52 protein-coding genes, 2 tRNA genes and 1 other RNA gene (2 of these 55 running past the window's edge) are annotated in these 57,671 nt (G+C 47.9%); 27 read left to right on the forward strand and 28 right to left on the reverse strand.

Annotated features, from left to right (window positions below):
- A protein-coding gene (gene pepT / locus K9N75_RS12795; RefSeq protein ID WP_008813710.1) for a peptidase T crosses the window boundary here: on the reverse strand, nt 1-1,058 show its 5' portion. 175 nt of this gene lie to the left of the window's left edge; the window shows 1,058 of its 1,233 coding nt (coding positions 1-1,058); the start codon lies at nt 1,056-1,058; its stop codon lies beyond the left edge, outside the window.
- Nucleotides 1,059-1,759: 701 nt separating this feature from the next.
- Here pepT and potA point away from each other — a divergent pair.
- From potA to potD, 5 genes are all read left to right on the forward strand, one after another.
- A complete protein-coding gene (gene potA, locus K9N75_RS12800; RefSeq protein WP_008813711.1) occupies nt 1,760-2,899 on the forward strand; it encodes a spermidine/putrescine ABC transporter ATP-binding protein PotA in 1,140 nt (379 codons plus the stop codon).
- Nucleotides 2,883-3,743, forward strand: coding sequence for a spermidine/putrescine ABC transporter permease PotB (gene potB, locus K9N75_RS12805; protein ID WP_004093110.1), 861 nt, complete (start codon nt 2,883-2,885; stop codon nt 3,741-3,743). Before potA ends, potB begins: the two co-directional genes overlap by 17 nt.
- On the forward strand, nt 3,740-4,525 hold the full coding sequence (potC, locus tag K9N75_RS12810; RefSeq protein ID WP_008813712.1) for a spermidine/putrescine ABC transporter permease PotC: 786 nt from the start codon (nt 3,740-3,742) through the stop codon (nt 4,523-4,525). Before potB ends, potC begins: the two co-directional genes overlap by 4 nt.
- Nucleotides 4,526-4,795: 270 nt before the next feature.
- Nucleotides 4,796-6,145, forward strand: a complete 1,350-nt coding sequence (gene cadB, locus K9N75_RS12815; RefSeq protein ID WP_224451708.1) for a cadaverine/lysine antiporter — start codon at nt 4,796-4,798, stop codon at nt 6,143-6,145.
- A 231-nt stretch (nt 6,146-6,376) separates the two neighbouring features.
- Nucleotides 6,377-7,441, forward strand: coding sequence for a spermidine/putrescine ABC transporter substrate-binding protein PotD (potD, locus tag K9N75_RS12820; protein ID WP_008813714.1), 1,065 nt, complete (start codon nt 6,377-6,379; stop codon nt 7,439-7,441).
- Between the two features lie 119 nt (nt 7,442-7,560).
- On the opposite strand, the gene fbaB is transcribed toward potD, so the two are convergent.
- The 13 genes from fbaB to K9N75_RS12885 form a co-directional block, all read right to left on the reverse strand.
- A complete protein-coding gene (gene fbaB / locus K9N75_RS12825) occupies nt 7,561-8,610 on the reverse strand; it encodes a class I fructose-bisphosphate aldolase (protein WP_064573648.1) in 1,050 nt (349 codons plus the stop codon).
- Between the two features lie 349 nt (nt 8,611-8,959).
- Nucleotides 8,960-9,502: an alpha/beta hydrolase YcfP gene (gene ycfP / locus K9N75_RS12830; protein WP_008813716.1), complete on the reverse strand. Its 543-nt coding sequence runs from the start codon at nt 9,500-9,502 to the stop codon at nt 8,960-8,962.
- Between the two features lie 70 nt (nt 9,503-9,572).
- Complete coding sequence (gene nagZ / locus K9N75_RS12835; RefSeq protein ID WP_008813717.1) at nt 9,573-10,592, reverse strand: beta-N-acetylhexosaminidase; 1,020 nt, start codon at nt 10,590-10,592, stop codon at nt 9,573-9,575.
- A 76-nt stretch (nt 10,593-10,668) separates the two neighbouring features.
- Nucleotides 10,669-11,547 carry a phosphotransferase gene (locus tag K9N75_RS12840; protein ID WP_114445399.1) on the reverse strand — a complete coding sequence of 293 codons (879 nt, stop codon included), beginning with the start codon at nt 11,545-11,547 and terminating at the stop codon, nt 10,669-10,671.
- 4 nt (nt 11,548-11,551) lie between these two features.
- Entirely contained in the window at nt 11,552-12,151 is a 600-nt protein-coding gene (gene lpoB, locus K9N75_RS12845) for a penicillin-binding protein activator LpoB (protein WP_020303716.1), read from the reverse strand.
- A gap of 30 nt (nt 12,152-12,181) precedes the next feature.
- Complete coding sequence (locus K9N75_RS12850) at nt 12,182-12,571, reverse strand: YcfL family putative periplasmic lipoprotein (protein WP_039186442.1); 390 nt, start codon at nt 12,569-12,571, stop codon at nt 12,182-12,184.
- Between the two features lie 55 nt (nt 12,572-12,626).
- Nucleotides 12,627-12,977, reverse strand: a complete 351-nt coding sequence (gene hinT, locus K9N75_RS12855) for a purine nucleoside phosphoramidase (protein ID WP_004093085.1) — start codon at nt 12,975-12,977, stop codon at nt 12,627-12,629.
- Nucleotides 12,978-13,184: 207 nt separating this feature from the next.
- Nucleotides 13,185-14,189, reverse strand: coding sequence for a murein tripeptide/oligopeptide ABC transporter ATP binding protein OppF (gene oppF / locus K9N75_RS12860; RefSeq protein ID WP_004093083.1), 1,005 nt, complete (start codon nt 14,187-14,189; stop codon nt 13,185-13,187).
- A complete protein-coding gene (locus K9N75_RS12865) occupies nt 14,186-15,175 on the reverse strand; it encodes an ABC transporter ATP-binding protein (RefSeq protein WP_004093081.1) in 990 nt (329 codons plus the stop codon). The genes oppF and K9N75_RS12865 overlap by 4 nt, the downstream gene beginning before the upstream one ends.
- A gap of 11 nt (nt 15,176-15,186) precedes the next feature.
- Nucleotides 15,187-16,095, reverse strand: coding sequence for an oligopeptide ABC transporter permease OppC (gene oppC, locus K9N75_RS12870; protein WP_008813721.1), 909 nt, complete (start codon nt 16,093-16,095; stop codon nt 15,187-15,189).
- Nucleotides 16,096-16,110: 15 nt separating this feature from the next.
- A complete protein-coding gene (oppB, locus tag K9N75_RS12875) occupies nt 16,111-17,031 on the reverse strand; it encodes an oligopeptide ABC transporter permease OppB (RefSeq protein ID WP_004093077.1) in 921 nt (306 codons plus the stop codon).
- Nucleotides 17,032-17,282: 251 nt separating this feature from the next.
- A complete protein-coding gene (gene oppA, locus K9N75_RS12880) occupies nt 17,283-18,920 on the reverse strand; it encodes an oligopeptide ABC transporter substrate-binding protein OppA (protein ID WP_008813722.1) in 1,638 nt (545 codons plus the stop codon).
- Nucleotides 18,921-19,746: 826 nt separating this feature from the next.
- Nucleotides 19,747-20,391, reverse strand: a complete 645-nt coding sequence (locus K9N75_RS12885) for a YchE family NAAT transporter (RefSeq protein ID WP_020303715.1) — start codon at nt 20,389-20,391, stop codon at nt 19,747-19,749.
- Between the two features lie 625 nt (nt 20,392-21,016).
- Here K9N75_RS12885 and adhE point away from each other — a divergent pair.
- Nucleotides 21,017-23,686 (forward strand): bifunctional acetaldehyde-CoA/alcohol dehydrogenase, encoded by a 2,670-nt coding sequence (adhE, locus tag K9N75_RS12890; protein WP_039186438.1) that lies wholly within the window; start codon nt 21,017-21,019, stop codon nt 23,684-23,686.
- Between the two features lie 371 nt (nt 23,687-24,057).
- Here the strand turns inward: adhE and K9N75_RS12895 are convergent, their stop codons facing one another.
- Entirely contained in the window at nt 24,058-24,633 is a 576-nt protein-coding gene (locus K9N75_RS12895) for a thymidine kinase (protein WP_008813725.1), read from the reverse strand.
- A 619-nt stretch (nt 24,634-25,252) separates the two neighbouring features.
- Between K9N75_RS12895 and hns the strand changes: the two genes are divergently transcribed.
- On the forward strand, nt 25,253-25,660 hold the full coding sequence (hns, locus tag K9N75_RS12900; RefSeq protein WP_004093062.1) for a histone-like nucleoid-structuring protein H-NS: 408 nt from the start codon (nt 25,253-25,255) through the stop codon (nt 25,658-25,660).
- A 782-nt stretch (nt 25,661-26,442) separates the two neighbouring features.
- On the opposite strand, the gene galU is transcribed toward hns, so the two are convergent.
- Together galU and rssB are read right to left on the reverse strand one after the other, a co-directional pair.
- Nucleotides 26,443-27,357 carry a UTP--glucose-1-phosphate uridylyltransferase GalU gene (galU, locus tag K9N75_RS12905; protein ID WP_008813726.1) on the reverse strand — a complete coding sequence of 305 codons (915 nt, stop codon included), beginning with the start codon at nt 27,355-27,357 and terminating at the stop codon, nt 26,443-26,445.
- Between the two features lie 218 nt (nt 27,358-27,575).
- Nucleotides 27,576-28,592 carry a two-component system response regulator RssB gene (gene rssB / locus K9N75_RS12910; protein ID WP_008813727.1) on the reverse strand — a complete coding sequence of 339 codons (1,017 nt, stop codon included), beginning with the start codon at nt 28,590-28,592 and terminating at the stop codon, nt 27,576-27,578.
- 243 nt (nt 28,593-28,835) lie between these two features.
- Here rssB and K9N75_RS12915 point away from each other — a divergent pair, with 243 nt between their 5' ends.
- The 8 genes from K9N75_RS12915 (at nt 28,836) to K9N75_RS12950 (ending at nt 32,925) form a co-directional block, all read left to right on the forward strand.
- On the forward strand, nt 28,836-29,333 hold the full coding sequence (locus K9N75_RS12915; RefSeq protein ID WP_008813728.1) for a YchJ family protein: 498 nt from the start codon (nt 28,836-28,838) through the stop codon (nt 29,331-29,333).
- A 49-nt stretch (nt 29,334-29,382) separates the two neighbouring features.
- On the forward strand, nt 29,383-30,231 hold the full coding sequence (purU, locus tag K9N75_RS12920; protein WP_039186435.1) for a formyltetrahydrofolate deformylase: 849 nt from the start codon (nt 29,383-29,385) through the stop codon (nt 30,229-30,231).
- A 154-nt stretch (nt 30,232-30,385) separates the two neighbouring features.
- Nucleotides 30,386-30,470 (forward strand) — tRNA-Tyr (locus K9N75_RS12925).
- Nucleotides 30,471-30,554: 84 nt separating this feature from the next.
- Nucleotides 30,555-30,639: transfer RNA gene (locus tag K9N75_RS12930), tRNA-Tyr, on the forward strand.
- Nucleotides 30,640-30,681: 42 nt separating this feature from the next.
- A non-coding RNA gene (locus K9N75_RS12935) (RtT sRNA) lies at nt 30,682-30,808 on the forward strand.
- 172 nt (nt 30,809-30,980) lie between these two features.
- Complete coding sequence (locus tag K9N75_RS12940) at nt 30,981-31,550, forward strand: LOG family protein (RefSeq protein WP_008813730.1); 570 nt, start codon at nt 30,981-30,983, stop codon at nt 31,548-31,550.
- Between the two features lie 137 nt (nt 31,551-31,687).
- Nucleotides 31,688-32,497: an exodeoxyribonuclease III gene (gene xthA / locus K9N75_RS12945; RefSeq protein ID WP_224451709.1), complete on the forward strand. Its 810-nt coding sequence runs from the start codon at nt 31,688-31,690 to the stop codon at nt 32,495-32,497.
- A gap of 5 nt (nt 32,498-32,502) precedes the next feature.
- Nucleotides 32,503-32,925: a pyrimidine (deoxy)nucleoside triphosphate diphosphatase gene (locus K9N75_RS12950; RefSeq protein ID WP_181870517.1), complete on the forward strand. Its 423-nt coding sequence runs from the start codon at nt 32,503-32,505 to the stop codon at nt 32,923-32,925.
- A 68-nt stretch (nt 32,926-32,993) separates the two neighbouring features.
- Here K9N75_RS12950 and K9N75_RS12955 read toward each other — a convergent pair whose 3' ends face one another.
- The 5 genes from K9N75_RS12955 to K9N75_RS12975 form a co-directional block, all read right to left on the reverse strand.
- Nucleotides 32,994-33,293: a DUF1496 domain-containing protein gene (locus tag K9N75_RS12955; protein WP_130961105.1), complete on the reverse strand. Its 300-nt coding sequence runs from the start codon at nt 33,291-33,293 to the stop codon at nt 32,994-32,996.
- Nucleotides 33,290-35,209, reverse strand: a complete 1,920-nt coding sequence (locus tag K9N75_RS12960; RefSeq protein WP_224451710.1) for a DNA topoisomerase III — start codon at nt 35,207-35,209, stop codon at nt 33,290-33,292. The genes K9N75_RS12955 and K9N75_RS12960 overlap by 4 nt, the downstream gene beginning before the upstream one ends.
- Nucleotides 35,209-36,342 carry a tRNA 2-selenouridine(34) synthase MnmH gene (gene mnmH / locus K9N75_RS12965; protein WP_039186431.1) on the reverse strand — a complete coding sequence of 378 codons (1,134 nt, stop codon included), beginning with the start codon at nt 36,340-36,342 and terminating at the stop codon, nt 35,209-35,211. Before mnmH ends, K9N75_RS12960 begins: the two co-directional genes overlap by 1 nt.
- Entirely contained in the window at nt 36,342-37,385 is a 1,044-nt protein-coding gene (gene selD, locus K9N75_RS12970; RefSeq protein ID WP_008813736.1) for a selenide, water dikinase SelD, read from the reverse strand. Before selD ends, mnmH begins: the two co-directional genes overlap by 1 nt.
- A 224-nt stretch (nt 37,386-37,609) precedes the next feature.
- Nucleotides 37,610-38,158, reverse strand: coding sequence for an NAD(P)H nitroreductase (locus K9N75_RS12975; protein WP_224451711.1), 549 nt, complete (start codon nt 38,156-38,158; stop codon nt 37,610-37,612).
- 427 nt (nt 38,159-38,585) lie between these two features.
- Between K9N75_RS12975 and sppA the strand changes: the two genes are divergently transcribed.
- From sppA to pncA, 3 genes are all read left to right on the forward strand, one after another.
- Nucleotides 38,586-40,436 carry a signal peptide peptidase SppA gene (gene sppA, locus K9N75_RS12980; RefSeq protein WP_020303712.1) on the forward strand — a complete coding sequence of 617 codons (1,851 nt, stop codon included), beginning with the start codon at nt 38,586-38,588 and terminating at the stop codon, nt 40,434-40,436.
- Nucleotides 40,437-40,610: 174 nt separating this feature from the next.
- On the forward strand, nt 40,611-41,627 hold the full coding sequence (gene ansA, locus K9N75_RS12985) for an asparaginase (RefSeq protein ID WP_008813740.1): 1,017 nt from the start codon (nt 40,611-40,613) through the stop codon (nt 41,625-41,627).
- Nucleotides 41,628-41,663: 36 nt separating this feature from the next.
- Nucleotides 41,664-42,299 carry a bifunctional nicotinamidase/pyrazinamidase gene (pncA, locus tag K9N75_RS12990; RefSeq protein ID WP_008813741.1) on the forward strand — a complete coding sequence of 212 codons (636 nt, stop codon included), beginning with the start codon at nt 41,664-41,666 and terminating at the stop codon, nt 42,297-42,299.
- Nucleotides 42,300-42,370: 71 nt separating this feature from the next.
- Here the strand turns inward: pncA and K9N75_RS12995 are convergent, their stop codons facing one another.
- Complete coding sequence (locus K9N75_RS12995; protein ID WP_004093042.1) at nt 42,371-42,646, reverse strand: YeaC family protein; 276 nt, start codon at nt 42,644-42,646, stop codon at nt 42,371-42,373.
- A gap of 74 nt (nt 42,647-42,720) precedes the next feature.
- Complete coding sequence (gene msrB, locus K9N75_RS13000; protein ID WP_224451712.1) at nt 42,721-43,134, reverse strand: peptide-methionine (R)-S-oxide reductase MsrB; 414 nt, start codon at nt 43,132-43,134, stop codon at nt 42,721-42,723.
- A 482-nt stretch (nt 43,135-43,616) separates the two neighbouring features.
- Here msrB and gapA point away from each other — a divergent pair, with 482 nt between their 5' ends.
- Both gapA and K9N75_RS13010 read left to right on the forward strand, forming a co-directional pair.
- Nucleotides 43,617-44,612 carry a glyceraldehyde-3-phosphate dehydrogenase gene (gapA, locus tag K9N75_RS13005; protein ID WP_008813744.1) on the forward strand — a complete coding sequence of 332 codons (996 nt, stop codon included), beginning with the start codon at nt 43,617-43,619 and terminating at the stop codon, nt 44,610-44,612.
- A 97-nt stretch (nt 44,613-44,709) separates the two neighbouring features.
- Nucleotides 44,710-45,582 carry a D-hexose-6-phosphate mutarotase gene (locus tag K9N75_RS13010; protein WP_224452611.1) on the forward strand — a complete coding sequence of 291 codons (873 nt, stop codon included), beginning with the start codon at nt 44,710-44,712 and terminating at the stop codon, nt 45,580-45,582.
- Nucleotides 45,583-45,663: 81 nt separating this feature from the next.
- Here K9N75_RS13010 and K9N75_RS13015 read toward each other — a convergent pair whose 3' ends face one another.
- Nucleotides 45,664-46,407 (reverse strand): MipA/OmpV family protein, encoded by a 744-nt coding sequence (locus K9N75_RS13015; protein ID WP_008813746.1) that lies wholly within the window; start codon nt 46,405-46,407, stop codon nt 45,664-45,666.
- Nucleotides 46,408-46,878: 471 nt separating this feature from the next.
- Between K9N75_RS13015 and K9N75_RS13020 the strand changes: the two genes are divergently transcribed.
- From K9N75_RS13020 to K9N75_RS13030, 3 genes are all read left to right on the forward strand, one after another.
- A complete protein-coding gene (locus K9N75_RS13020) occupies nt 46,879-48,813 on the forward strand; it encodes a PrkA family serine protein kinase (RefSeq protein ID WP_008813747.1) in 1,935 nt (644 codons plus the stop codon).
- 105 nt (nt 48,814-48,918) lie between these two features.
- The gene (locus K9N75_RS13025; protein WP_004093035.1) at nt 48,919-50,196 is read left to right on the forward strand and encodes a YeaH/YhbH family protein; all 1,278 of its coding nucleotides are present in this window, start codon (nt 48,919-48,921) and stop codon (nt 50,194-50,196) included.
- 159 nt (nt 50,197-50,355) lie between these two features.
- Entirely contained in the window at nt 50,356-52,131 is a 1,776-nt protein-coding gene (locus K9N75_RS13030) for an ABC transporter ATP-binding protein/permease (RefSeq protein ID WP_008813748.1), read from the forward strand.
- A gap of 59 nt (nt 52,132-52,190) precedes the next feature.
- On the opposite strand, the gene ompC is transcribed toward K9N75_RS13030, so the two are convergent.
- Complete coding sequence (ompC, locus tag K9N75_RS13035) at nt 52,191-53,294, reverse strand: porin OmpC (RefSeq protein ID WP_105375321.1); 1,104 nt, start codon at nt 53,292-53,294, stop codon at nt 52,191-52,193.
- 494 nt (nt 53,295-53,788) lie between these two features.
- On the opposite strand from ompC, the gene K9N75_RS13040 reads away from it, so the two are divergent.
- Nucleotides 53,789-54,043, forward strand: coding sequence for a hypothetical protein (locus K9N75_RS13040; protein ID WP_008813750.1), 255 nt, complete (start codon nt 53,789-53,791; stop codon nt 54,041-54,043).
- Nucleotides 54,044-54,055: 12 nt separating this feature from the next.
- On the opposite strand, the gene K9N75_RS13045 is transcribed toward K9N75_RS13040, so the two are convergent.
- The gene (locus K9N75_RS13045) at nt 54,056-54,295 is read right to left on the reverse strand and encodes a YceK/YidQ family lipoprotein (RefSeq protein WP_008813751.1); all 240 of its coding nucleotides are present in this window, start codon (nt 54,293-54,295) and stop codon (nt 54,056-54,058) included.
- 335 nt (nt 54,296-54,630) lie between these two features.
- Here K9N75_RS13045 and K9N75_RS13050 point away from each other — a divergent pair, with 335 nt between their 5' ends.
- From K9N75_RS13050 to K9N75_RS13060, 3 genes are all read left to right on the forward strand, one after another.
- Nucleotides 54,631-54,846: a YccJ family protein gene (locus tag K9N75_RS13050; RefSeq protein ID WP_004093025.1), complete on the forward strand. Its 216-nt coding sequence runs from the start codon at nt 54,631-54,633 to the stop codon at nt 54,844-54,846.
- Nucleotides 54,847-54,911: 65 nt separating this feature from the next.
- Complete coding sequence (locus K9N75_RS13055) at nt 54,912-55,481, forward strand: 3'-5' exonuclease (protein ID WP_224451713.1); 570 nt, start codon at nt 54,912-54,914, stop codon at nt 55,479-55,481.
- Between the two features lie 53 nt (nt 55,482-55,534).
- A complete protein-coding gene (locus K9N75_RS13060) occupies nt 55,535-56,734 on the forward strand; it encodes a multidrug effflux MFS transporter (RefSeq protein ID WP_224451714.1) in 1,200 nt (399 codons plus the stop codon).
- Between the two features lie 74 nt (nt 56,735-56,808).
- Here the strand turns inward: K9N75_RS13060 and dadX are convergent, their stop codons facing one another.
- Nucleotides 56,809-57,671: the 3' portion of a catabolic alanine racemase DadX gene (gene dadX / locus K9N75_RS13065; protein ID WP_224451715.1), read on the reverse strand. Its footprint extends 208 nt past the window's final position; only the last 863 of its 1,071 coding nucleotides appear in the window; its start codon lies beyond the right edge, outside the window; its stop codon occupies nt 56,809-56,811.

Here is a 57,671-nt window from a genome sequence, read left to right on the forward strand (position 1 = left end):
CGAATCGGGCACATAATTGGCTCAATGCCAACATCGTGCATCGCCTGCTGCGCTAGCTCAATGATATGTGGATGTTTTGCCACTTCATCACGCATGTTGTAGTAACTGTCATCCAACGTCACTTCAATATAACAGTCACGATGTAGGCCTTTGCCCACTTTTTTGGCAATATCCATAATGGTTTTCTTACGTGCTTCAAAACCCTCACGGCTGAAATCACGCACGATGTAATGCATTTCGGCTTTCTCTACCGTGCCTTTCATCGAAGCCAAATGATAAAAACCTTCATAGCCTTCGGTATTTTCAGGCGTTTGTTCAGGGGGTAATTCGTTATGGATACGTGCCGCCAGCGACAATGCATTCACCATCACGCCTTTTGCTGTTCCCGGATGTACGTTGTTACCCACGATCTTGATAGTCACCGACGCGGCATTGAAATTCTCACACTCCAATTCGCCCACTCCACCGCCATCCACAGTGTATGCCCACTCCGCGTCAAAGGCCTCTACATCGAAAAACTGTGCGCCCTTACCCACTTCTTCATCCGGCGTAAATGCGATACGGATATCGCCATGAGGTACGTTATTGTGTTTAAGACGTAGCATCGCCGTTACGATTTCTGCAATCCCCGCTTTATCATCAGCCCCCAGCAACGTTTTACCATCGGTGGTGATCAGCGTCTGGCCAAGCAATTGGTGCAATACAGGGAACATCACAGGCGACAGCACTTCGTCACCAATGCCCAACGCAATATCTCCGCCGCGATAGTTTTCAACGATTTGTGGATTAACATTTTTGCCACTGGCGTCGGGGGCAGTATCTAAATGGGAGATAAAACCGATCGTCGGCGCTTTCCAGCTAACGTTAGAGGGCAGTGTTGCCATCACACACCCGTGATCGCTTAAGGTAACCTGCTCAAAGCCTAATTCGACTAATTCTGCTTTCAGCGCCCGTGCTAGCTTCATCTGGCCATCGGTACTTGGAACCTGACGAACGCCGGATTTTGACTGTGTGTCGAAAGAAACATAATTAAAAAAACGATCGAGTAAGTTATTCATAAAAGTGTCTCGCAATAATTCATTATTCGTCACAGTCCGCATCATTCTTGCTGCAGGAGGGCAAAGAAGGAAGGACAAGTGCCGCGTAGGATAAATAATCGACTAGTGGGCGAGCCAAACGACGTCAAGCGTGGACTTTTGCAAGGCGATTGCACTGTAAACCCCTAAATAATTCGAGTTGCAGGAAGGCGGCAAGTGAGTGAACCCGATGAGCTTACTCTTGTAAGTAATCCGGGTGAACGAGCGCAGCCAACGCACATGCAGCTTGAAGTATGACGGGTATACATCTCATTATGGCGAAATACCCTTTGCCCTCATCATAGGTTTTACATTATGCGGAGGCGACAAAACTGAAATATTGCGTCAGGTCATTTTTAGCTGAAGTTAAACAAAGTAAAGAAAGTAATACTGAATAAAAATAGCCGTTTCACAGGATTTTTGCCCCATTCTCGGCAAATTAGTGCATCATGGTGGCTGTAAGGCGGGAAAATCAGGATTTATTAGCGGGCTGGCTTTTAATTGTAGTTCACACAGTCTATCATTCGCGCCTTAATTTTTGATTGGCGCCGCTGGTTTTGAGCTGTCTGACTCATTGATTTAGCTTGAGTCTATCTGCTCTTACCTTTCAGCGATGAAAGGGATAACAGTCTTTTCAGCGGCGGTTCTATCTGCAATACACACCGGGATAGAGTAGCAAATAAATGACTGAGATATCCTCTCTAGGTTCTAACGCAGCACCACAGCCTGTTGTTCGTTTGACAGGTATCCGCAAGTCTTTCGATGATAAAGATATCATCACTGACCTTGACCTCACGATTAATCATGGCGAGTTCTTGACCATTCTCGGCCCTTCTGGCTGCGGAAAAACCACCGTTTTGCGTCTTATTGCCGGTTTGGAAGACGTTGATGACGGCCGGGTGATTCTGGACGGTGAAGATATCACTCACCTTCCCGCTGAACAGCGACACGTCAACACCGTATTTCAAAGTTATGCATTGTTTCCGCATATGACCGTGCTCGACAACGTCGCCTTTGGCCTACGTATGCAAAAAAGACCCGAGGCAGAAATTAAGCCGCGCGCTTTGGAAGCGTTACGCATGGTTCAGTTGGAAGAGTTTGCCCAGCGTCGTCCTCATCAGCTCTCTGGCGGTCAGCAACAGCGCGTCGCCATTGCGCGCGCGGTGGTGAATAAGCCAAGGGTACTCCTGCTGGATGAGTCACTTTCCGCGTTGGATTACAAGCTACGTAAGCAGATGCAGAACGAGCTTAAAGCGTTACAGCGTAAGCTGGGGATTACTTTTATCTTTGTCACGCACGATCAGGAAGAAGCACTGACGATGTCCGACCGTATCGTGGTGATGCGCGACGGTAAAATCGAGCAGGATGGTACGCCACGTGAGATTTACGAAGAGCCGAAAAACCTGTTTGTCGCCAGCTTCATCGGTGAAATCAACATATTCGATGCGGAAGTGCTGCACCGCGTCGATGAGCATCGCGTGAGAGCAAATGTTGAAGGTCGCGAGTGCAATATTTATGTGGATGCGGCAATGGAAGTCAGCCCAGGCGATAAACTGAACGTGCTACTACGACCTGAAGACGTGCGCGTTGAAGAAATACATCACGGTCAGCACGTTGATGGCATCATCGGCTATGTCCGCGAGCGTAACTATAAAGGTATGACGCTGGAATCAACCGTCGAACTGGAAAACGGCAAGATGGTGCTGGTCAGCGAGTTCTTTAATGAAGACGATCCTGATGTGGATCATTCACTGAATCAAAAAATGGCCGTGACTTGGGTCGAAAGCTGGGAGGTGGTGCTGGCTGATGAAGAAGTCGCGTAAGTATTTCCAGAATGTGGTGATCACCGGCGTGGTCGCTTGGCTGGTGCTATTCGTCTTTATGCCGAATTTGATGATTATCGCCACCAGCTTCCTAACGCGTGATGACGCTCATCTGGTCAAGATGGTGTTCTCTCTCGATAACTACACGCGTTTATTTGATCCGCTGTATGCCGAAGTGTTGTTGCACTCGCTCAATATGGCCGTCATCGCCACGCTATGTTGTTTGGTGATCGGGTATCCTTTTGCCTTTATTCTTGCACGCCTACCTGAGAGAGTACGCCCTCTTCTGCTGTTTTTGCTGATTGTTCCATTCTGGACAAATTCACTCATACGTATTTATGGCCTGAAATTATTTCTCAGCACCCGTGGTTATCTGAACGAGTTTCTTTTGTGGACCGGAATTATCGATACGCCTTTACGGATAATGTATACACCAGAAGCGGTTATTCTGGGGCTGATTTATATCCTATTGCCGTTTATGGTGATGCCGCTCTATTCCAGTATTGAGAAACTCGATAAATCAGTGCTGGAGGCCGCGCGTGATTTGGGGGCTAATAAGCTACAAACCTTTATTCGTATTATTATCCCATTAACCATGCCGGGGATTGTTGCAGGCTCATTGCTGGTCATGCTGCCATCATTGGGACTGTTCTACGTCTCTGACCTGCTTGGCGGTGCAAAGAACCTCCTGATTGGCAATGTGATAAAAAGCCAGTTCCTAAATATCCGCGACTGGCCCTTCGGCGCGGCGACCAGCATATGTTTAACACTGGTGATGGGGATTCTGCTGTATATCTATTATCGCGTCGGGAAATTAATGAATAAAAAGGTGGAACTGGAATGATCGGACGCCTGCTACGCGGTGGATTTATGTCCATCGTCTATGCCTATTTATATATCCCTATTATTATTCTGATCGCTAACTCGTTTAATAGCTCTCGTTTTGGCATCAATTGGAAGGGATTCACCTTCGATTGGTACAGCACGTTGATGAACAATGACAGCTTGCTTCAGGCTGCAGGCCATTCGATCACGATGGCGGTGCTTTCTGCCACCTTTGCTACACTGATCGGTTCACTGACCGCCGTAGCGCTGTTCCGGTATCACTTCCGCGGCAAACCTTTTGTCAGCGGAATGCTATTTGTTGTCATGATGTCACCGGATATTGTGATGGCGATTTCGTTGCTGGTGCTGTTCATGTTACTGGGTGTCTCTTTAGGCTTCTGGTCACTGCTGTTCTCGCATATCACCTTCTGCCTGCCCTTTGTCGTCGTTACCGTATATTCACGCCTAAAGGGATTTGACGTGCGTATGTTGGAGGCAGCTAAAGATCTTGGCGCTAGCGAATTCATTATTCTGCGCAAAATTCTTTTGCCGCTCGCCATGCCTGCTGTAGCGGCTGGCTGGTTGCTGAGCTTCACACTATCGATGGATGATGTGGTTGTTTCCTCATTTGTGACCGGCCCAAGCTATGAAATTTTGCCCTTGAAAATCTACTCAATGGTGAAAGTGGGTGTCTCTCCTGAGGTCAACGCGCTGGCAACCATCCTGCTGGTATTATCGCTGGTTCTGGTACTGGGGAGTCAGTTCATATTGCGCGACAGAACGGCATCCAAGCCGCTTTAATTAAGAATGCTGATTCAACATGAAAGGCGCCCAGAGCGCCTTTTTTGCATTCCTGTGCTAGCTTTAGTGCAAGACAACTCGGTTTAGATTGTTCATTACAACATCGGTTGTGACTCAAAACTGTTTTAGCTCAATGCATTGTCGTTAACCTATTTGCAAATGTGATACATGTCTCAATTTGTCATATAATTCCCACCCAAGGATTTTCAATATCAAACGACAGCGTGCCGTGAGGGAACATAGCTAAATGCTGATGTTAACGGGGCTAAAATGGCGTCTTCTAAAAAAATCGGGCTGATAGCGTGTACCGGTATCGTCGCAGGTAACATGATGGGGAGCGGTATCGCCCTCCTACCTGCGAACCTCGCCAAAATTGGTTCTATCGCTCTCTTCGGATGGTTTATTACATTGATCGGTGCCATGTCATTGGCATATGTGTTTGCACGTTTAACCACGCGCGATCCACAGGTTGGCGGACCTATCGCCTATGCTGGCCGTTTAGGTCCCGCATTTGGCTTCCAAACCGCCGTGCTTTACTACCATGCAAACTGGATAGGTAACCTCGCCGACTGCCTTGCCGGCGTGGCCTATCTTTCTGTCTTCTTCCCCGCGCTTAATCAGCCGATTCCTGCTGGGATTGCCAGTATCGTCATTATCTGGATTATGGCGTTGGTGAACATGATGGGAGGCAGCTGGGTGAGTCGCTTAACCACACTGGGGCTGATCCTCGTCCTCGTTCCCGTCATTGGTACCGCCATCGCTGGCTGGCATTGGTTCGACCCTGCACTGTATCAGGCGAACTGGAATACCTCCGGCCAAGCGGACAGCAAAGCGATTATGCACAGCATCCTGATTTGCCTATGGGCGTTTGTTGGCGTGGAATCCGCGGCCGTCAGCTCGGGTCTGGTGAAAAACCCGCAGCGTACTGTTCCTATCGCAACCATGCTGGGCACCGCATTAGCTGGGATTGTGTATATTCTGGCAACACAGGTCATGAGCGGAATGTTCCCTGCTGATGTGATGTCAAAAACCGGTGCGCCTTTCGCCGCCAGTACCTCCATGATGATTGGCTCATGGGCTGCCCCAGTGGTATCGGCCTTTACCGCATTTGCCTGTTTGGCAGCGCTGGGCTCTTGGATGATGTTGGTCGGACAGGCGGGTGTCCGCGCCGCGCGTGATGGCAACTTCCCTAAAATATACGGCGAGGTGGATAGCCACGGCGTGCCACGTAAAGGCATCATCCTCTCTGCCATCAAAATGACGTTGCTGATGGCATTCATGACCTTCATGAGTGCAAAAGGCAGCAACTCTTCCGATATTTTTGGCGAGCTTATCGGCATCGCGGTTCTGCTGACCATGTTGCCGTATTTCTACTCCTGCGTAGCGTTAATTCGTATGGAAGGCGCGTCGCTGAAAAATATCGTCAGCGTTATGGCGGCAACATTAGGCTGTGTTTTCTGCTTCGTCGCATTGTCAGGAGCAGAAAATATTAAGCTGACGGCAACCTTTATTATCAGTTTAAGCATTTTGATGTTCTATGCCCGCAAACAAGGGGAACATGAGAAAGCGTATGCCATCCAACAAAAGCAAAACCCACCGCCTGACGATCGGCTAGGGTAACGTGGTATCTCTCTGCCACCAATGAGATGCATTGGTGGCAGAAACCCATTTATTTTCCGCGCCCTGCAAAACCTAAACCATCCCCTTGCTTTACCCCACGCGCCCCCGCTCCTATAATGGCCGCCCTGATGGTACAACTCCCGCGAAAACATGTGTTCTTGTCGAAGTGTTCCATGCAGGACCCATAGAGATTTTCTCTTTATTTCGACCTTCACTATAGGGATACGCTGAATGAAAAAGTGGTCACCTCTGGTAGCCGCAGGTTTGTTGGCTTTGGGAGTTAATGCCGCAATCGCTGCCGATGCGCCGAAAACGGAAAATGACAATAATACTGTCTATTTCTATAACTGGACTGAATATGTGCCGCCGGGACTGTTAGAGCAGTTCACCAAGGAAACCGGCATCAAGGTGATTTATTCCACCTACGAGTCCAATGAAACCATGTATGCCAAACTGAAGACGTATAAAAGTGGCGCATACGATCTGGTGGTTCCTTCCACTTATTTTGTTTCCAAAATGAGTAAAGAAGGCATGCTGCAAAAGATCGACAAAACTAAGCTAAGCAACTTCCATAATCTGGACCCGAATCTGCTGCACAAGCCTTTCGACCCAGAGAATGACTACTCCATTCCCTACATCTGGGGTGCAACCGCGATTGGCGTTAACTCGGATGCCATCGATCCTAAAAGCGTCACCCGTTGGGCTGACCTATGGAAGCCAGAATATAAAGGTAGCCTACTGCTCACCGACGATGCACGCGAAGTTTTTCAAATGGCGCTGCTGAAACTGGGATACTCAGGCAACACCACTGACCCGAAACAGATCGAAGCGGCTTATGAAGAGCTGAAAAAGCTGATGCCAAACGTATTGGCTTTCAACTCTGATAACCCTGCCAATCCTTACATGGAAGGCGAGGTCAATCTGGGGATGGTCTGGAATGGCTCGGCATACGTTGCACGCGAAGCCGGTACGCCGCTAGAGGTGGTTTGGCCGAAAGAAGGCGGGATTTTCTGGATGGACAGCCTATCTATTCCCGCTAACGCGAAGAATCCTGAAGGTGCCTTGAAGCTGATTAACTTCCTGCTTCGCCCTGATATTGCGGTACAGGTTGCCAAAACTATCGGCTATCCAACACCGAACTTAGCGGCTCAGAAAATGCTGCCAGCATCCATCTCTGGCGATAAATCACTCTACCCTGATGCTGAAACCATCGCTCATGGTGAGTGGCAAAACGACGTGGGTAGCGCCAGCGAAATTTATGAGAACTACTTCCAGAAGCTGAAGGCAGGCCGCTAAAGCGTCCTCATCACTTTTAGTCCCCTGTCCATCATAAAGCGGGCTCAGTCGTTCTGGCTGAGCCCGCTTTTTTTAGCCTATTTTTCTAAGCCAACTATTTTCAGCCATCTCGCTTTCAGTTAAGCGATAGTCACCTTCTTATCTAAATACACGTCCTGCACCGCATTGATTAACGCGACGCCATCCTTCATCGATTTTTTGAACGCTTTGCGTCCCAAAATCAACCCCATGCCACCGGCACGTTTATTGATCACCGCGGTTCGCACCGATTCTTGAATGTCATTTTCACCAGCAGCACCGCCGGAGTTAATTAAACCGGCACGCCCCATATAGCAATTCGCCAACTGATAGCGCACCAGATCGATTGGATGGTCGGAGGTGAGTTTGGTATACACTCGCTCATCGGTATAGCCAAATTTAACGGCTTTATAGCCACCGTTATTTTCGGCCATTTTTTGCTTCACAATATCGGCCCCAATCGTTGCGGCCAAATGGTTTGCCTGCCCAGTTAAATCGGCGCTAGAGTGGTAGTCTACGCCATCTTTAACAAATGCTGGATTTCTCAGGTAAGCCCATAGCACCGTAACCATGCCCAACTCATGCGCACGTTCAAAAGCCGCTGAGATCTCTTCAATTTGGCGGCGTGACTCTGCTGAACCAAAATAAATCGTTGCCCCTACGGCCTGAGCACCCAGATTGAATGCCTGTTCTACGCTGGCATATAGAGTCTGATCATACTGCGTTGGATAGCTTAACGTTTCGTTGTGGTTCAGTTTGACCAAGAAAGGAATTTTATGTGCATAGCGACGCGAAACCGCGGCTAATACACCATAGGTTGACGCCACGCAGTTACAGCCCGCCTGAATAGCCAACTCGACAATATTCTTTGGATCGAAATAGAGCGGGTTAGCTGCAAAGGAAGCCCCAGCAGAATGCTCTACGCCCTGATCGACAGGTAGGATAGAAAGATAGCCAGTCCCCGCTAGGCGCCCTGTGTTATACAGATTTTGCATGGCCGCGAGCACTCGCGGCGAACGGTTATTGTCGATCATCACACGATCAACAAAATCGGCACCGGGAAGATAGAGCTGGTCTGATGGGATAGTCGTACAGCGATGTTCGAGCAGGGAATTGGCTTCTTTACCTAATAATTTAGCGATATCAGTCATAACTAACTCCGTCTTGGCTCTGGGCATCAACTCAGAGCAATGAGTAAAATTATCTATCACTTACTTAACAACAAGACTCTCAAGATGCGCGTATCCGTCCAAGCGGGCTAAAACGCTCTGTCATAATCATAAGCCGCCAGCGTGTGAAGCGCCGACACAGACATCTCGTGATAGCCAAAAGAATTACAGCGTAGCCCTCTTGGCTTGAGATGATATTCACCATAGCAAATTAATCCAGCTCACTTTTAGGCCAACATGCTTAAACTATTCACCAGACTAGAGGATGAGATCAAAAAAGCTTCAGCAGAATGCTGAAGCTGGAAGTGAAATGCTTAAATTCTCATCGGCCTTAAGATACCGTTTTAAATGCCCGAATTTTTTGCAGATGCTGCGACAGGCTTTTAAATTTGTGCGTCTGCTGCTCGTCCCATACAATTTCATAGAAAGGTTGCAGGTACTCTGCGCTGCGCTGGCTATTTAGCACTTCATCATGACGTGAAAGCACCGCCAAACAGCGCTCGCGATTCTTTTCACGAAAGTTCTCCACGCACTTGGTCGCAATATCTAAATACTCTTCAGGCCGATCAATCTTACCCATCATATTTTCTTGCGGGAACAGATTCGGGTTAAACATCACCTGACGAATACCGCATAAATAACCAATTCGCTCTGCCCAGAAACCGCCAAGGCCTACGCCGCAAATCAGCGCATGAGCATCGCCAGCCTGCTGCACAACTTTATCCACCTCTTTCAGCAAATGCTGCATATCGTGGCGCGGGTGTCGAGTACTGTAGCTAATCAAACGCACATCGGGATCGATGAACTGTAACTGCATCACTTTTTCGTGATTACCTGGACTGGTGGAATCAAAACCGTGAAGATAAATAATCATGTTCTCACTGCTCCCAAACAGCGGCTAACGTCGTAGCCGCCTTGCGTTATTGTGATTTAAGCGCCGGTATTTATGCTTTGCTGTCCACCCAACGCTGATGAAGCTGCTCTAATTCTTGATGCGCCGCTTTCCAGCGCGGTGAAGCCATCAGTTCTTCACGCGTTAATTTACCATTATGATACAGCGAGCTAACACGCTCTGCGGTGATCGGTGCCAAATTATCCAACACGCTGACGGCCCCCTCGCGGTGATTGCACACTAAAATCATGTCACAGCCCGCGTCTAGCGAAGCCTGACCACGCTCTGCGTAGCTCCCCATGACAGCAGCACCTTCCATCGACAAATCATCAGAGAAGATCACGCCATTAAAGCCTAGCTGTTGGCGTAATACCTGCTTTAACCAGTATGGAGAACCACTTGCCGGGCGCGCATCGGCCTGCGGATAAATCACATGAGCGGGCATTACGGCGTCCAGTTTACCGCGCGAATTCAGTTGGTTAAAAATAACCATATCATGATTAATGATTTCTTCCAGCGGACGAGGGTCAATTGGCGTTTCTTTATGCGAATCGGCGGTCACTGCACCGTGACCGGGGAAATGTTTGCCGGTGGTTTTCATGCCAGCTTCATGCATACCATCAATAAAACTTTCCGCCATACGCACTGCGATTTCTGGCTTTTCATGGAACGATCGTTCGCCAATCGCCGCGCTGCCGTGGCCTAAATCCAGCACCGGCGCAAAGCTGATATCAATATCCATGGCAATCATTTCGCAAGCCATAAGCCATCCCGCTTCTTGGGCTAACCTACGCCCTTCGGCATCGCTATTTAAAGCCGCAAAAGACTGAGCCGCCGGTAAACGGGTGAACCCCTCACGGAAACGCTGAACGCGGCCGCCCTCCTGATCGACGGCAATCACTAAGTGATTACGCGATGCAGCGCGGATTTGGCGTACCAGCTCACGAAGCTGTTGCGCATCATGGAAATTGCGGGTGAATAGAATTAATCCCCCGACCAGCGGATGCTGCAAAATCTCACGCTCTTCGGCATCCAACTCATAGGCTGCCACATCCAACATTACTGGACCCACAAGGAATCTCCTTATCAATTTAACTTTGCGGCGCGCATTAACGCCTTCGCTATTTTGTCACGTGCGGCTTTACTGGCTAGCGTCCTGCTTCTCTCTGAGCGAGCAACTGGGATAGCAACAGATTGGCGGCCTCACGAAATGAATTCTGTTTTGATTGCTGCCAGCGCACTTCATACCATAACCACGCCATATAATCGACGCGGGGCAACCAGCATTGAACATGTTGTTGCAATTTTTCTATGTCTGCGTACCCACCAGCCCGCACATACAAATCGGTAAAATAGCGCTGCTGCGGTTCCGTCCAGCCGAAACTACGATACATCGCCGCCAGATCCAAAGCGATATCACCTACCGCGGCATATTCCCAATCGATAAGGCGCAGCCCACTGGATGTTTGAATAATATTTCCCGGATGGATATCCATATGCAGTAGTGCGAATTTAAGCGGCGTAGGTAACGCACGTGACTGCCAATATTGATGAATGCTTAGCGTTTGCGGAGTGAACCAGTGCGGCGAACTTAACTGATAATAACGCTGGCAATGACGGTGAAAATCGCGTGCTTGGCCCGTTGGTTTAAGGCGATGTAACGCCACTATTTTTTCTGCTAACGCTGGCAGATGAGAAAAGTAATTGGTATCAGTGAGTGCTTGGCCGTGAATCCATTCGGTAATCAGCCAGCCGGCGTCAATGCCTAAGCACTGTGGCGCAATAGCGGCATCAGCGGCTAACCTCAGCGCATGGGATTCACGTTTGCGATTGATACCTAGCTGTGTTTTTTGTTGCGTTTGTGGACGCAGTAGATAGGCATGGCCCTCGGGCGTTGAAACTTTCCAGTTAATACCGGTCAGCCCTTCGACTTGAGATATTTGCCACTCTAGTGGGTCAACCAACGAAAAACGGCGGGCCAGAACGGCCCGCACGGAAGTCAATGATGATTCAAACACGTTCGACATAGGATCAACGAGTCACGGCCCCATTACCCGACCAGATGATTTCACCGGTTTGGACCAACATCAGCTGCATCGCTATCTTGGGTGATTGTACATCGCCGTCTATCGCGCTATACAGCACATACTGTGCATTAACGATACGCGCCAGACCAATCGCCTTACGGCGTGAACCTAAACTATCTTCTGCGGATAACCCTAACGACTGTTTAGCGCTAGTCACTTGGTTAGCCGGAACCAACGTGAATTTATTGCCCTGCTGCAGCGCCTTTTTCAACTCCGCGGTCGCATTGGATACCTGAATACTACCGTTAGTTTGGTTTTGTACGTTATCGACTAACAATACGCTACCCGCAGCCACATCTGGTGAGCTCAGCATCTGATTAATCAGCGGCGTTAAGCTCCCGCTCCAGTTAAAACTCTGCACCTTCGGCGGGGTTGGTACGGTGGTGACCGGTGGCTGTTCTACCGGCGTAGTGGGCGCGGTGACCGGAGGCTGGGTTTGTGTCGGTTGCGCCGGCTCGGTCGTTGTTTCACTGCCCTGCTTCGTCGTGATTTGACAGCCCGCCAGCAGCAACGCCGCAAACGTCACAGATAAAAGCTTTTTCATCATCCCTCTCCCATGAGGTATTGGCTAAATTTATAAATAGAGATAGAGACGAACCTGTTTTGCACGGGTATTGGCACTGGTCGATTCCAGACGTACATTCTGCCCTGGTTTTAACGTGATGGTGCGCGGCGGCTCGTGGGGGAAAATATCCAGTCCCTTCACATCATACCAATAGAAACGGTAGTTAAGCGTAATCGGCTTTTGTTCCTGCCCATAGTTCACATTGGCATACGCAACCGGGTAGAGATCTCCCGAAGAAACCGTTGGATTGTCCGCCGTGATGCCTGCAGTCAGCACAGAGGGATCCATCACGACCCGCTGTCCATCGCTCACTGCAATATGACTCGGCGCGCTACAGCCAGCCAAAAGTGCCAACGGTAAGAACGCCGCCAGGGCAAAACCAGTGAATGAAACGCGCATAACGATGAACTCCGGTTAAAGACATTGTGTTATAGCAAAACAGGAACGCTAAAGGTTAGCGTGCAAGCAACGGTCCTAATGCACGACCACCCAACAGATGCATATGGATGTGGTAAACCTCTTGACCCGCATGACGATTACAGTTGATGATCAGGCGGTAACCATCTTCAGAAATCCCTTCCTGTTGTGCAATTTTCGCCGCCACGGTAATCATGCGCCCCAGCGCAGCTTCGTGCTCTGGCTTAACGTCGTTAACCGTAGGGATCAACTGATTGGGGATAATGAGGATATGGCTTGGTGCCTGCGGAGAGATATCTCGGAATGCAGTGACTAAATCGTCCTGATACACGATATCAGAAGGGATCTCACGACGAATAATTTTGCTGAAAATAGTTTCTTCTGCCATGACGAATATCCTTAAAGAATCAATAGAGATAAAAATCTAGTGCTTGCAGTATGAGTAGAGCGCGCTCGGCTTTCAAGCCTGAGTAGGAGACAAATCATCAAGTGCGGGAAAATCAGCCGATAATAGTACAGTTAACGCCAACGTTTAAAAGACGAAGGCGTAGCTCTGAATGAACTACGCCCTCTGGTTTGAGCTCTTGAAGCGCTTTTAGAGCGGATCAACTTTCAAACATGATACCGCATGCCGGAAGCTACCTTCCATCAACGGACGCGTCAACGCACATTCGGGCCCCGCAATCGGGCAACGAGTGCGGAAAATACAGCCTGACGGCGGATTAATGGGAGAAGGTAATTCCCCTTCCAGCAGCTGGATTTTTTTGTTGCGCTCCAGATCAGGATCGGGAACAGGTACTGCCGACATCAGCGCTTTCGTATAAGGATGCTGAGGATTGTGGTACACCTCATCATACGTTCCCAACTCAACGGCATGCCCTAAATACATCACCAAAACGCGGTCTGAGATATGTTTCACCACGGCTAAATCATGAGCAATGAAGATCAGGGAAAGCCCCATTTCACGTTGCAATTGCTGCAATAAATTGACGACCTGTGCCTGAATAGACACATCAAGTGCAGAAACGGGTTCGTCACAGATGATAAGCTTAGGTTCAAGGATTAACGCGCGCGCAATCCCGATACGTTGGCATTGGCCGCCGGAAAACTCATGTGGGTATCGGTTAATTAAGTTAGGTAATAGCCCGACTTTCATCATCATATTTCTGACGCGATCTTTCACTTCCTGACGCGACATTTTCGGATGATAGGTTTTCAGTGGCTCGGCGATAATTTCACCAATGGTCATTCGCGGATTTAACGACGCCAACGGATCTTGGAAAATCATCTGGATATCATTACGCACTTCGTGCCAGTGCTTAGCATCCATCCCTAGCAAATCTTTGCCCAGCCATGCAACGCGTCCATCAGTGGCTTTGACCAAACCAATGAGCGCGCGCGCAAAGGTCGATTTACCACAGCCAGACTCACCTACCACGCCCAAAGTTTCCCCTTCGTACAAACGTAAGGTGACACCATCGACGGCTTTCAGGGTTTTTGCGGGCTGCCAGAACCATGCCTTATTATCTTTAACGTCAAAGTGCACTTTCAGATCGGTCACTTCGAGCAATACTTTTTTATTTTCGCTGCTCTGACTCATGCCAATTCCTCCACCGTTCTAAAGCAGGCTCGCAGGCGTCCTTCACCAAAACTTTCCAACGGCGGCATCTGCATGCACTGCTCAGTCGCATGTGGGCAGCGCGGTTGGAATGGACAGCCTTTCGGCAAACGCAGCAGATTAGGCGGATTGCCTGGGATCGTTAACAAAGATTCGTTTTCACCATCCAAACGAGGAACCGCATTGAGTAAGCCAATCGAATAAGGATGGCTTGGCGCATAGAATACGTCACGCGCTTGACCATATTCCATGGTTCGCCCCGCATACATCACCAGCACTTTGTCACAAATACCGGCGACAACACCGAGATCGTGAGTAATCATAATAATCGCTGTGTTAAATTCGCTTTTCAGCTCATTAAGCAACGTCATGATTTGCGCCTGAACCGTCACATCCAGCGCCGTCGTTGGTTCATCGGCAATCAGCAGCTTAGGCCTGCACAGTAACGCCATCGCTATCATTACGCGCTGGCGCATACCACCTGAAAACTCATGCGGAAACATACGCATACGCTTACGCGCTTCTGGCATTTTAACCGCGTCCAACATCCGAACCGACTCTTCAAACGCCTGCGCTTTGCTCATGCCTTTGTGTAGCATCAGCACTTCCATCAGTTGCTCCCCTACCCGCATATAAGGGTTGAGTGACGTCATCGGATCTTGAAAGATCATCGCTATTTCTTCGGCGCGCAGCTTATTGAGCTGTTTCTCCGGTAAGTTGAGGATCTCGCGCCCGTTGAACAATGCAGAACCACCGATGCGGCCGTTTTGTGCCAACAACCCCATAAGCGCAAACGCAGTTTGGGATTTGCCAGAGCCAGACTCTCCAACGATGCCGAGGGTTTCACCCGCGCGCAGCGAGAAGTTTAAGTCGTTTACCGCCGTCACATCGCCGTCATTCGTCGAGAACGTCACACGAAGATCTTTTACCGCGAGCAGTCGCTCAGCGCTTTTATCTGTTGTCATCATCGTAGAACTCCTTAACGGTCTTTCGGGTCGAGGGCATCACGCAGACCGTCGCCGATAAAGTTGAAACAGAACAGCGTCACGACCAAAAACGCAGCCGGATACATCAGCAGCCATGGCGACACTTCCATCGAATTCGCACCGTCGCTTAACAGCGCTCCCCAGCTGCTTAGCGGCTCCTGCGTGCCCAATCCTAAGAAACTTAGGAAGGATTCAAACAGGATCATGCTTGGCACTAACAGCGATGCGTAAACGACTACCACGCCCAGCACGTTGGGAACGATATGACGAGTCACTATTTTTCGCGTAGAAACACCGCCCACCAGCGCCGCTTCAATAAACTCTTTGCGTTTCAGGCTTAGCGTTTGGCCACGTACGATACGTGCCATATCCAGCCATGACACCATACCGATCGCGACAAAGATCAGCAGGATATTTTGTCCAAAGAAGGTCACCAACAGGATCACGAAGAACATAAATGGAAAGGAGTTGAGAATTTCCAGCAGACGCATCATCACAGAATCGGTTTTACCCCCGATATACCCTGCCATGGCACCGTATAAAGTCCCTACGACAACGGCAACCAATGCCGCAGCGATACCGACCATCAGAGAGATGCGGCCACCAATGGCCACGCGCACCAACAAGTCTCGTCCTGAGGAATCTGTACCAAAGTAGTGCCCAGACACCATATCCGGCGCTGCTGACATCATTCCCCAGTCGGTATCGTCATAGGCAAACTGCGACAGCATCGGTGCAAAAACCACGAACAGCGCGATCAAACCAAGGACGAACAGACTAGCCAGCGCCGCACGGTTATGCACAAAACGACGGCGCGCATCTTGCCATAGGCTACGGCCTTCCACTTCGAGCTGTTCGCCGAAGTTTTCGACTACCTGCGCATTTTTTTTATTCAGTAACATATGCGATCTCCCGAATCAGTAGCGAATTTTCGGATCGATGACGGCATAAAGCACATCGACAATCGCGTTAAACAGAATGGTCAGCGCGCCAACCAAAATAGTGAGGCTTAATACCAAGGAATAGTCGCGGTTCAACGCACCGTTAACAAACAGTTGACCAATTCCCGGTAAGCCATAAATAGTTTCAATCACCATTGAGCCGGTAATAATACCGACGAAGGCTGGGCCTAAATAAGAGAGCACCGGCAGCAGAGCCGGTTTTAGCGCATGACGTAAAATGATGCGGCGCATTGGCAAGCCTTTAGCGCGCGCGGTACGAATAAAGTTGGAGTGCAGGACTTCGATCATTGATCCCCGCGTAATACGCGCAATGCTGGCAATATAAGCCAGTGAGAGTGCCACCATCGGCAGAATCATGAATTTAAGCGCCCCACCATTCCAGCCACCGCCCGGTAACCACTTTAACTGAATAGCAAAAATTAATACCAGTAACGGCGCAACGACAAAACTCGGTATCACCACACCGGTCATGGCGACCCCCATCACCGCGTAGTCCCATTTGCTATTTTGCTTAAGCGCAGCCAATACCCCAGCCGTTACGCCTAAAACCACCGCCAAGATAAATGCGGCAAAACCTAATTTGGCAGACACGGGAAACGAAGCACTGACTAAATCGTTTACCGAATAATCTTTATATTTAAAGGAAGGTCCAAAGTCACCGTGGCCTAATTGCACCAGATAATGGCCGTACTGTTTCCAGATAGGGTCATTTAAATGATATTTAGCTTCGATATTTGCCAAAACTTCGGGTGGCAGTGCACGCTCGCCGGTAAACGGACTCCCTGGTGCCAAACGCATCATAAAGAAGGAGATGGTGATCAGGATGAAAAGTGTCGGTATTGCTTCAAGCAAACGACGAAAGATAAATTTTAACATTGCCCTAGCCCTGCGCTTCAGCCTTGAGGCTGATTATATTTTTGAACAGTGGCGAAGTTTCCCCCGCCACGACGGCATCTATTCCCGTCATACTTCACGAAGTGGGTGTTAGCTGCTCGCACTTATCCCAGCCACTTGCCTTAGTATGGAAATAAGCTCTCTTGCCGCCTACCCACAACGCGAATTATTTTGGGTAATACCTATTATCAACGCCGCAGAAGTATGACTACGACGTTGATACAGCGAGTATTTTAGTGCTCAATAATGTACAGGTTTTTGTCGTAAACGTTATCTTGCGGGTCTTTGCCGGTATAACCACCCACGTAAGGTTTCACCAGACGCGCATTCACGTAATAGAACACAGGGACAATAACGGAGTCTTTATCTAGCTGCTGTTCGGCTTGCTGATAGACGCCCGCGCGAGCTTCTTTGCTGTTGGTTTGCAGTGCCCCAGCCATAATTTTGTCGAAAGCCGCGCTCTTATAATGCGGCGTGTTACTGCTACTGTCAGACAGCATCATGTTTAAGAAGGAGCTAGGCTCGTTGTAGTCAGCACACCAAGCAGCACGAGAAACATCGTAGGTGCCCTGATGACGGGTATCGAGGAAGGTCTTCCACTCTTGGTTTTCTAACTTAACGTTAACGCCCAAATTCTTTTTCCAAATCGATGCTGCGGCAATAGCCAACTTTTTATGCAGATCGGAAGTGTTGTATAGCAGATTAAACGTTAATGGTTTATCTGGGCCATAACCGGCTTCAGCCAATAGTTTTTTAGCTTCTTCATTACGTTTTTCCTGTGACCAGCCGAACCATTCAGGCGGCGTCAACTTAGCCCCGTCGGTATACGGCGGTGTAAAGCCATAGGCGGGCAGGTCGCCCTGATTTTTGACTTTATTAACGATAATGTCGCGATCCAAACCTAATTTTAGCGCTTCACGCACGCGCTCATCATTAAACGGTGGTTTCTGGTTATTAATCTCGTAGTAATAGGTACACAAATACGGATCGGCTTTAACTTCGTTCGGGATCTCTTTTTTCAACTTCTGGAACAGCTCAATCGGCATGTTGTTATAGGTGAGGTCGATTTCGCCGGTACGGTAGCGGTTAACGTCGGTCACTTCAGACGCAATCGGCAGGAAGGTAACTTTATTAATCACCGTTTTCGCGTTATCCCAATATTCGGGGTTACGTTCCAAAACAATACGTTCGTTGACCACCCAATCTTTTAATTTATAAGCGCCGTTGCTAACGTAATTTTCAGGCAGCGTCCATTTGTCGCCAAATTTCTCAACGGCCTCTTTATTCACCGGCTTCATCGCATAGTGGGAAGTCATCTCAGCCAAATACGGCACCGGTTCAGTTAACGTTACTTGGAAAGTCTTATCGTCCAGAGCCTTAACGCCCAGCGTCGATTTGTCTTTTTTTCCCGCGATGATATCGTCTACGTTCTCAACGTGTGCATATTGCAAATAGCTCGCGTAAGGTGACGCCGTTTTAGGATCGACAATACGCTGCCAGCTATACACAAAGTCTTCAGCAGTCACTGGCTTACCATTAGACCATTTAGCATCTGGGCGAATGTGGAAGGTCCAAACTTTGAAATCTTTGTTGTCCCAACTTGCCGCTGTGCCTGGAATCGTTTTACCCTGAGTATCGTGCTGAGTCAGGCCTTCCATTAAGTCATTAGTAACGTTGTTCTCTGGTACACCTTCAATTTTATGCGGATCGAGAGATTGAACTTCCGAGCCATTGTTTTTGACTAACTCTTGCTTGGCCGCGAGTTTCACGCCAGCCGGTACGTCGGCAGCTTGAACCTGTGCCGCAGTGAACATACCGAGTGCAGCCATAACGCTTACGGTTAATAACTTCTTTTTGATGTGTTTGCTCATTGTATACCCACTCCCCATTTATAGAATGCTCATCAGAGCACGCCAACTGTTGTTATTCCCCTTGGTGTTGAGAACGACATCGCAGATTCAGTCACCGCGTTATTGCCGTTCAAAAAACCTGGGTTGAGATTTATCTCCATATCAGCAAGGAACGAATTTGTTGATACGGAATGTGGTAGTAAAAAGACCTCTTTCTTTTATACCGAGAACGCAAGGTCAGCACGTTCTCTGGATGATCATGAATTAATCTGCAACTCACGCCATTCTCATCGCAATAAAGATGGCAGCAGAATGTTTTATCATCGGCCTAAAGCACAGTGATTAAGCCCAAAAGCTAACAGATGGTTAAAATCACTGCGAATTATTTTTATTAAAATGTTACGCAATTCTCTAAATTTTATTTTTGGCCTCTCAACAGACTGCACCGGAGGGATCAAAAGATCAATGTTAACTCGCTGATATAACATAATATCTTTTTATCATGCGCAGAGATAAACCGAATCATTCAGGCTTGGTGTTACTTATGAAGTAATACATCGTTTAATGAATAAATGTAAGAATATTCAACCACACATGATCCTATGAGCGTTTTATACACGCACTCTTTGGTAGATATGACAGAATGTTATGATGTGATTTTTTGCACAAAAAATGTGCATATTGACTCATTGAGTGATCGTAAGAATGAGGCGAAACTATTGAAATTCAGCAGATTTATGATTTGAAAAAGTGATTGGTAATATTTTTATCTATGAGTTTTCTTAGATAAAAAAACCGCCATTGGCGTAGCCAGCAGCGGTTTTATAAAACGTCGATGGTGATGCGCTTATAGCAAGCCGGGGAAAATAGAACGCAGGCCGGTGACGATAAACTCAATCCCTAACGCCATTAATAGCAGGCCCATAATTCGCGTGATAACGTTAATTCCAGTTTGGCCTAAAAGGCGGACGAGTAAGGGTGCTGCTCGAAATAACAACCAACAGCAAAAGGCAAAAACGATGATTGCGGCAGAAAAGCCAAGCAAGTTCTGCCATCCGTGATAGCGAGAGCTCCAAACAATCGTCGAACTAATCGCCCCTGGCCCCGCCATTAGTGGAAGCGCCAGAGGGACAACGCCAACGTTTTCTCGGATCGCAGTTTCTGATTTTTCTTGCTTGTTCTGCTTATCCTCACCCAGCTTGCCGCTAATCATGGACATTGCGATGGTTACGACCAAGATCCCGCCAGCAATTCGGAAAGAATCGATCGAGATACCAAAGAACATCAGTATCGAGTCGCCCAGTAATAGAGAGGAGATAAGAATGATGGCAACTGACATGTTGGCTGTCAGATTGGTTTTATTACGTGCAGCAACAGCCTGATAGCTCGTCATGCTGATAAACACGGGCAAAATACCCACCGGGTTTACCAGCGCAAAGAGCCCGACAAAAAACTTAATATAACCAGATAAATCCAGCAAAGACTGGCTCACCATACTCTCCAAAAACCATGTTAAATAACGCTTCTGTCATTCAAGACATCATTACGTGGAACAATGCCAGTAAATAACAAGAAAAAGGATACGTTCTTGCGGCGCTAATGTAATGGAAATACAGGCCTTGATCTATGCTCTAAGACTAATTTCTTGCAGCGGCTTTGTAGATGGCAGAAAAACGCTCAAATGTTGCAAAAATGTTTTATTTTATCGATACTTCGCTGCAAAATTCAGTGTACTTGGTTACTAATGAGAAATCGTCTCAATCTCACATTGCTGAAAGGTGTCAGCTTGGTATTTTTGTGACTTATATCACAAAACAACTACCCAAGAATGGTTAAGCTCAGTATCACAGTAAAGGGCTGCTATCATCATTCAGCCCACTGATTAGCAGAAAGCCAAACTGTTCAAGTTTAACACAGGCTTTACTTCTCCACTGCTAGCTAAGCTGTTTTAGCAAATCAGCCAACAGGAACTTTTTATAGCTAAGCTGTTTTAGCAAATCAGCCAACAGGAACTTTTTAGTGCATATAGTTTCTGAAAGAGAGCGCATTTATCTGTCTATACTTGTTGCTTGTGCGGCTCATTGACTAAAAAAGTTTAACATTATCAGGAGAGCATTATGGCTGTAACCAATATCGCTGAACTGGATGCGTTAGTAGCGCGTGTAAAAAAAGCCCAGCGTGAGTTTGCCAATTACACTCAAGAGCAAGTCGATAAAATCTTCCGTGCCGCCGCTCTGGCAGCCGCTGATGCCCGTATCCCATTGGCTAAATTAGCCGTTGAGGAATCTGGCATGGGTATCGTGGAAGATAAAGTGATTAAAAACCACTTCGCTTCTGAATATATCTACAACGCGTATAAAGATGAAAAGACCTGCGGTATTCTGTCTCAGGACGATACCTTTGGTACCATCACCATCGCTGAACCTATCGGAATCATCTGTGGTATTGTTCCAACCACAAACCCTACCTCTACTGCAATCTTTAAGGCTCTTATCAGCCTGAAAACGCGTAACGGTATCATCTTCTCTCCGCATCCTCGTGCAAAAAATGCAACGAATAAAGCTGCAGATATCGTGTTGCAAGCGGCTATCGCGGCGGGCGCACCTAAAGACATCATCGGCTGGATCGATCAGCCTAGCGTTGAGCTGTCTAACCAACTGATGCACCACCCAGATATCAACCTGATTCTGGCCACTGGTGGCCCAGGTATGGTTAAAGCAGCTTACAGCTCTGGTAAACCGGCTATCGGCGTAGGTGCGGGTAACACTCCGGTTGTTGTCGACGAAACCGCCGATATCAAACGTGTTGTAGCCTCTATCCTGATGTCTAAAACCTTCGATAACGGCGTAATCTGTGCTTCTGAACAGTCTGTTATCGTAGTGGACTCTGTTTATGATGCAGTACGTGAGCGTTTTGCAACTCACGGCGGCTATATGCTGCAAGGTAAAGAACTGAAAGCCGTTCAGGATATCATCCTGAAAAATGGCGGACTGAACGCGGCTATCGTTGGTCAGCCTGCGACTGAAATCGCGAAGATGGCGGGTATCACTGTTCCTGCAACCACCAAGATCCTGATTGGTGAAGTCAAAGTGGTTGACGAATCAGAGCCATTCGCTCATGAAAAACTGTCGCCAACGCTGGCCATGTATCGTGCCAAAAACTTCGAAGAAGCCGTCGCAAAAGCTGAAAAACTGGTTGAGATGGGCGGCATTGGCCACACCTCTTGCCTGTATACCGATCAGGATAACCAACCTGAACGTGTGAATTACTTCGGCGAAAAAATGAAGACCGCACGTATCCTGATTAACACCCCGGCTTCTCAGGGTGGTATCGGTGACCTGTATAACTTCAAACTTGCTCCATCGTTGACTCTGGGTTGTGGTTCTTGGGGTGGTAACTCCATCTCTGAAAACGTCGGGCCTAAACACCTGATGAACAAAAAAACCGTAGCGAAGCGAGCAGAAAACATGTTGTGGCATAAACTTCCGAAATCTATCTACTTCCGCCGTGGCTCCCTGCCAATCGCGCTGGATGAAGTAGCATCTGACGGTGCAAAACGTGCCTTCATCGTGACTGACCGCTTCCTGTTCAACAATGGCTATGCCGATCAGATCACGAAGGTCTTGAAAGGCCACGGTATCGAAACTGAAGTGTTCTTCGAGGTTGAAGCTGATCCAACTCTGAGCATTGTTCGTAAAGGTGCAGAGCTGATGAACTCCTTCAAACCTGACGTGATTATTGCGCTGGGCGGTGGTTCACCGATGGACGCTGCAAAAATCATGTGGGTGATGTACGAGCATCCAGAAACTCACTTCGAAGAACTGGCACTGCGCTTTATGGACATTCGTAAGCGTATTTACAAATTCCCTAAAATGGGCGTGAAAGCGAAAATGATCGCGGTCACAACCACTTCAGGTACCGGTTCAGAAGTCACTCCGTTTGCCGTTGTAACTGATGATGCGACAGGCCAGAAATATCCATTAGCTGACTATGCACTGACGCCAGATATGGCCATCGTTGATGCTAACCTGGTCATGAACATGCCGAAATCACTGTGTGCCTTCGGTGGTCTTGATGCGGTGACTCATGCTCTGGAAGCTTATGTTTCTGTACTGGCTAACGAATACTCCGATGGTCAAGCACTACAAGCATTGAAACTGCTGAAAGAAAACCTGCCAGCAAGCTATGCAGAAGGCGCTAAAAACCCAGTAGCTCGTGAGCGTGTCCATAACGCAGCAACTATTGCGGGTATTGCATTTGCCAACGCCTTCTTGGGTGTGTGTCACTCAATGGCTCATAAACTGGGTTCTGAGTTCCACATCCCTCACGGTTTAGCTAACGCCCTGCTGATCTCTAACGTGATCCGCTATAACGCGAATGACAACCCAACCAAACAGACTGCATTCAGCCAATACGATCGTCCTCAGGCTCGTCGTCGTTATGCTGAAATCGCAGACCACTTGGGTCTGAGTGCACCGGGCGACCGTACTGCAGCTAAGATCGAAAAACTGTTGGTCTGGTTGGATAGCATCAAAGCAGAGCTGGGTATCCCTGCGTCTATTCGTGAAGCTGGCGTTCAGGAAGCAGACTTCTTGGCTAAAGTAGACAAACTGTCTGAAGATGCGTTCGATGACCAGTGTACGGGGGCTAACCCGCGTTACCCACTGATCTCCGAACTGAAGCAGATTCTGATGGATACTTACTACGGCCGCGAATTCAGTGAGTCGCTTGAAGTTGAAACCGTTAAAGCTCCAGCCGCAAAACCGGAAAAGAAATCTAAAAAATAATTAGACTCTTCTTATAGAAAAACCCGCCGATGGCGGGTTTTTTTTGTCCTGTACTCAGTTAATTGCTGTTTAATCTATTTTTATAATTCTTAAAACTCATATCTTCTATTTTAAAACTCTATCGCCGCATGAATTAGAATAAAATATAAATAAAATTTATGTATTAAGTAAGAAAATTGAAATTCGCTGTTTGAAAGCCTTATGGAAACGCCATGCCCCGTAAAATGTTCGCTAACGAGGCTCAACGCTAGATAAATAGAAGCGGCGATAGCCACATTAATAGAAAGGTATCTAACGGAGCAAGCGCACGCCCAGAAACTGAGGTGCGCTTTATCTATGGTCTTATCTGGCTTGTGTAGCGTCGTCAAATATCACGCTAGCGCATCTTTGTAGTGTTTACGACATACCGATACATAGCTTTCATTGCCACCGATAACGACCTGCTCACCGTCTTTCAGCGCGTTACCATGCTCATCCAAGCGCAGAACCATATTCGCCTTGCGACCGCAGTGACAAATGGTCTTAAGTTCGACAAGTTTGTCTGCCCACGCTAATAGATATTGGCTACCACCAAATAGCTCACCGCGGAAATCTGTCCTCAGCCCATAACACAACACGGGAATATCAAGAGAATCCACAACGTCGGAAAGTTGGTTTACCTGATCTTTAGTTAAGAACTGGCACTCATCAACCAATACACAGTTGACCGGTAGAGATTCATTCTCTTGGCGAATCATGTCAAATAGAGCCGTTTGGCTATTATATAGCTGAGCCTGTGAACTCAGACCAATACGTGAACTGACCTTCCCTACCCCAAAGCGATTATCAATTTCCGCAGTAAATACCAAAGTCCGCATTCCTCGTTCCTGATAGTTGTAGGAAGACTGGAGTAACGCCGTTGATTTACCTGCATTCATCGCTGAATAATAAAAATATAGTTGTGCCACAACCTGCCCTAAGCCCCCATTTAGAATTGCGTAACTGGCGCGATTTTATCACAGCCAGCACAACGATGATGGGAGAAAATTACGTAAAATGCTGATTGTCTAACTGAGATATTCTTAAAGCCCGTATCTATATCAATATCTGTTAAAACAATATTTTGGCTAAAAATGAGTGCGGCATCACTTAATCAAACAAAATCATTCCCTCACAAACTCTGTTTTTGCTAATTGATAGAATTGCAACTATAAAGGGGTTTAGCACTCCGAAGCTCTGATAATCGTCACTCTTTACTATCTTATATGTAACGATGAATTCTGTTACATGAGTATGCTCTGCTTAAAACCTGTAGATTTAATCAACAAAAAATATCCACCGATGGGACATAGCAATGAGGCTTGTAGGTATATATTTTAATAGTCACCTCTATCGGTTTTGCTGGTAATGAGGTCTATTGTAATCTGAATAACAAGCAGCTATATTCGTTGTAGTGTTTAAAGAGGCATTATTTGCTTATATTACGAAATATTTTGCTAATCTTACAAAATTCACTATTGCGTTAAATAAACTGGCACTCTATTATAATCGAGACGCCCCCCACCAATATAATTTGAGATTAGGACAATGAGCGAAGCATTAAAAATTCTGAACAACATCCGTACTCTTCGTGCTCAGGCTAGAGAATGCTCTTTAGAAACTCTGGAAGAAATGCTGGAGAAGTTGGAAGTTGTCGTAAAAGAACGTCGTGAAGAAGATAGCCAGGCTCAAGCAGAAATCGAAGAGCGTACCCGCAAACTGCAGCAATATCGCGAAATGCTGATTGCAGACGGTATCGACCCTAACGAACTGCTGCAGAGCATGGCTGCGGGTAAAGCACCAGGTAAAGCTAAGCGCGCTGCGCGTCCAGCTAAGTACCAGTATGTTGATGAAAATGGCGAAACTAAAACCTGGACCGGCCAAGGCCGTACCCCAGCAGTTATCAAGCACGCTATTGAAGAACAAGGTAAGTCTCTGGACGATTTCCTGCTGTAATTTTCCTCGCGAACATTACTATTGAATCAGTCAAAATAGCCTCTTATGAGGCTATTTTTTTGGCCTGCAATTCGCTGTCATTTCAATATCCCTCTCCTCACGGTTTCCCCGCCAGTTTATAAACTTAAAGATAGAGGATATTGCGCCACTATTCTGTGCCATTTCACATCCATGCCAAACACCAGACGAGGGTGTTATGAACACTTCTCCTATCTATCAATTTAGGAATGCAAACCCTTTAGGGAAACCATCAGGCTAAATGAAACGCTAAAGGCATCATGGGACAACGACTGAAAAAGATCTCCTTTGGTTTAATTTTTACATCTTCTCTGTCGCTTCGTTCTTTGTTGTGCAGAGAATAGCTCAGTAGCGAAATCCATTTTCGCTAGAGGATAGCGTGACATAGGCTTTAAGTAATAAACATCAGAAACTATGGTTATATTGATATTATGAATCTTCAATCTGGCTAATCTTTTTCCACACAAGCCATCATTACTACAAAAGAGGTATGGGACTGTTCCCGAATATCTGAGTTGAGACAAGAAGATTCCTGAATGGCGAACATGATTGAAGAAGACATCGCTTTTGTAAAGCAAGCTCGCCCTTGTCATAGTTTGTTGCTTCTACTGAGATATTAGACAAAATTTAAATTAAACCGTATCTAGTTTGTGACAATTATTTACTTCAAAAACTATTCACTCTTTATCAAAAAAATTTACCAAATAAAAAAAGGGATGCACATGCATCCCCTCTATCACGATATCGCTTAGCTAGCGCTGTCGCTATTCGTCATTTAAGTCCAGTGACTTTAACCAGCTAGTGAATTCCTTGCCTAAAGAAGCATGGCGCATACCGTATTCCACGAAGGCTTGCATGTAGCCCATTTTGTTGCCGCAGTCGTGGCTTAAGCCTTTCAGATGATATGCTTCAACGGTTTCTTTCTTCATTAACATGGCAATGGCATCTGTGAGCTGAATCTCCTCACCCGCACCAGGAGGTGTCTTAGAAAGCAGAGGCCAAATTTCTGGAGACAAGACATAGCGACCAACGATGGAAAGATTTGAAGGCGCCTTATCGCGCGCAGGCTTCTCTACTACCGCTTTCATCGGAGTACTTTCACCGGCCTTCAGATCAACACCGCTGCAATCTGCAACGCCGTAGTTAGACACATTTTCCATCGGTACTGGCTCAACCATAATTTGGCTGTGACCAGTTTCTTCGTAGCGTGACAACATTTCGCTTAGGTTATCTTTACTCAGATCCGAAGTGTACTCATCCAAAATCACATCTGGCAGGATGACAGCGAACGGCTCATCACCAACCAGTGGATAAGCACATAGGATTGCATGTCCAAGCCCTTTAGCCAGTCCCTGACGAACCTGCATAATAGTGACATGCTTAGGACAAATAGATTGAACCTCGGCGAGCAACTGGCGTTTTACACGCTTTTCCAGCATGGCTTCTAATTCAAAGCTGGTGTCAAAATGGTTTTCAATAGAGTTTTTTGAAGAGTGAGTAACCAGAATAATCTCGTTAATACCCGCAGCAATACACTCATTAACAACATATTGAATCAGCGGCTTATCGACCAACGGAAGCATCTCTTTTGGGATAGCTTTGGTTGCTGGCAACATGCGAGTTCCAAGTCCGGCAACAGGTATAACAGCTTTTCTGATTTTTCTTACTGACGTTGACATACAACCTCTCTAATCGTTTAGCTCTATGTTCATTTCCGTTCTTCTTCCGGACATGAATGCTAATTACCAGCGCGAGTATATCAGTTCGTAGTTTATGCGCATTAATTTCAAGGCAATTACAGATTGATTGAAGATATTACCAGCAAACCTGCTTTTAGATTATTAATTGCCCATCAATGCCTCATTCTTGGAAGCAGATAAAACTGAAAACGGATTTATTATTGCGGGGATGTCAGCATCAACTTTAAATGTCCACCTGCGCCCCAAATCTGGCTCTGCCAGTGGCTGCAGCGTTGGCTCACCTGATTGACATGGATTGATCCCATGGTTCCTAGCGGAACACCGCTGCTCAGCTGTATCAAATGCTCTCCGGCATGAATTTTGGCATGCAGCCCTGCAGATACCAGAATCAGATTTTGTAATTGCGTGTGGTAATAGCCCGCCAACAAGGGAAACTGCCCTTCAAGGTTTGCCTGCCGCAGCAGTTGATTCACCTGTTTTAGAATCGTCGACATCTGAGGCAAGCGCTGTTGTTGATGCGCTAGCTGTTCCTGCAACAATCCGTTAAAAATCGCGCGCACCATTAATGCCGCTAAAATGCCGTTTTCCCCAGCCCGCGAAATGTCCAAACAATAAAACGCCAGATCGGTATCAGATAAAGGCGCAATATCTAAAACCAGCCCCAGATTATTGAATGAAGTCAGTTGGCGATAATTGACCTTACAGCCACAGATCGTCTGCTGAACCGGCGGCTGCAACTGCTTCAGTAGCCGAGCAGCATATTCGGGATCTCGGCTTAGTAATTCCCAATCATGCGCCAATTCATCTTTTTCTAACGCAGGAGAATCAAACAAATCGGGGTAAAAACATGACAGTAATGTTTCTTGCAACCGACTCAGATCGGTTATTGGCTTGAGTAAAACGTCACGCACGCCTAACCGCATCGCATTCGCGACATCAGCCATTTCTTCAGTGGCTGAAATCACAACCACCGGTGTTTGAAGACCTTTTTCTCTTAGCCGCTTTACGAATTCAATCCCGCCCATTTCGGGCATCGCCAGATCGCATAAGATAGCATCGGGGATATATGAATCCAGTAAACTTAATGCCTCTATTCCATTGGCGGCCTCTTGAACTAAGGCGCCCTGGGCTTGGAGGTATCCGGTAAGTACACTGCGAAAAACAGGATCGTCCTCAACGATCAAGATCCGCTTACTTTCCAGTGGCTGCGCCATTTATAACCTCCTTTCACTAGTGCTCCTTCTATTTTGGCTCAAGATGTGCCCTTGTGCCGCATAGATATTTCTGTAATCGCGTGTTTTGCGGGCTATTGCGCACATTTAACTAAAAGATCTATTCGTTACAAAGATTTACTAGGCATTATCCACAACGCATATCAAGCCATTCCTTCGTAGCCGCTGCAATGAGGATTCGCTACCATAGTGGCCATATTTTTGTTTTAGCTTTGAGGCCAACTTATGCTCTCGTCATCTATTTCTTCATCCCTCAGTGATGATGCGCTGTGCCCGTGCGGCAGTGGCAAAACCTACGCACAGTGCTGTGGACCCATTATTGGTGGTCAATCCTTTGCCGTCGAAGCCGAGCAGCTGATGCGTTCGCGCTATACCGCCTACGTGACGCACAACGCCGACTACCTGATTGACAGCTGGCATCCTGATTGCCAAATGCAGAGCCAACGTGCAGCAATAGAAGAAAGTTTTTCCGATACCAAGTGGCTTGGGTTGACTATTGTTAAAACCGACAAAGGACGAAATGAAGATGAGGGCTTTGTCGAATTCTTTGCCCGATACTCTTCTGAAACCGAGCAACAAAATAATTCGATTCATGAATGTTCGCGCTTTATTCGTTTGAATCAACGTTGGTATTATGTGGATGGAACCAAACCTCAGGTTGGCAGAAACGATCCTTGCCCTTGCGGTTCTAGTAAAAAATATAAGAAATGCTGTGGGCAGTAAGCTCATTAGCAACAATAAATCGATCGTCGTACAGACAGGAAACCAACACATGTCACAGCCCGTTGTTCAACGCAAAGTTCTTCGTACCATCTGCCCTGATGCTAAAGGTCTGATCGCGAAAATCACTAACATTTGTTACAAACATCAACTTAATATCATCCAGAATAATGAGTTTGTTGATCACCTTACCGGACGATTTTTCATGCGGACGGAACTGGAAGGGATTTTCAACGACGAAACACTACTTGCCGATCTCGATGGTGCATTGCCTTCCGGCTCCGAACGCGAACTGACCGTTGCTGGACGTCAACGCATTGTGGTGCTGGTCACTAAAGAAGCGCATTGTCTTGGCGACCTGCTGATGAAAAGTGCGTTTGGCGGATTAGACGTTGAAATTGCGGCGGTAATCGGTAATCACGCTACATTACAGTCATTAGTTGAACGTTTTGATATTCCTTTCACCTTAGTGAGCCATGAAGGACTATCGCGCGAAGAACATGATGCAGCCATGGTGGATGAAATTAAAAAACATGCGCCTGACTATGTCGTGCTGGCTAAATATATGCGCATACTGACGCCCGACTTCATTAGCCACTTCCCAAATCAAATCATTAATATCCATCACTCTTTCCTTCCCGCGTTTATTGGTGCTCGACCTTATCATCAGGCCTACGAGCGCGGAGTGAAAATCATAGGCGCAACGGCGCACTTCGTGAATAACGATTTGGATGAAGGTCCAATCATCATGCAGGACGTGATTAACGTCGATCATACCTATACTGCGGATGAAATGATGCGCGCTGGACGCGACGTCGAGAAAAACGTGCTAAGTCGTGCACTTTATCGTGTGCTAGCACAACGCGTATTTGTTTATGGGAATCGGACGGTTATATTCTAATTGTCGATTTTTGCTCTGCATATTGTTCATTCAAAAAGCGTTAAGAGCAAAAAAACGGCAAACGAAATATTTTTTACCTCCCAATGCTTTACAGCGCGGCGCGATTTGTTATTATGCGCCCCGCTTCCGCTAATAACGGGGCGACAAAAAATCTGGTGGGGTTCCCGAGCGGCCAAAGGGAGCAGACTGTAAATCTGCCGTCTCAGACTTCGAAGGTTCGAATCCTTCCCCCACCACCATCTTCTCTTTCAGAGTCGATAAAAAGCTGTCAGCCACAGCTTTCCGGAGAAAACCGGACAACAATTCGCAACCACGAATTTCGTGGTGGGGTTCCCGAGCGGCCAAAGGGAGCAGACTGTAAATCTGCCGTCTCAGACTTCGAAGGTTCGAATCCTTCCCCCACCACCATCCTTTCTTATAGCAATACAATCTCATACGAACACAGAAATCGCATATTCCCCACGGGGAAGGTCGAGAACCTTCGATAAGGTTCGAGTTGAGCGCAGCGAAACAACGTCGCTTGCGACGGCCCGTAGGGCGAAGAGCGTAGCGATGAGTCATCCTTCCCCCACCACCATCCTTTCTTATAGCAATGCAATCCCATGCAAACACAGAAATCGCATATTCCCCACGGGGAAAGTTGAGAAGCATCTCGTTCATTTAGATTGTCGCATTCTGAATCATCTTCTTGAATTCCTTGTACCAATCCGCTATACCACTGTTTTTCTCTCCAGCAGTAAGGTTCTGTCATGCGTAACAATATCTGCGTTTTTTGCGGCGCGAGTGAAGGTGTATCCCCAGCTTATGCCGACGCAGCAAAACGCTTAGGTCACACTCTGGCTCAACAAGGGCGCCGTTTAGTCTATGGCGGTGGCAACAAGGGCTTGATGGGAATATTAGCTAATGCGGTACTTGATGCCGGCGGTGAGGTACACGGCGTGATCCCTCAGCGTTTAGTCGAGGCTGAAACCGCACATTACGGCTTGACCTCGCTTGATATTGTTCCTGATATGCATACTCGCAAAGCCCGCATGGCAGAGCTATCCGATGGTTTCATCGCCCTACCTGGCGGCATTGGCACTCTTGAGGAGCTGTTTGAAATTTGGACCTGGAGCCAGATTGGATATCACACCAAACCAATCGCATTAATGGACGTCAACGGCTATTACGCTAAGCTTATCGAGTTTCTGCGCTTCAGCGCCGAGCAAGGCTTTGTGCGACAGCAATACATCGATACGTTGATGTGTTTACAAGATCCATTGGCCTTGCTAGATCAATTCGATCGCTACCAGCCGCATAATCTGAACCGATGGGCGTAATCGGCTAGTCTCTGCGATTTCTGAATCGTAGAGCTTTCTGCTACTATTCACCGACCACTGTAGTTAATAACTGTTCGTTAACAACTTTTTGTTATCCGCTGTTTATTAACAAGAATTCTTCAAAATGGCCTGCGCTTATGAAATTTATCTCTTTCAATATTAATGGACTACGAGCTCGTCCACATCAACTCGAAGCCATCATCGCCAAACATCAGCCAGATGTGATTGGTCTACAAGAAACCAAAGTTCACGATGATATGTTCCCACTGGCTGATCTGGAACATCTGGGCTATCACATTTTTTATCATGGTCAGAAAGGACATTACGGCGTTGCCCTACTCACTAAAGAGCAGCCATTAGCCGTACGTAAAGGTTTTCCTAGTGATGAGGAAGATGCTCAGCGTCGCATTATCATGGCCGATATCGCGACACCAACCGGCGTGCTCACCGTCATTAACGGCTATTTCCCACAGGGAGAAAGCCGCGACCATCCAATAAAATTCCCTGCAAAGACCAAGTTCTATCAAGACCTGCAAAACTATCTTGAGACAGAGCAGACCCCAGCAGGACAAGTGATTGTCATGGGCGACGTAAACATCAGCCCGACAGACAGCGACATTGGCATCGGCGAAGAGAACCGCAAGCGCTGGCTGCGCACGGGTAAATGCTCATTCTTGCCGGAAGAGCGTGAGTGGATGGACCGCCTGAAAAATTGGGGTCTCATTGACACTTATCGCCAAGCTAACCCAGAGCGTAACGATCAGTTCTCGTGGTTTGACTATCGCTCAAAAGGCTTCGATGAAAATCGTGGTCTGCGCATAGATTTAGTCTTAGCCAGTCAGTCATTGGCCGAGCGCTGCATTGATACGGGCATCGATTATGAAATCCGTGGTATGGAAAAACCGTCTGACCATGCCCCAATCTGGGCTGATTTCAAGCTGGCGTAATCACGATGACAGCCTCTGTTAAACCCATTGACGTGGTAGCCGCGATCGTCGAGTTTCGCGGCAAGATCCTGTTGGCTCAACGTGGCGATCATAAGGATCAGGCTGGATTATGGGAGTTTCCCGGCGGTAAAGTCGAGCCCGGTGAAACGCAGCCGGAAGCCTTGTGCCGAGAGTTACGGGAAGAGCTGTCGGTAACATGCAGCGTTGCAGACTATGTGGCGAGCAGTACGTTGAAACTGGAGAATAAAACCATTCATTTGCATGCGTGGCGCGTTCAACATACCGAAGGGGAATTCACTGCAAATGAGCACGCGGCTCTGGTGTGGGTCACTCCACAGGAAGCAGAGTCCTATCATTTAGCTCCGGCCGACGTCCCTTTGCTGAAAGCTTATCGAACCAAACTTGAGTCACTTTCGCAGCAGGATTAATTAGCCATTAGCCTGCCGTTGAATTCCGCCCTTAACTTTTTACGCTGGGGCGGAATTCAACAAAATTATTATTTACGTAATACAACCCAGCGTAAGTTGTTGGTGCTTAATACATTTTTATCTGCCGCACACTGCAATAACACGCCTTCGGCTTTAACCACCGCCCCTTCTGAGTAGCTACGATTATCATAGATACAGCAGCGTGGACAGTTAACGTTACTTTCTGTATTGCTATAGCCGTTCGCATTATTGAGGATCTCTGGAGAAACCGGCACCACCACATCAATACCCTTGTTATGATTTGCCCACGCTGAGGCGCTGAGCAGCACCACTGGCAATACCCAGAATCCTATCGAACTCTTGTTCATGCCTTATTCTCCTTTGCTTTAGGCTTATATTTTCTCTTGGCGCTCTTTTCCGCTGCGGGTGGCAAACCACGGAACGCCTGCGGATTTCGATTACTACGCGCCTGCTCGATAAGCTGATACAAAGTACCGACCAAAGGCTGCATGAAATCCTGATAGCGTCGCGTTTTTTCACTGATTTGCGTCAGCGTGGCTTCCCAGTCAGCCGTCATATCTGGACGAGCAGCAATCTCCGGTAAACAGTGGATCAGTGCTCTGCCCGCTTCTGACGAATGAATATAGCGACCCTTTTTGTACAAAAATGTACGCCGGAACAACAACTCTATAATTCCGGCACGCGTTGCTTCGGTACCTAAACCATCGGTCGCTCGCAGGATTTTCTTTAGCTCTTTATCTTGTACAAAACGTGCGATACCCGTCATCGCCGATAATAACGTCGCATCGGTAAACGGGCGTGGCGGCTGAGTTTGACGCTCCATTAGCTCACCTTTTTCACACAGCAACTCATCGCCCTTTGCTACTACCGGTAATGGAGAGCCTTCATCTTCATCATCTCGCTCCTTCGCTCCCAGCAACGCTCTCCAACCTGCTTCAGCTAAGAAACGTGCTTTAGCAACAAATTTGCCGTTAGCGATATCCAGATCGATGACACATTTACGGTACATAGCATCGGGGCAAAACTGCATGAGATACTGACGGGCGACTAGCGTATAAATTTTGCGTTCATCGTCGCTCAAATTGATATTTCCAGCGCGAGCCGTAGGAATAATGGCGTGGTGAGCATCGACTTTTTTGTCATCCCAACAGCGATTACGTTTGTCGGGATCAACCGCTGCTACCTGTTGCAGCTCTGGAACGTGCGATGCAATCGCATTCATCACCGCATGGCGTCCAGCAAAATGCTCTTCTGGCAAATAGCGGCTATCTGAACGCGGATAGGTGATCAATTTGTGAGTTTCATACAGGCGTTGACAGAGATCGAGAACCTGCTGGGCGCTGAGATTAAAACGCTTGGCGGCCTCGATCTGCAACGTAGAAAGTGAGAAGGGTAACGGTGTGGTCTCTGATTCACGTTTATCGTTATAGCCCGTCACCATCGCGGGTTGGCCTTCGATACGCTTGATGACGTGTTCAGCTAACGCCTTGTTGAGCAAGCGCCCCTCTTCATCCTGATGAGGCTCACAAGACTCACTGGGTACCCACATCGCGGTAAAGCGTTCTTCCGCTGGCGTAACAATATGCGCTTTGACTTCATAGAAATCTTTGCTGACGAAGTTTTCAATCTCTTCGTCACGACGCACCACCAGCCCCAGTACAGGCGTCTGCACTCGCCCAACCGATAGCACACCGTTGTAACCTGCATTCCGACCTAAAATAGTATAGGCGCGGGTCATATTGATGCCGTATAGCCAATCAGCTCGCGAACGAGCCAGCGCCGATACGCACAGCGGAATAAACTCGCGGTTATCGCGTAAACGCGACACTGCACGCTCGACGGCCTGAGGGTTCAAGTCATTGATCAGGCAGCGCTGGACGTTTTGACGCTTTTCTGGCGCGAGCTCCAAATAATCTAGTACCTCGTCAACCAGTAACTGCCCTTCGCGATCCGGGTCACCGGCGTGGATCACTTGCTCTGCCTCACCCAGCAATCTTTTAATCACATTGAGCTGCTTGGCAACCGAAGGCTTTGGCTTAAGCTGCCACTTCTCTGGCACGATGGGTAAATCAGCCAGATTCCACCGCGCATAGCGTGTGTCGTAGGCATCGGGCTCAGCCTGTTCGAGCAAATGTCCAATACACCACGTGACAGTGTCACCTGAACCACAAGAGATATAACCATCACCGCGACGGTGAGGTTTTGGCAGCACGTCAGCAATCGCGCGCGCCAGGCTTGGTTTTTCCGCAATAAACAGACGCATCAGTCACCGTAAGTCTGGCTGGTCGCCAATAAATAGTCCTTAACTTCCGAGTAGTTACCTCGAAAGACAATACGCTCCGCTTTCTTTTCCAGTTGATAGCGGTACATCGGGTCGTAATATTCATTCAAAAGCGGCACGAGCCATGCCAGATGTCCATCGCTATTTCGCGTTTCGCGCTGCTGAGTCAGTGCCTGTTCCAGATACTGTTTCAACTTGGCGTAACGTTCCATGCCTAGACGTTTACGAATCGCAAATAAGCCGTGGTTTAAATACTCGGCATAGTTATCCCAACCCTGCTCACGTCCGTAAACACGCTCAAACTCCACGCGCATCAGGTCGATATACTCTTCCTGTAGGCGCAGTACACGTGTTTCAAACGGATCGTCTACCACCGCCACCGGCGCTTTTTGCATCCGATCATAAAAACAAACGGGCAGATGATTCGAGCCGATAATTCGTCCCTCGTCTTCAAGGAACCAATGACGGATACCTGCATCTTGTTTCTTTAATAAATCAACGGCTAAACGATTTTCGAAATCGACTTGGCTGCTTTGGCTGACCAGCGTTCGTCCAAAAGACGATCCGCGGTGATGCGCAACGCCTTCAAGATCGATCCCCGCCGCCAGCTCGCGCAGCATACGGGTTTTACCACTGCCGGTATTACCGCCGATCAATACCATCGGCAGCTGTGACGCTTGTTCGGTCGCTTGGATGGCGTAGGTGCGCAACGCTTTGTAACCACCCTCTATCAGAGGGTAGTCCACGCCGCTTTCATGCAGCCATTGCTGAACGATATGCGAACGCAATCCGCCTCGAAAACAGTAGATGTAGCCCTGTGGGTGACGTTTACACTGTTCACGCCATGCGGCAATGCGTGCATCACGCACTGCACCATACACCAGCTCGTTGCCAAGTTTGATCGCCGCATCCTGCCCATGCTGCTTGTAGCAAATCCCCACGGCTTCACGCTCACTGTCGAGCATTAACGGTAGATTCTGAGCGCTTGGAAAAGCACCTTGTTGAAACTCAACGGGAGCGCGAACGTCAATAAGCGGAACATCATCGACCAAAATGCGGTGATAATCCGCGCTGTCAGCTCGAGAACTGACCCGCGAATTAGAGAGCAAAACCATTACCGCACCTCGATAAGAGGCTGATCTGGCTGTCGTACATGCAGCTCACCGATAGCGCTGAGGGTCAGGCCAAAGCGATTAGCCACCTCTTGCACCTGAGTTTCGGCTTCTGGCAATACTGCCAACAGTAAACCGCCAGATGTTTGTGGATCACACAGCAGTTTGCGTTGCAACTCGGTCATGTCACCCACAAGATGACCATAACTTTCAAAGTTACGCCCAGTTCCCCCCGGTACGCAGCCTTCATTAATGTAGTTTTCTACGTCAGGCAGCTTAGGCACCTGATCAAACCAAATCGTAGCTTGCAGATCCGACCCATGGCAAATTTCGCTCAGATGTCCCAGCAAACCAAAACCGGTGACATCGGTCATGGCGGTAACGCCGGCAATATCGGCGAAGTCAGCGCCGGGCTTATTAAGCTGACACATGGTTTCAGTCGCCACGCCTTGATGTTCTGGACGCAGTTTGCTTTTTTTCTCAGCGGTGGTAAGTACGCCAATCCCTAAAGGCTTGGTGAGATACAACTTACACCCCGACTGTGCAGCGCTATTTTTCTTCACGCGATCGGTGCTCACCATGCCCGTCACAGCTAAGCCAAAGATGGGCTCAGGAGCATCAATAGAATGTCCCCCTGCCAATGAAATCCCCGCCTGTTGGCAAACAAAGCGTCCGCCTTCAATCACTTTCTGGGCAATTTCCGGTGCCAACTTGTCTACCGGCCAGCCCAAGATAGCAATAGCCATGATTGGCTTACCGCCCATCGCGTAAATATCACTAATCGCATTAGTCGCGGCAATTCGACCAAAGTCGAAGGGATCATCCACGATAGGCATAAAGAAGTCGGTAGTGCTGATAATGCCAATACCGTTGCCGATATCATAAACGGCTGCATCATCACGGGTTTCATTGCCAACTAACAGATTTGGATCGACAAACTTGGCTTGTTCACTGTGCAGAATGGTTTCTAACACTTTAGGGGAGATCTTACATCCACATCCCGCCCCATGGCTGTACTGAGTCAAACGAATGGCTGGCGCAGTCATATCTACTCCTTTCCATTAATCCTCAAATTAGTTGGGATTGCTGTGCATACCGCTACGCAGCAATTTCGACTAAGGAGGTTGGTAGTCAAAAAAAATCGATGACTGCTATGTTAGCGCTTGGAGGCTAACTTAGTAAGGGAGCAGAGAAAATACCGGAAAGATCTGTGGAATAAATCGTTTGATTGCGCAGTAAACCAGCAAAAACGGATCACTGCGCAGAAAAATCAGAAGGCGCTGACAAACTTGCTGCTGTCTAACGGCGCAACACGAGCGGCTTTAAGCTGCGGCGTTCCGAGATACAAAAAGCCGACAATTTCATCCTGTTCACGACAGCCAAATGCCTCACGAACCTTAGCATCGCTGGTCCATTTACCTGTACGCCAAATGCCATTGAACCCTTGCGCCTGCGCAGCCATTTGCATCGCCATGACTGCACAGCATGCAGAAGCCACCTGTTCCCACTGCGGTACTTTGGTTTCCGTATTGCAATGGGCGACAACAGTGATAATCAATGGCGCGCGGAACGGCGCATTTTTTGCCTTCTCAATACCTTTTTCATCCAGCTGTTCTTCCAGCGCAATAGCGTGTAACAGCGAGCTTAAGCGTTCCTGCCCTTCACCTTGTACAGTAATAAAACGCCACGGTTGCAGCGCGCCGTGGTCTGGCGCACGTAAGCCCGCTTGATAAATCGCTTCTAATGCATCACCGGTTGGAGCCGGTGCCGCCAAACGTGAAGCAGATCGGCGTTGTAATAAAAGTTCAAGCGCATCCATAACGATCTCCAAAATGATCTCTTTCTAATTGATAACTGTTATCAACATTATCACGATTTGTTAACCTGTACCTCATCGTTTTTGCGCAGCATCTGGGCATAGCATAAGCTCTAATCTAAATGGCAAAGGTGTTGAGGCACCATTATGCTTGTTACAGTAATATACGGCACAGCAACCGTAACTCTGGCATAGTGAAAGCATCGTTAATCGCCGATGTTTTCAGATACTGGCGAGACGGTAACCCAAAATAATTCGAGTTGCATTGAAACGGCAAGTGAGTGACAGATTCGTCTGGAACAGATTTGAACAATGCTAGCATTGGCGCGCAGGGTGAGTCACAACGTTGAGACGAATAACCAATGCCGCCAACAAAATGCCGCTTGCAGTATGACGGGTATAAGACAATTAAATTTTATATGGAGAGCACATGCACTTTTTGTGGAGATGCATTTCAGGTGTGTTTCGATGGACCTGGCGGATACTGAATTTCATCCGTGAGTTTATTTTGAACGTATTCCTGATCCTACTGATTTTGGTCTGCGTGGGGATTTATTTCCAGATGCAAAGCAAACCGGTCGAACCGGTAAAAGGTGCGCTACTGGTTAACCTTACCGGCGTCGTCGTCGACAATCCGGCGATCAGCAATAAATTTAGCCAGTTAGGCCGAGAGATCCTTGGGGCAAACAGCAACCGCCTACAGGAAAACTCTCTGTTCGATGTGGTTGATATGATCCGTCAGGCAAAAACTGACCCTAACATTACCGGCATGGTGTTATCGCTCAATGATTTCGCCGGTGCCGATCAGCCATCACTGCAATATATCGGTAAAGCTCTGCGTGAATTCCGCGATAGCGGTAAGCCTATCTTTGCTACCGCCGATAGTTACAATCAAGCTCAGTATTATTTAGCGAGCTATGCCAACAAAATTTACCTCTCCCCGCAGGGCGTGGTCGATTTGCACGGGATGGCTACTAATAACCTCTATTACAAAACACTGCTCGATAAGCTAAAAGTCAGCACCCATATCTTCCGCGTAGGCACTTACAAATCAGCGGTTGAGCCAATGATTCGTGATGATATGTCTCCTGCTGCGCGCGATGCTGATAATCAATGGCTGAGCGGTATGTGGAACAACTATCTGACCACGGTGGCGGCTAACCGCCAAATCACTACAGAACAACTGTTCCCTGGCGCTGAAGGCATATTAAAAGGTCTGCAGGCCGTTGGCGGAGATACAGCGAAATATGCGTTAAGCAATAAGCTGGTCGATGCGTTGGCTTCACGCTCTGAGGTTGAGAATCTGTTCACCAAAGCCTTCGGTTGGAATAAATCGACTAAGGATTTCAGCGCGATCAGCATGTATGACTATACGCCACCGGCGGCGAAACAAAGCGGTAGTGAAATTGCGGTAATTTTCGCCGATGGCGCAATTATGGATGGTGAAGCTACGCCGGGTAATGTTGGCGGCGATACCACCGCGAATCAAATTCGTGATGCGCGTTTGAATCCGAAAATCAAAGCCATCGTGCTGCGCGTGAACAGCCCTGGTGGCAGCGTATCTGCCTCTGAAGTGATTCGTTCTGAGTTGGCTGCTGCACGTGCTGCAGGTAAACCGGTCGTCGTTTCTATGGGCGGCTTAGCGGCATCTGGCGGCTATTGGATTTCAACTCCAGCGGATTACATCGTAGCGAGTCCAAGCACGTTAACGGGTTCTATCGGCATTTTCGGTGTTATCAACACCTTTGAAAATACCTTAGATAGTATCGGCGTTCATACCGACGGTGTGGCCACCTCGCCGTTAGCTGACCTCACGGTCACTAAACCGTTGCCAGAAGCGTTCTCACAAATGATGCAAATCAACATTGAGAATGGCTACAACAACTTTATCAATCTGGTCGCCAAAGCACGTAACAAAACCCCAGAGCAAGTTGATGCAATTGCACAGGGGCGCGTGTGGTTAGGTTCTGACGCCAAGAAAAACGGTTTGGTCGATCAATTGGGTGACTTTGACGACGCGGTCAGTAAAGCGGCTGAATTAGCCAAGCTGAAAACCTATCAGTTGAACTGGTTCGTTGAAGATCCGAGCTTTGGCCAAATGCTATTAGGCCAATTTACCGGCTCCGTGCAAGCCGCATTGCCATCAGCGGTTCGTGCGATGTTGCCTGAATCTCTAGTGCGTATCTCCGCGCTGCTGAAAGATAAAACAGACTGGATGTCTACGCTAAATGACCCACAAAATCGCTATGCGCTCTGCATGAGCTGCGGTGATGTGAAATAACGATTAACACGCTTTTTAAGAGTATCTAGCTACAGCCCACCGAATTTGTTAAACCATTATTCTGGTTTATCGGCTTGGTGGGCTTTTTTTATTTGGCGTTAGCCCTATAATCCACTGCAATAGGTAATGACGCCTAATCCACCGCGAAACGCTCACCCAACAGAATCCAAAGCCATGCAGAAGAAATCCATTTACGTAGCCTACACGGGCGGCACCATTGGCATGCAGCGTTCAGAAAACGGTTATATCCCTGTTTCTGGACATCTACAGCGCCAATTAGCCTTGATGCCTGAGTTTCATCGCCCTGAGATGCCTGATTTCACCATCCATGCCTACGAGCCGCTGATCGACTCTTCCGATATGACGCCGGAAGACTGGCAGCATATTGCTGACGATATTGCCGCCAACTACGATAACTACGATGGATTTGTGATCCTGCATGGTACTGACACGATGGCGTTTACCGCCTCGGCACTGTCTTTCATGCTGGAGAATTTAGCCAAACCGGTGATTGTAACCGGCTCACAGATTCCATTAGCCGAGCTGCGCTCCGACGGGCAAACCAACCTGCTTAACGCGCTGTATCTCGCGGCAAACTATCCGATCAACGAAGTTTCTCTGTTTTTCAATAACAAGCTGTTCCGAGGCAACCGCACGACTAAAGCCCATGCCGACGGCTTTGACGCTTTCGCGTCCCCCAACTACCCAATGCTGCTTGAGGCCGGAATTAACATTCGCCGTATCGCACCATTGATGAATCAGTTGCATAGTGAGCCGTTAAAAGTACACCAGATAACGCCACAGCCGATTGGGGTGGTGACGATCTATCCGGGTATTTCAGCAGACGTTGTGCGTAATTTTTTACGCCAGCCGGTTAAAGCGTTAATTCTACGCTCCTATGGCGTGGGTAATGCGCCACAAAAAGCCGATCTGCTTGCAGAATTACAGGAAGCATCTGACCGTGGAATTGTGGTGGTCAATCTGACCCAATGCATTTCAGGCCGCGTTAATATGGAAGGCTATGCCACTGGAAATGCGCTAGCACACGCCGGCGTGATTAGCGGTTTTGATATGACGGTTGAAGCAGCGCTCACAAAGCTGCACTATCTGCTATGTCAGAATCTCACCCCTGAGCAAATCCGAGAGCAAATGAAGCAGGATCTGCGCGGCGAACTGAGTGTCACCGATTAGTCATCCTCGTCCATGACGATGAAAAAGGAATTGGCAATGTCAGCAGCATTATTGCTTATCGATCTACAAAATGATTTTTGCCCTCGCGGGGCGTTGGCGGTTTCTGAAGGTGATAGGGTCATGCCTATTGCGTTAAAAGCGATCGATATCGCGCAACATCATGGTATACCGATTATCGCAACACAGGATTGGCACCCAGCTCATCACGGCAGTTTTGCCAGTCAGTCTGGTGGAAATATTGGTGAGGTGGGCGAGCTCGCGGGTCTAGCACAGGTTTGGTGGCCCGATCACTGTGTTCAAGGTTCTGTGGGGGCGCAATTCCATCCTTCGCTGGATAGCAATGCCTTCGATCATGTTGTGCAAAAAGGCACCGACAAATCAATCGATAGCTACAGCGCATTCTTTGATAACGGGCAAAAAGCCTCAACCGAGCTACATCAGTGGCTTCAGCATCATCAGATCGACAAGCTATATGTTATGGGATTAGCGACCGACTACTGCGTGAAGTTTTCAGTGTTGGATGCACTACGACTAGGTTATCAGGTTGTGGTCATTATCGACGGTTGTCGTGGCGTTAATATCCATCCTGATGACAGCTCAGCGGCACTGCAAGAAATGCGGGAACATGGCGCGGTATTGTCTCGGCTAGACGAAATTGCGTTCTGTGTGTAACAGATACACCGCTTCGGGTAAAAAATCATAAGGGCGGGCACGCAACGCACTCGCCCTCTTCTCTTACGACGCTACGCCTCTGGTTTCAAACGAATAATCGCGTCGCGCTCAAACCCTTTTTTAAAATCTTGTTTACTTTTCATCTCGATCTGACCTTGAGTATTGATACTCATATGCTGAGCATCAGTGTTATGTCGCGACTGCCATAACATCACCATCTGCAAGCTGTTTTCTTTCTGCTCGGGCGTTAGGCTCACGCCATCCGGCCATTTTCCCAGTTCGACCGCCGTCATTAATCGCTGATAAATCTCCGGCGTCATCGCGGCCAGCAAATCGTCAAGTTCCATTTTAAACCTCACTAAGATGCACTTTGCTGAATCGTTTCTTCTGCGCTATAATAAGCACATAGAAAAGAGTTTCGTTAACCCTGAGTCTTTTCGCCAGAGTCTTCATCGGTGAAGCTGAGTGAAGCAGAATTCACACAGTAACGTTCACCGGTTGGCTGAGGCCCATCAGGGAAGACATGCCCCAGATGCGCATCACAATGAGCACAGCGAATTTCGGTACGCTGCATGCCATATGAGTTATCTTCAAGATAACGGATAGCATCTGCGCTGACAGGCTGGTAAAAGCTAGGCCAGCCGCAGCCGGAATCATATTTGCTGTTTGAGTAAAACAGTGGACTGTTACAGCACAGGCAGTGATAAATGCCGTCCTGTTTATTGTGTAGCAGTTTGCCGCTGAATGGCGGCTCAGTGCCCCGCTGTTGTGTAACGTAGCGTTGCATCTCAGTTAAATCGTTTGGGTGTTGAGTAGAGAAATCGTCTTTAGCCATTTGTGCGTTCTCAAAGAGGTGTTTTAATTTATTGCCGCTCACTTTTTTTGGCGATTAATTATAACAAACAGTTAACAATGGTTCAGCCGATTTTGGTCTAAACTGTTTAGCGAAGCGGCGGCAGCCTCATTTTTGTGACAGGCATCACAAATGAGAGTCGAGATGGATTGAGACTCAAAGGACTGCCCCCATGTATAATCCGAAAAGAGTGTTAATTGGGAGCGTGTAATTACTGTTCGTGTCAGGTTTGTGCTTTGATTTACAGCAAGAATTGACACGATTCCGCTTGACGCTTTATAAGGTTTTTGTAATTTTACAACCAACCTTTTATACCCTAAATAATTCGGGTTGCAGGAAGGCGGCAACTGAGTGAATCTTTAGGCGCTTACGTCAGTAAGTGACTTCGGTAATCACAAGCAGCCAACACACATGCAACGTGAATTAGGACGGGAATATTCACTAACCAATAGCTGGTGGAATATATGACTATCAAAGTAGGTATCAACGGTTTTGGCCGTATCGGCCGTATTGTTTTCCGTGCTGCTCAAGAACGTTCTGACATCGAAATCGTTGCAATCAACGACCTGTTAGACGCTGAGTATATGGCTTACATGCTGAAGTACGACTCTACTCACGGTCGTTTCAACGGCACTGTTGAAGTTAAAGATGGCCACTTGGTCGTTAACGGCAAAACTATCCGTGTTACCGCAGAACGTGATCCGGCTAACCTGAAGTGGAACGAAGTCAACGTTGACGTTGTTGCTGAAGCTACCGGCCTGTTCCTGACTGACGAAACTGCACGTAAGCACATCGCTGCGGGTGCTAAGAAAGTCGTTCTGACTGGTCCTTCTAAAGACAACACCCCTATGTTCGTTATGGGTGTAAACGATAAAACTTACGCTGGCCAAGATATCGTTTCTAACGCATCTTGCACCACTAACTGCCTGGCTCCACTGGCTAAAGTTCTGAACGACAAGTTCGGTATCGTTGAAGCGCTGATGACCACTGTTCACGCTACCACCGCTACTCAGAAAACTGTTGATGGCCCGTCTCACAAAGACTGGCGCGGCGGCCGCGGCGCATCCCAGAACATCATCCCTTCTTCTACCGGTGCTGCTAAAGCAGTAGGTAAAGTTATCCCTGAGCTGAACGGTAAACTGACTGGTATGGCGTTCCGCGTTCCTACCCCTAACGTTTCCGTTGTTGACCTGACTGCACGTCTGGAAAAACCAGCGTCTTACAAAGACATCTGTGCAGCAATGAAAGCCGCTTCAGAAAACGAACTGAAAGGCATTCTGGGTTACACCGAAGATGACGTAGTTTCTACTGACTTCAACGGCGAAGTTTGCACTTCAGTATTCGATGCTAAAGCGGGTATCGCGCTGAACGACAACTTTGTGAAACTGGTTTCTTGGTACGATAACGAAACTGGCTACTCAAACAAAGTTCTGGATCTGATCGCTCACATCTCTAAATAATTTAGTGATAAGCTGATGAGAGGGCGACATTCGTGTCGCCCTTTTTTTTGGTTTTTGCACCTAGCATATGAAGGCCAATCTAATGTCACAGCAAAATCTGTCTGAAAAGATCTTCTCCCTGCCCGTTCAAGAACAAATCACTCCCTATATTTCCCAACGCCAGATCGACGAACTGCCCGTTGTCGTGGTTAATCATCCGAAAGTACGTGCTGCGGTTACCTTGCAAGGCGCACATTTACTGACGTGGCAACCGTCCGGCGAGAAACCTGTTTTATGGCTGAGCAGTGAATCTGCATTCAAAAATGGTGTAGCCATTCGCGGCGGTATTCCAATCTGTTGGCCGTGGTTTGGCCCTGCAGGACAACCTGCGCACGGTTTCGCTCGTAATCTGCCGTGGACATTAACTGCACATGACGAAGATGAGAATGGCGTAATCTTAACCTTCACACTTGAGCAAAGCCCTGAAAGTAAAAAATATTGGCCGCATGATTTTTGCCTGATTGCCCGCTACAAGCTAGGCGCAGAATGTGAGATGGAGTTGGAGTCTCACGGCGAGTATGATTATGCCGCAGCGCTGCACACCTACTTCAATATCGGTGATATTACGCGTGTTGACGTGAGTGGCTTAGGCACTCCGTATATCGATAAAGTCAACTCAGGTACGAGAGAACAGCAAGGCAACCTCACTTTTGCTACTCGTACTGACCGCATTTATACTGCACCAGAACCTTTTAGCGTCATTACCGATAAAGCGCTGCAGCGCGTGATTGAAGTACACCACCACAACAATACCGATGTTGTCGCGTGGAATCCATGGTCTGAACTCTCCGTAAGCATGGCCGACATGCCAAACGACGGTTACAAAACCATGGTGTGTGTCGAAACTGCGCATGTCACTAGCCCGCTCAAAGCTTCCGTCGATAACCCGACTCGCCTCTCTGTCACGCTGCGTACTCACGCGCTTCGTTAATCCGACGTGACTCGCTGACAAAAAAGGGACGCTCAATGCGTCCCTTGTTATTTACGAGTCGTTTCGTATCCAATCGCCTGATTAGAAGGTGTATGTCACCCCCGTCCACAGCAGACCGCTGTAGCTCTTATCAATCATTGGGCTGTCTTTAACTTCATCGCTCAGACGGATATAGCGGCCAGTAAAGAATGCGTTCCAGCTGCTGTTAATCTGATAACGAGCGGTTAATTCAACGTATGGGTTCCAGCTATCGTCAGCCGTATAACGCTTGTAGCCGCTACGGTTAGACTCGCTGCCGCTAACGCCGAAGTAGTAATCGTTCTGGTTAGCGCTATTCCATGTTACACCCGCGCCCGGCGTGAACGACCATGCACCTGCGGTGATCGGGAATAGATACGCAGCATCAGCAATTAAGCCGTTGCTGTTATCCAGAATGTCACCAGCAAATGAGGTACGGATAGAGCCCCAGTCTTCTTTATGCGTATAAGAAACACCAGCCATCACGGTTGAGTGACGGTTGCTCAGCTGTTTCATGTGACGATCGTCGCTGTCGCTTGCTTTGAAATGCAGCGGGTTATAGAAAGCCATTACGCTCAGCTGATTCTGCTCATCCTTCCACAGGTAGTAACCTGCGGTCAGACTGCGGAAATAAAAATCATCGCCTTCATAGTTAATAATTGGAACAGGATATACGCGATCGTTATTGCCGCGATAAGGATCTGGACTCACTAAAGCTGATGCGCCCAATGACCAGGTTCCAGCCTGTGCAGCACTTGTCGCTGCCAGTACTAATAGCCCTAGCGTAGTTAATTTTAATGTTTTCACGTTTTTTCTTGTCCCTAACTAAATAGTCTATAAACAACGCGCTGATTGTAGACCAAAAACTTGTTTTAAGTCGATTTTTTACAAAATTGTTTGAACATTCGGAATCATTAACCCTATCAAACAGGCTATACCGAAAAACGGCTCATTATCGCCGCCATTTTGTATATTTCTTATAACGTCAATAGCATAAATAAATATTTGTCGTAGCGGATTCGGCGAAAATATTGGCAGTCTTGTATTTTTTTCATCTTAAATGCTGGATTTATCGCTTTTTACTCAAGTTTATCCAGCATTTATATCTGAATACTTTTCAAAGCGCCGAAAACACTTATGCAAAACTTGTCTGTCCGTAACTTGACCAACTGAGGAAAGCCGATCATAACAATATGGTAACAGTTTCAAAATTTTAACCCCCAAAATGAAGACTGTTACTTTTTTGTTCCCAACCATTTTATCAGGACGGGCATCGCTATGAACATATTTGACCACTATCGCCAGCGTTACGAAGCTGCCAAGGACGAAGAGTTCACTCTGCAGGATTTCCTTACCATCTGCCGCCAGGATCGCAGCGCCTATGCTAACGCCGCTGAGCGTCTGCTAATGGCTATCGGCGAGCCTGCCATGATAGACACCGCGCTTGAGTCCCGCATGTCGCGTTTGTTCTCAAACCGGGTCATAGCCCGCTACCCTGCTTTTGAAGAATTCTATGGCATGGAAGAAGCCATTGAACAAATCGTGGCGTATCTAAAGCATGCCGCACAAGGTCTGGAAGAGAAAAAACAAATCTTGTATCTACTGGGGCCGGTCGGCGGTGGTAAATCATCTCTGGCTGAACGTCTCAAAGCGTTGATGCAGCGAGTTCCAATTTATGTTCTGAGCGCCAACGGCGAACGGAGTCCGGTTAACGATCATCCGCTGTGCCTGTTCAATCCTCAAGAGGACGCCAATATTCTGAATAAAGAGTATGGCATTCCTCCACGCTATCTCGGCACCATCATGTCGCCGTGGGCAGCAAAACGCCTGCATGACTTTGGTGGCGATATTACCAAATTTAAAGTGGTTAAAGTCTGGCCGTCTATTTTGGAACAGATTGCCATTGCGAAAACCGAACCCGGCGATGAGAACAACCAAGATATCTCTGCGCTGGTGGGTAAAGTTGATATTCGTAAACTCGAAAATCATGCCCAGAACGATCCTGATGCCTATGGTTATTCCGGTGCGCTATGCCGTGCAAACCAAGGGATGATGGAATTCGTGGAAATGTTCAAAGCGCCAATCAAAGTGCTGCATCCGTTGCTGACCGCTACTCAGGAAGGCAACTACAACGGCACCGAGGGCATTTCCGCCCTGCCGTTTAACGGCATTATTTTGGCGCACTCTAACGAATCAGAATGGGTGACGTTCCGTAACAACAAAAACAACGAGGCGTTCCTTGACCGTGTTTACATCGTCAAAGTGCCTTACTGCCTGCGCGTCTCCGAAGAGATGAAAATCTACGACAAACTGCTTAACAACAGTGAGTTGGATCATGCGCCGTGCGCCCCCGGTACGCTGGAAACGCTGGCTCGTTTCTCAATCTTGTCTCGTTTGAAAGAACCCGAGAACTCCAGCATCTATTCAAAAATGCGGGTGTATGACGGCGAAAGCCTGAAAGATACCGACCCCAAAGCCAAGTCATATCAGGAGTACCGTGACTATGCGGGCGTGGACGAAGGGATGAACGGTCTTTCGACGCGTTTCGCCTTTAAGATCCTGTCACGCGTATTCAACTTCGATCATGCCGAAGTGGCCGCCAACCCGGTTCATCTGTTCTATGTTCTTGAACAGCAGGTTGAGCGTGAACAGTTCCCACAGGATGTGGCAGAGAAATACCTTGAGCACCTTAAGGGTTATCTGATCCCGAAATACGTCGAGTTCATCGGCAAAGAGATCCAGACCGCGTATTTGGAATCTTATTCCGAATACGGTCAAAATATCTTTGACCGCTATGTCACCTACGCCGATTTCTGGATTCAAGATCAAGAGTATCGCGACCCCGAAACCGGCCAACTGTTTGACCGTGAGTCACTGAACGCTGAGCTGGAGAAAATTGAAAAACCCGCGGGTATTAGCAATCCGAAAGATTTCCGCAATGAAATCGTTAACTTCGTGCTGCGTGCCCGTGCTAGCCATAATGGGCATAACCCAAACTGGACGAGTTACGAAAAACTGCGCACCGTTATCGAGAAGAAAATGTTCTCCAATACCGAGGAGCTGTTACCCGTTATCTCGTTCAATGCCAAAACTTCTACCGATGAGCAGAAGAAACACGACGATTTTGTCGACCGTATGATGGAGAAAGGCTATACCCGCAAGCAGGTTCGTCTGCTGTGCGAGTGGTATCTGCGAGTTAGAAAATCATCATAATACGCGTAACCAAGACCGTGTCGGCCATTGGCCGACACGGCTCACCCGAGTTGGCAGACGGGAAATTACGGCGTATTTCAGACGGTAACGTCGTTTGGGGGAAATATGGCCTATTTCATTGATCGGCGATTGAACGGTAAGAATAAAAGCATGGTCAACCGCCAGCGCTTTTTACGCCGCTATAAGTCGCAAATAAAGCATTCCATTGCTGATGCCATAAATAAACGCTCAGTGACCGACGTTGAGAGCGGAGAATCCGTTTCCATTCCCAATGAGGACATCAGCGAACCGATGTTTCATCAAGGACGTGGTGGCGAGCGTCATCGCGTCCATCCAGGCAATGACCATTTTGTACAAAACGATCGCATTGAACGCCCACAAGGCGGAGGCGGCGGTGGCGGAAGTGGCCAAGGTGAAGCAAGTAAAGACGGCGAAGGTGAAGACGAATTCGTTTTTCAGATTTCCAAAGACGAATATCTGGATCTTCTGTTCGAAGATTTAGCGCTGCCTAATTTACGGAAGAATCAATACAAACAGCTGACTGAGTATAAAACCCATCGTTCAGGTTTTACCTCAAATGGCGTACCTGCCAATATCAGCGTGGTACGTTCATTACAAAACTCCTTAGCACGTCGCACGGCAATGACGGCAGGAAAACGGCGCGAATTGCATGAATTGGAGAACGTGCTGGAGCAGTTACGTCATAGCGAACCGGCACAACTGCTGGAAGAAGAGCGTATTCGTAAAGAGATTGCGGATCTGCGTCAACGTATCGACCGGGTTCCGTTTATCGATACATTCGACTTACGCTACAAAAACTACGAGCGTCGACCTGAACCCTCCAGTCAGGCGGTGATGTTTTGCCTGATGGACGTCTCCGGTTCTATGGATCAAGCCACGAAAGATATGGCGAAGCGTTTTTACATCCTGCTCTATTTATTCTTGAGCCGAACCTATAAAAACGTGGATGTCGTGTATATCCGCCACCACACTCAAGCCAAAGAAGTAGACGAACAGGAGTTTTTCTACTCGCAGGAAACCGGTGGCACAATTGTCTCAAGCGCGCTGAAACTGATGGATGAAATTGTACGCGAGCGTTACAACTCGGCCGAGTGGAACGTTTACGCGGCGCAAGCATCCGACGGCGATAACTGGGCCGATGACTCACCGCTCTGCTCTGAGCTACTGGCAAATAAATTGCTACCGCAGGTGCGGTATTACAGCTACATCGAAATCACCCGCCGAGCGCACCAAACGCTATGGCGTGAATACGAAGGTCTCCAACAACGTTTTGAGAACTTTGCGATGCAGCATATCCGAGAACCTGACGATATCTACCCAGTATTCAGAGAACTGTTTCAGGCTCAAGTCAATAAGAACTGAATCCCCCAAACCGCCAACGCAGCAGGTCATGTCGTTGGCGGTTTTCTGTTCTGTCTCCCCTGACACCTTCATTTACAACTGAACATTTGTGAGATTGTGCTGTCTGTCACAATCTAAAGAACAGTTTTTTTGTCACTTTTGCATCAGGAATATCGTCTTATGCAGCAACCTCTTCACCGAACAACACACTGGTCAGAAGTGTGGCAGCTCATTAAGCCCTATTGGGTTTCTGAAGAAAAAGTCAGCGCCTGGACTCGACTCATTGCGATTATCGCTCTCACGCTGGCAGGCGTTTATATCAACGTTTTGTTCAACGAATGGAACCGCGTTTTTTACGATGCGTTGCAAAATCGCAACTACGCCGTGTTTAAGGCGCAGTTAATCCGATTTAGCTATCTGGCGGTGATCTTCATCATCATTGCCATCTATCGGATCTATCTGACACAGGGGCTACAAATGCTCTGGCGTCGCTGGATGACTGAGAAATACATGAGTAAATGGCTGTCCCATCAAGCCTATTACCACACGGAAATTCAGCAGACCATTGATAACCCCGATCAGCGTATATCTCAGGATTTAAACGCGCTGACCAACGGCACCCTATCATTAAGCCTTGGGTTACTCTCCAGTCTGGTGACGCTGTTTTCCTTTGTCGCGATTCTGTGGAGCGTTAGCGGTTCAATTTCATTTATGCTCAGTGACCATGAGTTCGTTATTCCCGGCTATATGGTGTGGTTTGCGCTGTTGTATGCGGGCATGGGCTCGGTATTGATTTGGTGGATTGGACGTCCACTGGTTGGGCTAAGCTTCGACCAAGAGCGCTTTGAAGCGAACTTCCGTTTCGGCCTGATCCGTATCCGTGATAACGCCGACCCGATTGCGCTTTATCATGGCGAACAACAGGAAAAAAACCAGCTCAGCGGTCAATTTGAAAATATCCGTAGCAACTGGTGGTCGATCATGCGCCTAACCAAACGTTTGAACGTCGCTTCAACGTTTTACGATCAGTTCGCCAATATTTTCCCCATTTTGGTCGCATCACCACGCTATTTCTCAAACGCTATTCAGCTTGGCACATTGATGCAGGTGGCTTCCGCATTTGGACAGGTTCAGGGAGCGCTGTCGTGGTTCATTGGTGCGTTTACCGATTTGGCATCATGGAAAGCCTGTGTCAACCGTTTAGCGGGCTTCAATGCGGCCATCTCTGCAATTGAGCAGCAGCCCAATAATATTTCCCGCACGATCACCACCGATAGCGATGATTCGCTGATTGCGCGCGATCTTTCGCTGTGCCTGTATCAGGGGCGTGAACTCTTCAGCCATGTTAATTTACACGCACGCCGTGGTGATAAAATCCTTATCACTGGCCCTTCAGGCTGTGGTAAATCAACGCTGTTACGCGCGATCGCCGGAGTTTGGCCTTATGGGCAAGGTGAAATTTCGCAGCCGGACAGCGACAAGAAAAGCGTATTGTTCCTGCCACAGCGTAGCTATTTACCTATTGGTACACTGCGTGACGCGCTGTGCTATCCACGCGGATCACAAGGCGTTAGTGATGAAGAGTTGCAACAGGTATTGAAGGCGTGTCGTTTACACCATCTGCATCAAGCACTGGATATTCGAGCTAACTGGACTCACCAACTGTCTCCCGGTGAGCAGCAGCGCCTGTCGTTTGCCCGTGCCTTGGTAATAAAACCTGATGTACTTTATCTTGACGAAGCCACCAGCGCTCTGGACGAAGAAACCGAGCAGCGCGTTTATCAGTTACTTAATCAAAGACTGCCAGATACCACCCTGATTAGCGTGGCGCATCGCAGCAGCGTGGCGCCATTCCATAATATACGCTGGAAATTTGTCAAACAGGCCGATGCGACTCAGGAAGAAGCATACTACTCAGCCCCATCGGTGATCGAAATCAGTTCACTGGCCCATTAAATAGTCACCCCGCCATTCTTTTAAAAGATGGCGGGGTTCTATCGCTGTGCGATAATGAATTAGAACTGATAAACCAGCCCTAATGCCACTACGTCATCGGTCTTCAAATTCAGCGGATTATTATCATTGAGCTGATTAATTTTGTAATCAACAAAGGCTGACATATTTTTGTTGAAGTAATAGGTTGCCGCTACATCAATATATTTCACCAGATCCGCATCGCCGATCCCCTCAATATCCTTACCTTTTGACTGGATATATCCCAGCGATGGACGCAGGCCAAAATCAAACTGGTATTGAGCAATAACCTCGACGTTTTGTGTTTTATTTGCAAGACCTTTCACGTTGGTATTCACCCCATTGATCTCTGCAGTCCCGGAAATAGGCGTCATATTTCGCGTTTCTGCATACATTGCGGCCAGGTAAACGTTATTAGCATCATATTTTAAGCCCCCCGTCCACGCATCCGCTTTATCCCCATGACCAAAAGCTAAATTCTGCTGATCTTGAGTACGATCGGAAGACGCATAGGCTGCTCCGATAGAAATGCCATCGACAATTTCATAAGTCGTTGATAACGAGTAACCATCGCCATTTTGCTTAGTAATATCGCGATCGTTTTCATTTTTACCCTGATATTGCAGAGCAAAATTCAGACCGTCAACCAGCCCGAAGAAATCACGGTTACGGTAAGTTGCAACCCCCGTACTACGCCCTGTCATGAAATTATCGGCTTTGGTATAGCTATCGCCGCCAAACTCAGGAAGCATATCCGTCCACGCTTCCACGTCATACAACGCACCATAATTACGGCCATAGTCAAACGAGCCAAATTCACTGAATCGCAGACCAGCAAAACCTAAACGCGTTTTGGTTCCCGTGGCGCCATCACTTTCAGCGCGGTTAGCGGCAATCTGATACTCCCACTGACCAAAACCCTGCAAGGTATCATTAATTTGGGTAACACCTTTGAAGCCAAAGCGTACATAGGACTGGTCGCCATCCACCGACTGATTATCTGAAAGGTAGTGTTCAGCCTTTACGCGACCATACATATCCAGCTTATTGCCATCTTTATTGTAAACTTCTGCTGCATGCAAAACAGGTGTTGCCAAAGAAGCAACGGCCAAGGTCATCATCATTGCCAGCGCGCTTTTTTTCATTTTTTCATCCATAGAATGGTTATCTGCATTAAATTTGGTATGCCTTTCATCTCACTACCTCTGAAGGCGAAGATGTTTTACCGGATGGAGATGAAAATTTTATTGCAGAAATAATACTTCTGATGACATTGATTTAGGCTTAATGAATATATGGTTATTTCCCAGAAAAACTTTGGTTAATTAAGTACCTAATAAAAGGTCTTTGAAACGTTATTGACTTGGCGATTAATTCACCGCGCGACTTCTTGGCAGCACAACAGAAATATAAAAATGTTTGCTAACATTTTTTAAATTATCAAAAGCCTTATTTGAGGTAGACCTGTGACAAACGAGGCTATACTTCTGAGGTTTAGTTTCCTAGCTCGACTGTTATCTTGGTCAACTAAAACGCATGCCTCGAAGCGCAACGTTTTAAACTTATTTTAACGTAAACGCGATATTTTAAAAAACACGTTTAAACACCATGTGCTTCAACACTCTTAAGGAATTTACCGATGAATACCTTGCTGATTGATGATGTGGCTCAGAGTTTGTTTCGCAGTGAAGTTTCGAAAATTATTGGTGAAGCCGTTAGCGATTTAGTCGGTGCCGAAGGCGATATCGTTTATGGGAAATTAATCAACTCACTTGCTCATTCTGCCGATCAGGAGACCAGCATAGAGCGCAAGACGTTATTATTGAGCGCTATCGATCGCTTGATCGGAGATGAAAACCTGCTGCGTCGTAAGCGATTAGTCGAAAGCAAATAATCCAGAGCGAACTCAGTCGTATGGGCCATGCTTAGCATCAAATGGCAACATAAACGTATCGGCAATCAGCGAGAACGGCACGTCCAGCGCAGTTACATAGCGCCATGGGCTGTCGCGTAAATCCCACTGCACTCCCGGATAATATTGGTATCCGTGCCCCTTCCCTACCGTTCGGCTAATGATGCTCCCGCAACCGCTGAGCGACGCAACACATACCATCAGCAATAGATATTTTAGCCATAAAGCTGTCATCGAAATGTCTCTCTATATACTCAATAGATTTCAGGCGGCAAGTGAGCCCCAATAAGCTTACATCAGTCAGTGATTAGGGCCGCAAAAGTAGCCAACGCATCGGAAGCCTGAAAGATGACGATTATAGTTCAAGCAATAAGCGGCATCGATGTATATATCAGTGGCGAGATGCTAATACCTGCGATAAGGTAAAACACAAGCGGCTCGGGGATTTTGTCGATGCTCTCTGAGGTAAGTGGTTAAATTTATAGCACTTAGCCTGACAAAACTAACCCACCAGCGAAAACAGGTTCATACTAGATCAGGTTACTTCGATCGCATCTAAGGAGACCGTTATGTCAGATCCACACCATATTGCCGAATGGGCGCGTCTACGTGAAACCTCTATCGAAATTGCACACGCCATTTTCGAATTAGCGAAGAACGACGAAGTTCTAGCACAAAAAATTTGGGACGAAGGCAGCGATGAAGTATTGCCTCTAGCGTTCTCTAAAACAGATAAAGATGAGTTATTTTGGGGTGAAGAGACTATTTTCCGCGCCAACGTATAATTCGTCTTTGCTCAGATAATGCCCGTTTATCGGGCATTTTTTTTCTTATCAACGTTAGGATCGCTATGCACCACCTCATGCTGGATATTGAAACGCTGGATACCACCCCGAGCGCGGTGATCCTCTCCATTGCTGCCGTATTTTTCGAGCCGTTGACAGGGGAGCTGGGCGAAACATTTGCTGCTCAAATTAGCCCACAAAAACCACAGCCTAACCGTACGATCAGCGCCGATACCGTCGCATGGTGGGCGCAGCAGTCTGACGCCGCGCGTAAAGAAGCCTTTTCAGGCACAGAAACCTTAAAGAAAACGCTGACGCAATTTAGCCGATTTATTCACATCAACAGTAGCGATAAAATTCATGTTTGGGGCAACGGTAAAGAATTTGACTGCAGCATACTCGAGCACGCCTATCAACAGTTGGAAATGGTCTGCCCATGGGATTTTTGGCGAACTCAAGACGTTCGCACTTTAGTGATGTTAGCCAGAACACTGGGCTTTGACCCAAAGAAAACACGCGCTTTCGAAGGGGTTCCGCATTTGCCATTAGACGATGCCTGCCACCAAGCGCGCTATGTCTCAGATATCTTCCGCTCCCTACGTGTGATACCGTCGGCGCTAGAAAGTCATCATTGATAGCTGATAAGTTCTACCTGCTTAACTGACCACAAAAACCATAAAATAAACCTATGCGAAACTATATTCTGCTCCTGCTCAGTCTTGTCTTATTTGGCCCTTTGGGGATAGATCTTTTCCTACCGACCATCCCCGCTATTGCCGCGGATTTTCAGGTTAAAAACGAAGTCATTCAGTCCACGATTTCACTGTTCCTGTTGGTGATGGGACTGGGACAGCTTATCGCGGGGCCTCTGGTTGATAAGTTTGGTCGGCGGCCTATCGCGCTGATCGGCATAGCCCTGTATATCTTAGGCTCAACCGTCGCCGCGCTGTCCAACTCTTCGGATATTTTTGTGCTCGCTCGCGTCATTCAAGGATGCGCCGTATGCTGCACCGGCGTGGTGTGCTTCAGCGGTGTTCGCGATCGTCTGAACGGTAACGAAGCGGCGAAAGCATTTGGATTTCTCAACGGTACGCTAAATATCGTGCCAGCGTTAGCGCCGTTACTCGGCGGCATTCTGGCCGAGTTGTTTAACTGGCGCGCTCCATTCTGGTTCCTGGTGTTTTATGCCGTCGTAGTTTTCGTCATTATCGCTATTTGGCTGCCAGAAACTCGCCCTGCCGACACTAAACCGGTGAAAGGTCTTCCGTTAAAACAATATGCTCGTATTCTAAGCAACAGTCGCTTCTTACGCTTTGCGCTGGTTAACGCTGGCGCGATGGGAATGGCGATTACCTATGTCTCCTTCGCGCCTACCGTACTCATGACTGACGACAAACTTTCTCCGCTGGTGTTCTCGCTTATCTTTGGTGGTAACGGCTTTTGGATTTTGTTCGTCAGCCTCATCGCCAATAAAGTGATTCAGCGTGCAGGCCGCCCGTTCTGCCTGATGCTGGGGACTCTGCTAATGGCATTGGGCTGCATCGGTCTTTTTGTGGGCATGCACTTGCTGCCAGTAGACGCCAGCCAGCACTGGCTGAGCTATATGCTGCCCGTAGCCAGCGCCTGTGCCGGTTTGGCCTTTATCATGGGACCTGCCACTAGCTATGCACTAGAGCCTTATTCTGACGAAGCAGGGATTGCGTCAGCCTTGGTTGGATTTGTGCAGATGGCGATAGGCTCCTGCATCGCGCTCGTCGCCATCGCACTGCCGATGGCAGCCAAACCCGCTTTAGCGCTAGTGATGCTGTTGGGGGCGGTGCTCGCGCTCTCCGCACGCTTACTGAGCAGCAAACTAAAGGGGCGCGTTAAATCGGTTCATCAAGCCTAATCGCCCTAAAAAAAGAGCGGAGCACCATGAGATGTTCCGCTCTTTTTTATTGAGACAAGCAAGATACTTTTCCGTTATAACACCGTTACAGGCACTCTCGGGGCCACTGCACAGAGTAATTCATAACCAATAGTCCCTGCGGACTGCGCAACATCATCTACCGGCAGGTTTTGTCCCCACAGCTCGACAGATTCACCAACTTGCTCTTCTGGCAACGCAGTTAAATCAATGGAGAGCATATCCATTGAAACCGTACCTAATAACTGAGTGCGCTGCCCGCTAACCCATACAGGTGTTCCCGATGGTGCATGGCGCGGATAACCATCCGCATAGCCGCAGGCCACGATACCTATTCGCTGAGGTTGTACCGCTTGATAGCGGCTACCATACCCAACGCTGTCGCCTGATTGTATGTTTTGGATAGCAATAATTTCGCTGTGCAAGCTCATGACCGGACGTAAGTGACTTTCTGCAATATCATGCCAGCGACCGGTTGGCGATGCCCCATAGAGAACAATTCCAGGTCTGACCCAATCGGCGTGCGTTGGTTGATGCCACAGCGTAGCTGCCGAATTTGCCAAACAGCGTGGTGCTGAAATATCGACGGCGGCCGCATTAAACGCATCCAGCGGTGACTCCACGCCCAGATGGTTGTCGGCATTAGCAAAATGGGTCATCAACGTAATGTGATCCACGTTTGGCAGTGCTCGCGCAGAATGATAAATCGCCATCAATTGCTCAGGCATAAAGCCTAAACGGTGCATACCGGTGTTCACTTTTAGATAGATATCAACCGGCGCGCTTAAACGAGCTCGCCCCAACATTTGTAACTGTGATTCATTATGGATTGTCGTGGTGAGACGGTATCTATCAATGAGTTGTAGATCCTGCGGTTGAAAGAACCCCTCTAGCAACAGGATTGGCCCCTGCCATCCCT

Origin of the sequence: Hafnia paralvei (assembly GCF_020150375.1) — a bacterium.
GTDB lineage: Bacteria > Pseudomonadota > Gammaproteobacteria > Enterobacterales > Enterobacteriaceae > Hafnia > Hafnia paralvei.

Coding starts and splice junctions, on each gene's coding strand:
- K9N75_RS12960 (WP_224451710.1), bottom strand. CDS start 35,209: ATGCGTCTGTTTATTGCGGAAAAACCAAGCCTGGCGCGCGCGATTGCT.
- fbaB (WP_064573648.1), bottom strand. CDS start 8,610: ATGACTGATATCGCTAAATTATTAGGTAAAGAAGCCAATTCCCTGCTC.
- K9N75_RS12955 (WP_130961105.1), bottom strand. CDS start 33,293: ATGAACAAGAGTTCGATAGGATTCTGGGTATTGCCAGTGGTGCTGCTC.
- K9N75_RS12995 (WP_004093042.1), bottom strand. CDS start 42,646: ATGGAACTTGACGATTTGCTGGCCGCGATGACGCCGGAGATTTATCAG.
- K9N75_RS13040 (WP_008813750.1), top strand. CDS start 53,789: ATGAATACCTTGCTGATTGATGATGTGGCTCAGAGTTTGTTTCGCAGT.
- adhE (WP_039186438.1), top strand. CDS start 21,017: ATGGCTGTAACCAATATCGCTGAACTGGATGCGTTAGTAGCGCGTGTA.
- K9N75_RS13055 (WP_224451713.1), top strand. CDS start 54,912: ATGCACCACCTCATGCTGGATATTGAAACGCTGGATACCACCCCGAGC.
- sppA (WP_020303712.1), top strand. CDS start 38,586: ATGCACTTTTTGTGGAGATGCATTTCAGGTGTGTTTCGATGGACCTGG.
- K9N75_RS12915 (WP_008813728.1), top strand. CDS start 28,836: ATGCTCTCGTCATCTATTTCTTCATCCCTCAGTGATGATGCGCTGTGC.
- xthA (WP_224451709.1), top strand. CDS start 31,688: ATGAAATTTATCTCTTTCAATATTAATGGACTACGAGCTCGTCCACAT.
- K9N75_RS13045 (WP_008813751.1), bottom strand. CDS start 54,295: ATGACAGCTTTATGGCTAAAATATCTATTGCTGATGGTATGTGTTGCG.
- oppF (WP_004093083.1), bottom strand. CDS start 14,189: ATGAGTCAGAGCAGCGAAAATAAAAAAGTATTGCTCGAAGTGACCGAT.
- purU (WP_039186435.1), top strand. CDS start 29,383: ATGTCACAGCCCGTTGTTCAACGCAAAGTTCTTCGTACCATCTGCCCT.
- K9N75_RS13030 (WP_008813748.1), top strand. CDS start 50,356: ATGCAGCAACCTCTTCACCGAACAACACACTGGTCAGAAGTGTGGCAG.
- ompC (WP_105375321.1), bottom strand. CDS start 53,294: ATGAAAAAAAGCGCGCTGGCAATGATGATGACCTTGGCCGTTGCTTCT.
- galU (WP_008813726.1), bottom strand. CDS start 27,357: ATGTCAACGTCAGTAAGAAAAATCAGAAAAGCTGTTATACCTGTTGCC.
- msrB (WP_224451712.1), bottom strand. CDS start 43,134: ATGGCTAAAGACGATTTCTCTACTCAACACCCAAACGATTTAACTGAG.
- lpoB (WP_020303716.1), bottom strand. CDS start 12,151: ATGAAAAAGCTTTTATCTGTGACGTTTGCGGCGTTGCTGCTGGCGGGC.
- ycfP (WP_008813716.1), bottom strand. CDS start 9,502: ATGATTATTTATCTTCACGGTTTTGATTCCACCAGTCCAGGTAATCAC.
- oppB (WP_004093077.1), bottom strand. CDS start 17,031: ATGTTAAAATTTATCTTTCGTCGTTTGCTTGAAGCAATACCGACACTT.
- K9N75_RS12950 (WP_181870517.1), top strand. CDS start 32,503: ATGACAGCCTCTGTTAAACCCATTGACGTGGTAGCCGCGATCGTCGAG.
- hinT (WP_004093085.1), bottom strand. CDS start 12,977: ATGGCAGAAGAAACTATTTTCAGCAAAATTATTCGTCGTGAGATCCCT.
- K9N75_RS13020 (WP_008813747.1), top strand. CDS start 46,879: ATGAACATATTTGACCACTATCGCCAGCGTTACGAAGCTGCCAAGGAC.
- selD (WP_008813736.1), bottom strand. CDS start 37,385: ATGACTGCGCCAGCCATTCGTTTGACTCAGTACAGCCATGGGGCGGGA.
- K9N75_RS12940 (WP_008813730.1), top strand. CDS start 30,981: ATGCGTAACAATATCTGCGTTTTTTGCGGCGCGAGTGAAGGTGTATCC.
- K9N75_RS12865 (WP_004093081.1), bottom strand. CDS start 15,175: ATGATGACAACAGATAAAAGCGCTGAGCGACTGCTCGCGGTAAAAGAT.
- K9N75_RS13025 (WP_004093035.1), top strand. CDS start 48,919: ATGGCCTATTTCATTGATCGGCGATTGAACGGTAAGAATAAAAGCATG.
- gapA (WP_008813744.1), top strand. CDS start 43,617: ATGACTATCAAAGTAGGTATCAACGGTTTTGGCCGTATCGGCCGTATT.
- K9N75_RS12850 (WP_039186442.1), bottom strand. CDS start 12,571: ATGCGCGTTTCATTCACTGGTTTTGCCCTGGCGGCGTTCTTACCGTTG.
- potC (WP_008813712.1), top strand. CDS start 3,740: ATGATCGGACGCCTGCTACGCGGTGGATTTATGTCCATCGTCTATGCC.
- K9N75_RS12840 (WP_114445399.1), bottom strand. CDS start 11,547: ATGTCGAACGTGTTTGAATCATCATTGACTTCCGTGCGGGCCGTTCTG.
- potD (WP_008813714.1), top strand. CDS start 6,377: ATGAAAAAGTGGTCACCTCTGGTAGCCGCAGGTTTGTTGGCTTTGGGA.
- ansA (WP_008813740.1), top strand. CDS start 40,611: ATGCAGAAGAAATCCATTTACGTAGCCTACACGGGCGGCACCATTGGC.
- hns (WP_004093062.1), top strand. CDS start 25,253: ATGAGCGAAGCATTAAAAATTCTGAACAACATCCGTACTCTTCGTGCT.
- potB (WP_004093110.1), top strand. CDS start 2,883: ATGAAGAAGTCGCGTAAGTATTTCCAGAATGTGGTGATCACCGGCGTG.
- rssB (WP_008813727.1), bottom strand. CDS start 28,592: ATGGCGCAGCCACTGGAAAGTAAGCGGATCTTGATCGTTGAGGACGAT.
- K9N75_RS12975 (WP_224451711.1), bottom strand. CDS start 38,158: ATGGATGCGCTTGAACTTTTATTACAACGCCGATCTGCTTCACGTTTG.
- oppC (WP_008813721.1), bottom strand. CDS start 16,095: ATGTTACTGAATAAAAAAAATGCGCAGGTAGTCGAAAACTTCGGCGAA.
- cadB (WP_224451708.1), top strand. CDS start 4,796: ATGGCGTCTTCTAAAAAAATCGGGCTGATAGCGTGTACCGGTATCGTC.
- K9N75_RS13050 (WP_004093025.1), top strand. CDS start 54,631: ATGTCAGATCCACACCATATTGCCGAATGGGCGCGTCTACGTGAAACC.
- mnmH (WP_039186431.1), bottom strand. CDS start 36,342: ATGGTTTTGCTCTCTAATTCGCGGGTCAGTTCTCGAGCTGACAGCGCG.
- potA (WP_008813711.1), top strand. CDS start 1,760: ATGACTGAGATATCCTCTCTAGGTTCTAACGCAGCACCACAGCCTGTT.
- K9N75_RS13060 (WP_224451714.1), top strand. CDS start 55,535: ATGCGAAACTATATTCTGCTCCTGCTCAGTCTTGTCTTATTTGGCCCT.
- oppA (WP_008813722.1), bottom strand. CDS start 18,920: ATGAGCAAACACATCAAAAAGAAGTTATTAACCGTAAGCGTTATGGCT.
- pncA (WP_008813741.1), top strand. CDS start 41,664: ATGTCAGCAGCATTATTGCTTATCGATCTACAAAATGATTTTTGCCCT.